The organism is Pseudomonas typographi (assembly GCF_014694385.1).
Lineage (GTDB): Bacteria > Pseudomonadota > Gammaproteobacteria > Pseudomonadales > Pseudomonadaceae > Aquipseudomonas > Aquipseudomonas typographi.
Genome location: NZ_JAAOCA010000007.1, coordinates 1 through 55,871 on the forward strand (window position 1 = coordinate 1; position 55,871 = coordinate 55,871).

Below are 55,871 nucleotides of genomic sequence, written 5' to 3' on the forward strand. Positions count from 1 at the left end.
GCTGTGAGGCGTTGAGCTAACCCATACTAATTGCCCGTGAGGCTTGACCATATAACACCCAAGCAATCTGCTGCGGCAGGTTGAGCGGGCGAAGACGCCACAACCGAAAATTCGTGACACTCACACATCACATACCCGATTCGCTGCCACGTGCAAACGCGGCGGCTACCGAATTTCTTGACGACCATAGAGCGTTGGCACCACCTGATCCCATCCCGAACTCAGCAGTGAAACGACGCATCGCCGATGGTAGTGTGGGGTTTCCCCATGTGAGAGTAGGTCATCGTCAAGATTCAAACCCACAAAACCCCAATCGCTCACGCGGTTGGGGTTTTGTCTTTAAGTAGAAGCAGCGTTTTCGCACGCGGCTGAGGTCGAGTTCGATCCAGCGCCATGAAAGCTTCCCAAGCATTCCGCTGAGGCCCGTAAATAACGGGTATCGGCCACCGGTTTTTCTTGACGACCATAGAGCATTGGCACCACCTGATCCCATCCCGAACTCAGCAGTGAAACGATGCATCGCCGATGGTATTGTGGGGTTTCCCCATGTGAGAGTAGGTCATCGTCAAGATTCAATTAAAAACCCCTGCGGGCTCGCGCCAGCAGGGGTTTTGTCTTTGCAGCGGTCAGAACTGATAGCTGACCGTAGCACTTAGGTTCCGCGCCTCGCCCATGTAGCAATAGCTCAGGCTGGCACAGGTGGCGATGTACTTTTCGTTGGTCAGGTTGTTCGCGTTCAGCCGAACATCCACACCGCGCAGCCCTAGGCGGCCCATGTCATAGCCTAGGGAGGCGTCGTAAAGCGTATACGCAGGCACTTTCATGGTATTTTCGGCGTCGGCCCAGCTATACCCCACATAACGAACCCCGCCGCCTAACCGCAGCCCGGCAAGGGGCCCGCCCTGGACCGCATAATCGGCCCACACCGAGGCCATATGGCGGGGTGCTTGGGTCGGCGAATTGCCCTTATTGTTGGTTACTCCGTCCACGGTGCTGAGCATCGCCTTGGCATATTCAATGTCGGTAAAGGTGTAGCTGCCTAGCAGCTTCAATGCGTCTGTCAGTTGCAGATGGGCTTCCATTTCCAGGCCCTGGGACCGTACTTGCCCTACCGGGCGATAGAAATTTTCTTGAGGCAGCTTAGAGGCGAGGTTCTCTTGTTCGATGCGAAACAGCGATGCGGTGAATAGGTTGCTGGTACCGGGCGGCTGGTATTTAACTCCCACCTCCCACTGCGTACCCTCGGTAGGCGCCAAGGGCTTGCCCTGCGCGTCGGAGTACGAGTTAGGGTTGAACGACTCCGAATAGCTGATGTAAGGCGCAATGCCGTTATCGAACAGGTACAGCGCCCCGGCACGTGAGGTCAGCTTGCTGCGATCATCGCTGATGCGGGTACCGGTAGGGCGGCTGGTTTCGGCGACCCTGTTTTCGTCCGAGGTTTTCATCCAGTCTTGGCGCAACCCCAAGGAAAAACGCCATTGGTCCAGCTCGATCAAGTCTTGCAGGTAAACGCCAGTTTGTTGCAGGCGGCGCAGGTAGCTGGTGGGGCTGTAATAGCTGATGGTGGCATCGCCATACTGCGGGGCGAAGGCATCGATAGGGCTGAGCGAGCCACTGGTCCAATCCACCACGGTTTTGCGCCGTTGGTAATCCACCCCCAACAACGCGGTGTGGATGGCCCGGCCGGTCAGGTACTCGGCCTGCAGCATGTTGTCGATGATCCACGAGTGCAATTGCTCATTGGCCCCGCTGTAGTAGCGGTTGAGCGCATTGCGTGTAGGCGATGCCCAGCCATAGGCATAGACCTGGTCGAGCTTGACCCGTGAATCGAGATAGCGAAAGTTCTGCCGCGCGGTAAACACGTCATTGAAGCGGTGCTCAAATTGGTAACCGACCGACTGCTGGTCGCGCTTGTAACCATCCAGGCCGGGCTCCCCTTCGAAAAAATGCTCGGAAATGCGCTGGCCATTGCGCGAATGAAGCGTCCCGGCGGCCGGCAGGCCACCGTGATAGCCGCCTTGCGGGTCGTGCTGTAGGTACGCTTGCAAGGTCAGCGAAGTGTCTTCGTTAAAGCGCAGGGCCACCGAAGGCGCCAGGGTGTAGCGCTTCTCTTCGGCGTGGTCGAATTGAGTATCGGAGCGGTGGGTAAGGCCAGTCAGGCGGTACGCGATCCGTTTGTCGTCATCCAGTGGGCCACTGAGGTCGAAGCCCAGGCCGCGTGTACCTTGGCTGCCCACCGTGGCCTGTACCTGATGGTAAGGCTCGAACAGCGGCTGCTTGGTTGTCAGCGCCACCAGGCCGCCGGGCGAACTGCGCCCATACAGCACGGAGGACGGCCCCTTGAGGATGTCGATCCGCTCGAGGAAATAGGGGTCGATCTGCATCGTGCTGTAGGTGCCGCTATCGCCCATCGACTTCAAGCCGTCGATGTAGATGTTGTCGACCGAGCCATCATTGAAGCCGCGCATGGCTACATAGTCGTAGCGATGGGTGGCGCCATAGGGGTTGGTCAACACGCCTGGCGTATAGCGCATGGCCTGGGCTACGGTCTGGGAGCCTTGGTCGTCCATTTGGTTACGGGTCACCACTGAAACGCTCTGCGACGTTTGCGCCAGGGCGGTACTTGTTTTCGTCGCGATCTGGCTGTGGGTCGCGTTGTAGCCATCCACACTGCCCAAGGCATTTCCCAGGCTGAAGCCTGTGATATCGGTGGTGGGCAGGCTTACCGCGTCGCCTTCGGGTTGCGCCTGTAGTACATAGTTGCTATCGCCTTGAGGTGTAGCCTGTAGGCCAGAACCCTGCAGCAGCCGCTGCAAGCCCTGGCTGGGGGTGAATTGCCCCTGCAAGGCCGGCGCTTGCTTACCGCTGGTTTGTGCAGGGGTTGCCGATAAACCGATCCCGGCCTGGCGGGCAAACCGGTTCAGCGCTTCACCTAGCGGGCCGGCCTGGATGTTATAGCGCTGAACAGCCTGTTCGGCTGCCTGCGCGAGGGATGCCGGTGTGGCCAGGTTGGCCAAGCTGACGGCCGTGCCGAGCAATGTGGCGTGAATCGCCTGGCGCAAGCGGTACGGGGAAATATGGGGAGAGCGGCGGTTCGCCATGGGCATGTCCTGTTTCTGAGTCGTTTGTATGGGTGGCTGATGAACAAGCCGCACGGCCCGGGAAAACCCGACAAAAAAAATCAGCCGGCGTGCTCCACCGTGACCCACCAACGCGTCAGCCCACCCAGCTGTACCGGCAGGGTCTGTGTCAGCGCATGCAGTACCGTATCGCTGTCGTCGACCCGGTAAACGCCCGAGAGCATCAGGCCCGCGACCTCCGGCGCATACTTCAATACGCCACGGCGATAGCGCCCCAGTTCATCCAGAAAATGCCCCAGGGGCATGCCGCTCGTTACGATCAAGCCCTCGGCCCAGGCGGCTGGGTCCAGCTCCGGTGTGACCAAACGCAACCCCGCCGCCGTGGCGCGTAGGGTCTGCCCCTCGCGCAAGGGGCGCCCGGCCAGGTCCGCACGGCCGCGTAACAGGCTCAGTTGTGCCAGGCCCCCCGCATCGCGCAGGGCCATGCGGCCATGGGCCAACGTCAGCGCTCCCAGGCGGCAGGCCAGTTGCACTGGCTTATCGGTTTCCAACAGCCATTCGCCCTGCTTCAGCCGTACCCCCTGGGGCAGCAGGTCAGAGGTGCTATGGGTGTTGAGGGTCAACGCCGCGCCCCCAGGCAGCGTAAAGCGCTGGCGCTGGCCGGTTGCCGTGGCGAAATCGCTAGCCCAGCCCAGGCCCGAATTGCCCCGGGTCATCCATAGGCCCCCGCCGATGACCGCGCTGCCCGCCAACAGCTGTATCGCCCGGCGCCTGCTCAGTGCCCGTTGCCCCGCCTCGAGTGTTTGCCTAGCCGCCGGGATAGCCTTAAGGCCATGGCCCAGTTCAGCATCAAGTAACTGGATGCGTTGCCAAGCACGTTCGTGGTCCGGGTGCGCGGCCCGCCAGCCTTCGCATTGGCGCATAAGCTGCGCAGGTGCTTGGCCGTCACGCAGCCGCACCCACCAAGCAATGGCTTGGCGCACCACGTGGGTATCGGTTGAAGGCTCAGTGTTCATAACGCAGCAAATAGCAGCGATACAATGCATCGGCCACGTAGCGCTCTACGGTGCGTACCGAGACCTGCAGTTGCCCGGCAATCTGGGCATGGCTCAGCCCATCGCATTGCGCCAGTAAAAACGCCAGGCGCGCACGCGGCTTCAGGCCGTCGAGCATGCGCGCAACCTGCTCGAGCAGTTCCAGCAGCAACTCACGGGTTTGCGGGCAAGGCACCTGTGCCGGGGGCAATAGGGCCAGGCTCTGCAAGTATGCGCGGCGCAGCTCTTCACGGCGCCAGTGGTCGATCACCAAGCCGCGCGCGATGGTTCCAAGGAATGCGCGCGGGGCCATCAGTGCCGGGCGCTGTGGCTTTTGCAGCACACGCACGAAGGTGTCCTGGGCCAAGTCCGCAGCGTCGGCGCTGTTGCCCAGGCGGCTGCGCAGCCAGTGATAGAGCCAACCGTGGTGATGCTGGTAAAGCGTGTGTACGCAAGTGGAGGGCATCGTGACACGCTACAAATGATAACTAGTCGCATTGTCGTGGCCGCGGCACGATTTTGCAACCTGCCCCGCCTTGCACGGGGCAGGCTCCTTCAGGCGAAATGCTGCTTCACGGTATTCATTGCCTGGTCGGCGAAGCCCTGCAAAAAGCCCTCGAAGGCCACCAGGTCGTCACCGGCTTGCGGGGGTTCGGCTTGGATGGTCCAAATGGCGCGGCTGCCATCGCCTTGCGCCACCACCTGCATGGCCGCCCACAGGTTACCTACCGGTAGCGATGTGTGGATCAGGCTCCAGGTCATGCACATCGCTTGGGCATCGTAGCTGTTGAGCTGTTCCAGCACGATATTGCCGTCCTTGAAGAATTTCTTGCGTACCGCACCCGGCCCGCTTCCGGTCACTTCCGTATGGGACAGCGCGGTGATGAACCGTGCGAAACCGGCGAAGTCTCCGACCAGTGCCCATACGTCGCTGGGCGCGGCCGGAACCTCCACGGCCGACACGACGCGTGGGCCTTGCGGGTTGTGAATCAAGGTATCAGGTTGCATGGTGATGCTCCTTTTCAGCGGGGATGATGAAGCCGATCGTTTGCAGGTATGCACAGCCGCGTTGCAGCAGCGCGGCATTTTTGGCCGGATAGGCCGTGCCCATTTGTGCCAGCGCGGCGCGGGTGCCGTCATGCGCGATGCGGGAGATGTCGCCGATGTCTTCTTCGAGGCCGTCCAGGTAGAACCCCACCACCTCATATAGGCTGTTATCACTGCCGAGGCTGGCCAACTGCCGTTGCCATTGCGCTACCGGCACCACGTCGAAATGCACACCGGCCTCGCGCCAAGCCTGCACGTATTCCAACCAGCTCAATGGTTCGGGGTTGTGCAGGTTGAACACGCAGTGTTGGGCGCTGTAGCGCGCGGCCTGCCACGCCACGAAGCGTGCCAGGAAGTCCACCGGCATCAGGTCGAAATTCAGCTCGAAGGCCGGCACCTGGCCTAACTGGAACGAGCCCTTGAGCATCAGCAGCAGCCGGTTACGCTGGGGTTGGCACACCCCGGTCAAGCTGTTGAAACCGATGTTGCCGGGGCGTATCACGTTGGCCCATGTGCCGCGCTCACGGGCACGTTCCAGGCGCCGTTCGGCGGCCCATTTGCTCAGGTTGTAACCGTTGCGCAGGTAAATGGGCGGGGTGTCGGCGGCCGCCGCTTCCAGTACCTGCCCTTGTGCATTGACCGCACTGCAGGCAGACAGCGTAGAGATGTACGTGAATACCTTTTTGCAATGGGTTTCGCACAACGCCAAGCATTGCTCCAGCGGCTCGACGTTGTCTGCGCGCAGGCTTGCGTAGTCCAGCACATGGTTAACATTGGCCGCGTTGTGGATAAACGCACCGAAGCGCCGCGCCAAGTCGTGATAAGCCGCCTCGCCCAACCCCAGCAGGGGCTGGCGTAGGTCGGCGGCAAGCACCCGTAGCCGGCTGAAATCCATGCCTTCGAGGCGGTTATCGGCACAGGCCTGGCGCATGCGGGCAGCTGCCGCGCTATCCCCCGCCGCCCGCACCAGGCAGGCCACTTCTTCGGCGCCGTTATCCAGCAACGCCTGAACGATATGCACGCCGAGAAAACCATTGGCGCCGCTGACGATCACCCGGCCGCTGGTTACCGCAGTACGCTGGGGCAGCACGGCGAAGCCGAAGGGGCGGTGGATGTCTGCCTCGATCTCGGCAAGCCGCCCCGCTTGGCCTTGGGGGCTGCGTTCAGCGCTGAGCAATTGCGCCAAGCGCAGCACACTTGGCTGCTCGATGAAGCGATTGATCGGCACGCTGCGCCCGAACTGTTCACGTATGGCCAGTAGCAGGCGCGAGAGCAAAATCGAATGGCCGCCGAGTTGAAAGAAACTGGCGCTGGTGGATATTTCTTCCGGAGGTAACCCCAGTAAGTCTGCCCACAGGGCCACCAACTGTGTTTCCGTCGGGTTGGCTGGCTGAACATGGTCAACTGCGCCAGGCACATGCACCGGCAACGCCAGCAAGGCGGTGCGCTCGACCTTGCCGTTGCTGGCGGTGGGCAAGGTCGCCAGCGCCACATAGGCCAGCGGCTGCATATAGTGTGGCAGTTGGGCCTGGGCCTGGGCGCGCAGGGCTGCCTCGGCCGAGGCATCGCCGGTGTGAAACACCAAGATGCGTTTACCCGCATCGATGACCACGGCGACCTGCGGCGCCGCCTGGGTGCTTTGTAGGCACCGTTCGATTTCCTCCGGCTCTACCCTGAACCCGCGGATTTTCACCTGTTGGTCGAGCCGCCCGCACAGTTCGATGCCGTCCTCGCCCCACCGCGCCAAATCACCGCTGCGGTACGCGCGCAGGCGCTGGCCGTCGGGCAATGCCAAGGTTACGTAGCGTTCAGCCGTCAGTTGCGACTGGCCCACATACCCCAGCGCTACACCCGGGCCGGCGATATACAGTTCACCCCGCTGGCCATGGCCGACGGGGCCGCCCGCTTCGTCGAGGATCAGCACCTGGCTGTTGGCAATGGCACTGCCCAGGCTGTAGTTGGGCGAGCCCGGCGAAAACCGCCGTGCGGTGATCAGCACGGTGGCCTCGGTGGGGCCGTAGAGGTTATGCAATGCGCAATCGCCGGCCAGGGCTGCGATGACCCGCGGCTCGCAAACATCGCCGCCGGTGGTGATGTGGCGTAGCCCCAGCGGGTGGGCCAACGGTAGCAGGCTGAGCAATGCCGGTGGCAGAAACCCGTGGGTCAGCGCCTGCTGGCCAATGAGCTGCACCAATGCAGCGGGGTCGCGCCGTTGGTCTTCATCAGGCACTACCAACTCCGCACCGCTGAGCCAGGTCGGAAACAGGTCGATGAGGGAAGAATCGAAGCTGATCGTGGAGAACTGCAACACCCGGCACAGCGCGTCGAGACCAACGTAATCGGCATACCAGGCGGCGAAATGGCCCACATTGTAGCCACTGAGCGCTACCCCCTTGGGGCGGCCGGTAGTGCCAGAGGTGTACAGGTACATGCAGGCTTCGCCGACGTCGCTGGCCGGGGGCGCCATAGCGGCCATGGCCGGCTTGCAACCGGTGATCACGATCGCTGGGCACAGCCCGTCATGGGCGGTGCTTTGGCCGCTGTGGAGCAGTAGCGAAGCGCCGGCGTCTTCAAGCATCAAGCGTTGCCGCTGCAGCGGCAGGGCGGGGTCGATCGGTAGGTAAACCGCACCGGCGGTGATGATTGCAAGCACGCCGGCATACAGTGCCGTGCAGCGTGGCAGGCTCAGGGCGATCACCCAGGGCCCTTCGCTGGGGCGCGGCGGCAGGCACCGGCGGATGCCTTCGCACAGGCGGTGCAACTCGGCATAGCTCAACCGTTCGCCGGCCACTTGCAGCGCTGGCCGGCCAGCATGTTGTTGCAGGCTATTGGCCAAGCGCCTGGCCAACGGCTCGGCTGCTTGCGCCAGCAGGTCTGGGCGGTGCGCGCCGTTGAAAGCATGCTGATACAGCAGCGCATCCAGGTGGGTCATCGGCACGCCCGCGGTATCAGGGCCGCCGGCTTGCCCGGGCAAGGGTGCATCACCCCGGGCCAGGCCGCTGACCCACAACGCCAAGCTGTCGACCCATTCGTGTAGCCACTGCGGGTGCTGCGCGTGGCCATGGGGCGAAGCCGGTGGGCTGGCGGGCAGTGTGCGCCGATGTGTGCCGGCCCATAGCAACAGCAGCGTGGGAATGCTCGGTGGGCCATCCTGGGCCGGCTTGGCCAGCCGCAGCTCCAGCCGGGGTGCATCGGCCAAATCGCGCCACTGCGCCGGGCTCAGCGCCAGGCTACCATCTTCGACCAGCAGGTCCTGGGGCCCTTGGCTGGCGATATCCAGGCTGGCCCGGCGATAAAGCAGCACGGCGTGGCCGTGCTCAAGCAGTTCCTCGGCCAGGGCAGTCAATAACTGGCTGTGGCCCAAGGCGAGGATGTTCAGGCGCTTCATGGTCGCACCTGCGGCGTGAGCAGCGGGCCCAACGCTTCCTGAACGCAGCGGCTGTCGAGCATGCCGCTTTGGCTGAAAAACCGCTGTATGTTGGCCATCAACGGGTGTTGGTGGCCGATGGGGAAATCCATCGCCGCCGCCTCCGCGGCTAGCTCCGCGCGTACCGCCTGGCAAACCGGAAGCTTCGCGATGAGGTGGCTGTCGAAGCGTTTTTGAATAGCGTTGGTCAGGTAATGGCCGATGAACACCGGCAGGATCGCGGCGATACGGGTGCGGTCCTGTTCATCGGCGTCTAGCCAGTACAGCCGCACCAGGCGCGCCCAGAAGCTGGAGTGGCGGCCTTCGTCGAGCAGGTGGTCGGCCATCATCCCGCGCACAGAGGCCTTGACGCTGTCGTCCCGGGAAAATGCCGCTACGTCATTGGTCACAGTGTTTTCGGCAATGGCGACACAGATCAGCTCTACCGCGTCTTGCAGGTGCGCGGGCGCCAGCGCCAGCGCCGCGGGAATGGCGTGGCTAAGTTCGATCTCGGCCGGCAGGGTAATCGGTTCGATATGGGTCAGGGCGATCGTTTGTTGCAGGAAGTCCATCGCCACCAGTGCGTGGTAGTCTTCGTCGATCACCACGGTCATCGCGTCGTAACGTGCCGCGAACGGAAACGCCACGGCGAAACGATCTTTGGCGATTCGCCGGGCGGTGCGGTCGACGATCTCGGTTTCGAAGATCACGATGTCGTTGATGAACTTGTAAAGCGTTTGTACCAGGGCGAAATCCCGCCATTGCGGGCAGTGTTGCTGAAAAGCCTGCCCAAGTACCAACGGCTGGCGGCTGAGTGGGTAGATAAGCTTGTGGTCATTTTCCAGCACCCGGCGCGGGCGCGTGCGGATGGTGGCGCGGGCCTCCCAACTGTCGGCGAATGGCACATAGCTGCTCATACGGGCGCCTCCTCATTGGCTTGCACCAGGCTGGCGTGCAGGTGGTCCCACAGCGCGATGCGGCTTTCTACCGCGGCGATCGCGGCGGCAAGCCCTTGCTGTTGGCGCAACGGGTGGGGGCCGGTCAGGCGCGCGAGCAATTGTTCGGCGGCCGGGCCATGGTCGTCGGCATCCAACTCGATATGCCGCTGCAGGTAATAGTGAAAGGTCGGCGCTTGGGCGCGATCTACCCGCCAATCGGCCAGCAGCTGTTGAAACATCCCCGGGATCACACTCTCCCGGCCATGCAGGAAGGCAGCCGCCACCTCATGGGCGGGCGCGTGCAGGGCCACTTGCAGGGTATGGCCCACGAACGCCTGGGCCGCCGGGCTGGCGCCTACCGCCTGGAGCGCGGCGGCATAGTTGGCGCCCTGACGCTGTAACTCGACGAAGCGCCGGGCCGGGCCGGGCCGGTGTCGGCCCCCACTTCGGCCATGGCCTCCAGGTACAACTCGAAATGGCTGCAATGCCCGCCTGCCGGGTGCTGGTCGGTTTCTTCAGCTAGCACGATGTCGTTGATCAGCCGCGCCGCGGCGCTGTCTCGCGCCGGCAACCAGGGCAAGCTGACGCATGTTAACTCCGCCTGCAGGCGCTTGGTCAGGGTCATGAAGTCCCAAACAGCGAAAACATGGGTTTGCATAAAGGTGCGCAAGTCGCCCGGTGTGTGTATGGCGGAAAAAACCGAGTGCTCCGAAAGTTGCATTTTTCGCAAGTTGAGGGTGTGGGCCGTTGTACGCATAAAAGTTCCTTTTCTCATCGGTACGGTGTGGGCGTTAAGTTTTATTTTTTTAAAGGCGAGCCCGGGCCGCCCGACGGTTTCGGGTGAATGACATTAGAAGTCTGGTGAGTGGCGAGTTAAAGCCACTGCTGCCGTTTTCGGAGGGCATATGGGTTGCCTTCAATCGAACTTAGTTCAACGTTGGCAAACCACGCAATAGCCGGAAGATAAAAAAATTTATTTTAACTTTTTCGCACGCATAGGTTTTCGGAAAACTTTTTTAATAAGTTTTCAAGCGCGAGCAAATACCTTGCATGCAAGTTTCGTAATAAAGAACTTTACGAAAGGCGAATGCCTCGCCTGAACTGCCCGCAAAAGGGTCGCGTGTTTCGGTAGGGGTAACGTCGGGCCGAGAGGTGGCCGGGCACGAGTCTCCTTTCTCGCTGCAGTGCAGCCAGAGAGTGACGGTGCGAAGGGAGGGCTGTCACCTGCGCTGCCGGCAGCGGCAGGCAGCGTAGATGGGCGGGGGTCAGGCCTTGTGGGTTTGCTGGGTGAGGTAAGACGAAACGGCGTGCAGGCCGCGTTGCAAATGCTGTGTCAGCAACCCCACCGCGCTCGGTACGTCGCCCTCGCGGGCGGCGGCAAGCAGTTGCCGGTGGTCATCCTGGGAGGTTCGGCCCAAGCCCATGTCGTGCAAATTAAAGCGCAGGAACCGTTCCTCTTCTTCCAGCCCGGCATCGATCAGGCGCAATAGCCGGCCATTGGCCGCCTTGCCGTAAAGCGCCATATGGAATTCGCGGTTCAGCCGCGCCATGGCCGTGAAGTCTTCTTCCAACTCCAACTGTGCGATGGCTCGCTCGGCGGTGTTGAAATCCTGTGATTCCAGGCGCGGCACGGACAGCCGCAGCGCCTCGGCTTCGAGCAAGATACGCAACGAATAGGTTTCGGCCGCATCGTCGGTGATCAGCGGTGCGACCACCGCGCCTTTATGCTGGACAACATTGAGCAGCCCCTGGGCCTCGAGCTGGCGCAGGGCTTCGCGAACCGGCATGCGGCTCACGCCGTACAGGGTAGCGAGCTCCTGTTGGCGCACTGCGGTGCCGGTCGGTAGGCTGCCATCGAGGATGGCGTTGCGGATCCGCTCTTCGATAATTGAGCGCGCCAAGTGCGCAGGTAGCTGTTCGGCTAACAACACTGCGCGTACCGGGCTGGTTTTTTTCGGCACGATGTTTCACCTTTCATTTCGGCATCGGGGTTATTTTCGGGCAGTGCCATCCTTTATCTACACATGCCGAACCCCAGGCATAAGACTGGGAAGGTCCGCAGGGGCGCCATCCTGAAGCTAGCGGAACAAAACCGGGTAGGCTCTGGATCAAGCAGCGTGACAGTACACATGAATTTAGAGACATTGAAGCTGCCGTTTATCGCGTGCGTCGAATTTCACCCAAAAGTGATTGCAACGTGCCATTGTTTTTTGCTGAATGTACACGCACCATGCGTTCCTTTCCAGCGATGGGCAGGGCGTTTGCCTTGGCGCGACGTGCGAAGGGACCATTGATGCTGCGCAGGCTTGGCCTGGCGTTGTCGCTTGCCTGCAGCTTGCTGGGGGGGCTGCAGGCCGACTGGGACTTCAACACCATCAGCCGGCAGGCGCAGGCGCTTTACGGCCCGCTCGGTGAAGGGAAACAACGCATCGATGCGTGGCAGCGGCTGTTGCTGGATCAACGCCAGTTGGGCGAGGGCGAACAACTGGACGCGGTGAATCTGTTCTTCAACCATCAATTGCGTTACGTAGAAGACATCGACCTGTGGCACCAGGTCGATTATTGGGCCACCCCGATCGAGGCACTTTGGAAGGGCGCTGGCGACTGCGAGGACTACGCGATCGCCAAGTATTTCAGCCTCAGGCACCTCGGCGTGCCGGCGGAAAAACTGCGGATTACCTATGTCAAGGCATTGCGCCAGAACCGCGCGCACATGGTGCTGACGTACTACGCAACGCCTGCGGCGATTCCGTTGGTGCTCGATAGCCTGGAAGACCCCATTCGCCCAGCGACTGAGCGTACCGATCTGGTGCCGGTGTATGCGTTCAATGGTGAAGGTTTGTGGCTGGCCGGTGCGGCGGGTAATAAAAAGGTGGGTGACGCCAAGCGCTTGTCGCGCTGGCAGGACGTACTTCAAAAGATGAACGCGGAGGGTTTCCCCGCGCCAGTCGAACAATAATCGGAGCCTAGATGTCCCTGTTCAAGCAACTGTTGCTCGCCATTTGCCTGTTCCTGGCGGTCGCCTTTACCGGCAGTTTTATGGTCAGCCTCGAAAGCTCACGTAGCCAGTACGTGAACCAGCTACGTTCCCACGCCCAGGATGCGGCAACGGCACTGGCGCTGTCGCTTACTCCGAACATCGACGACCCGGCCATGGTCGAGTTGTTGGTCAGCTCTATTTTCGACAGCGGCTACTACGCTAGCATCAAGGTCATCGACCTGGCCAGTAACCAGGTCATGGTCGAGCGCCAAGCCGAGCCAGACCCCAACGGGGTGCCGCGCTGGTTCATCAAGCTGATCGCCTTGGACGCCGCCGGCGGCGATGCCATCGTCAGCCGTGGCTGGCAGCAAGCGGCGCGGGTCGAGGTGGTCAGCCACCCTATGTTCGCCCTGGCCAAGCTGTGGCAAAGCGCCTTGGGCAGCTTGGGCTGGTTGCTGCTGTGTGGCGTGGTCAGTGCCGTGCTGGCCGCGCTGTTGTTGCGCCGGCAACTGCGCCCGCTCGATTACATGGTCGAGCAGTCCCAAGCCATTGCCCGGCGCGAGTTTCTCAGCCTGCCGGAGCTGCCGCGCACGCCTGAATTACGCCGGGTGGTGCAGGCCATGAACCAGATGGTCGAGAAGCTCCAGGCGCTGTTCATGGAGCAGGCCGAGCGCAGCGAGCGGCTGCGCGAAGCGTCTTACCAAGACAGCCTCACCGGCCTTGCCAACCGCCGTTATTTCGACATGCAGTTGCAGGCGCGCGTAAGCCATGGCGAAGAAAACCGTGCCGGTTACTTGCTGTTGCTACGGGTGAATGACCTGGCCGGGCTCAACCAGCGTTTCGGTGGCACCCATGCCGACCAATTGCTCAAAGCCGTGGCCCAGACCTTGCTGCGCCTATGCGGCACCCTGCCCGAAACCGCTCACCTGATCTGCCGTAGCCGTGGCGGTGAGTTCGCCGTGTTGGCGCCGGGGCTGACCCACGATGAGGCCGAGCAACTGGCGCGCGAGCTGGACGCCGCCTTGCACAGCCTTTACGAAACCGGCGCCAGCGACGCCACGCCGGTGGCGCACATGGGGCTTGCGCCCTACACCGCCGGTGAGGCCCCAGATGACCTGCTCAAGCTCGCCGATGAGGCGCTTGCCCAAGCCGAAAGCGCTGGCGCTGCGCATTGGGTGTGCCTGCGCCGCCAGCCTCGCGCGGCGGTGGGCGAAGACCACCACAGTTGGCACCAATTGCTCGATGGCGCTTTGGCGCAGGGCCGTTTCCAGTTGTACTTCCAGCCGGTGGTCAGCAGCAGTGATGTTAGCCGGTTGCTGCACCGCAAAGTGCTGTCGCGGTTGCTCGACGCACAAGGCCAACCGGTTGCCGCTGGGCGTTTTTTGCCGTGGGTCGAGCGCTTCGGCTGGGCCCCGCGCCTGGACCAACTGATGGTCGAACGGGTGATCCGGCACATGCATGCGCAGCCCGGCGATTATGCCTTGAACCTCTCTGCCGCCACCTTGGCCGACAGCCAAACCATGGCGCATATCTACGACGTGCTAGGCCGCCACCCATTACTGGGCCCGCGCCTAACGTTCGAAATCGCCGAAGAACAGGTGCCCGCGCAGGCGGTACTCGAATCGCTCACCCGGCGCTTGCACAGCCTCGGTTTTGGCCTGGCGCTGCAGCATTTCGGTGGGCGCTTCAGTATGATCGGCAACCTGGCGCACCTGGGCCTGGCTTACCTTAAGATTGACGGCAGTTACATCCGCGCGATCGACGAGGAGAGCCACAAGCGATTGTTCATCGAGGCCATACAGCGCGCGGCGCACAGCATCGACCTGCCGCTGGTGGCCGAGCGTGTCGAAACCGACGGCGAGCTGCGCGTGCTGCACGATATGGGCATCCAGGGTGTGCAGGGCCAGCGTGTGGGCGAGCCGGCCCCGTGGGGCGCCTGACGGGGCCGTTCAGCGCCCGCCGGTGTTCGCCCGTGCCTGCTGCGGCTGCGCTTGCTCCCAGCCGCCACCCAGGGCCAAGAACAGGTTGATCTGCTGCATCGCCACCTGGGTGTTGGCGGCCGCCAATTGAGCGCGCACGTTGGTGTAGGTGCGGGTGGCCTGGAGGTCTTCGAGGAATGACTGGCGCCCGGCGAGGTAAAAGCGGTGGGTTTGGTCCGCCGCATCGTGTGCCGAACGGTCGGTGTCCACCAGCGCTTCACGGCGTTGCAGGGCCGCGGTGTAATTGGCCAGCGCTGTTTGGGTTTCGCGAATGGCGTTGAGTACCGTCCCATCGAAGCTTGCCAATGCCGCCTGGGTGGATGATTCGGCCATGCGTACCCGCGCGCGGGCGCCGTTGGTCGGGATTGTCCAGTTCACCAGCGGGCCAAAGGCCCAGCGGTTGGTGGTGGGGCCGACCAGGTCGTCGAGCAGGCCCACGGTGCCTACCGTCGCGCCGAAGCTGATATCCGGATAGAGCTGGCCGGTTGCAACGCCAATGTCTGCGGTGGCCGCAGCCAGTTTGCGTTCGGCTTGGCGTATATCGGGGCGCCGCTTGAGCAGCGTGGCGCCGTCGCCAACCGGCAACAATTGGCCTATTTGCGGTAACTGCGCGCAGCCGTCGGTGCCGGCCGGCAACTGGTTGGCGGGCTTGGCCAGGAGCATGGCCAATTGGTTGATGCCGGCTTGGCGTTCGGCCTCGTACTGCGGCAGCTCGGCGCGCAACGATTTGTACTGGGTTTGCGTGCGGGTCACCTGCGTTTCGTCGCCACGGCCTGCATCGCGCAAACGCTGGGCCAGGCTTACGCCCTGCTGTTGCAGGTCCAGGGACTGCATGGCGATCTCGCGCTCCTCGTTGGCCGCACACACCTGGGTATAGGCCCGAACCACGTTGGCCACCACGGTGATGCGAGCAAGGTCTGCCGCCGCCTGGGCGGCATCGGCATTGGCCGTGGCCGCTTCCACGCCGCGCTGGAACACCCCCCACATGTCGAACTGGTAGGCCGTTTTGATCGAAAACGAGCCAATATTGCCCACCGGTACTTTTTCGGTCAGCAAGAATGCCTGGCCGGCTTCCTGCACGCGCTGCACTTCGCCGCTGACGCTGGTGCTGAAGCCACCTTGGGCTTGGGCCAATTCAAGCTGGTTCTGGGCGCGGGCGATGTTCGCCGTGGCTACCCGCAGGTCGGTGTTGGCCGCCATGGCTTGTTGCACCAGCGTATTCAGGCGTGGGTCGTTGTACAGGCGCCACCAGTCGTCTGGCACCGGCGCCGATACCACGTCGTGGTTGGCGCCGGCCAGGTCGCCCTGTAGGTCGGTACGGTTCACCGCAGCTTTTTGCGGCAAGTGGTAATCCGGCCCCATCACTTGGCAGGCCGAGAGCACCAGGGCCAAGCCGAGCGAGGCGCCACGTAACACCGGCTTCATTGCGCCGCTCCTGCCTCGGCGTTGCCCGCGGCATCCGGAAGGATCGAAACGGTGGCGGTGCGCCCTGCGATCAGGTTAAAGCCCGCGGGCACTGCATCGAAGGCGATACGCACCGGGATACGCTGTGCCAGGCGTACCCAACTGAATGCGGGGTTAACGTTGGGCAGCAAATTCGTACCGCTGGAGCGGTCGCGGTCTTCGATGCCGGCGGAAATGCTTACCACGTGGCCCAGTAGGCGGGCATCGTCACCCATCACGCGGATGTCCACCCCTTGGCCCACGCGAATATGTCGCAACTTGGTTTCTTCGAAATAACCGTCTATGTGGTACGAGTCGCTGTCTACCACTGACAGCACTGCGCGCCCGGCGGTGGCGAACTCGCGGTCGCGCGGTGCGCGGTCGTTGACGAAACCGTTGACGGGGCTGGTGATCACCGAGCGGTCAAGGTTCAACTGCGCCGCGTCCACCGCGACCTGGGCCTCACCCATCGCCGCCAGGGCGCGGGCCACGCGTGACTGGCTTTCTTCCAACTGTTCGCGAGCCACCAGGTTGCCCAGGCCTAGGTTACGCTTGTTCTCGCGCTGCGCCTGGGCCAGGGTTTCCCTGCGGTCTGCCAAGGTCGCTTGGGCTTGGCGCAAGGCCAATTGGAAGCGGTCTTGGTCGATGGTGAACAGCACATCGCCGCGTTTAACCGCTTGGTTGTCCTTGACCTGTACGCGCTGGATAAGCCCGGACACGTCCGGCGCGATCTGTACCACGTCGGCGCGGATATGCCCGTCCCGTGTCCAGGGGGCGAACATGTAATACAGCATCATGCGCCAGACGACGACGCAGGCGAATGCAACCACGATCAGGGTCAGGATCAGGCGGCCAAAGGTCAATAAGGGTTTTTTCATGTCATCAGATTTCTGCAGATTACGTCCACCGCGCCGAGCAGCACGGTATAGAGAGCAACGTTGAACAGGGCCCGGTGCCACACCAGGCGATAGAAATGCACGCGGTTCAGTAGGGCGTGAACCACCAAGAACAGGCCATAAGCAACAGCCATGATCCCCAATAGGGTTGGCAGGAACACCCCGCCGATATCCAGTTCACCGATCACAAGGGCGCTCCATCCAGGCCATACGGTGGTTGTTCTTCATGCTGGTCAGGCTCGTGGACCATTTCCACCCCCGGCAGCAAGGCCAGGCGCAGGCCGCTCAGGGCCAACAGCAATTGCACGCGTGCAGGCTCGGCGTTGGGCGCCTCGCTGGTTTGGCTGTTGAGCGCGCGGCGCGCGCGGTCCATGGTCATCAGGGTATTCATCGGCGCGCTCACGCGCCGGCGTGCTTTCAGGCAAGCCTTGAAGTAGGTGGCCACTTCGGCCACCACTTGGTCCAGCAAGGCGCGCGGGCCCGGCGCTACGCGGGGTGCATAGGCAAGGATATCGAGCAGGTTCAGCGCCACCCGCACATCGCGCAAGGCGGCACCGGTGTCTTGGCCCATATTGGCCAGGCGCGGCAGTACCTGCATCATCCGGTCGAGCATGCGCGAGGCTTTGCGGCGGTGTTCGCTGAGCGTGCCCGCTTCGCCCAGCGTCACGATTTCGCGCCAGCTCAAGCGGGTGAGCCGGCTTGCGGCCAGCTCGGTGCCGAATGGGCGCACGATCAGTGTCCAACAGAAGGCGAACAGCAAGCCCACCGGCCCGGCGATGTTCGAATTGATGAAGTTCATGAAGTTGGCATCGTACTCGCCCTGGATACTGATGAACGACGCGGTGTTGACGATGGTCAGCAAGGTGCCCAGGTAAAACCGCGGTTGCACGGTCAACGCACCGATGGGAATGAACGGCACGGCAAAGGCCAACACCAGCATGGGGAAGTCATGCAGGTTGGGCAGCACCACGAATAGGTACAGGCTCGACAGCACCACCGCCACCGACGTCCAGAAAAAGAAGCGGTAGATCTGCGGCGCGGGGTCGTCCATGGCCGCGAAGAAACTGCACGACACCGCCGCCAGGATTACCGCGCTGCCGCCGTCGGCCCAACCCGATTCAATCCAGATGGCCGAGGCCACGATGATCGCGCTGACCGAGATCAACGAGGAATACAGCATCATGCCGTGGTCGAAGGTCGGCCGCAGGCGCCCCAGGCGCCAATGGCGGTACACCGCGCGCCAGGGGGCACGGCTTTCGCTGCGAATCAGTTCGTGCAGGCTGCGCATGTCTTGCCAAAGGTCAATCAATTCACCCAGGCGGTACAGGGCATTGGCGAACAGCAGCTCACGGCGGTCCTCCAACGCGGCGTCATCGGGCCTTAAGCGGTCCAGGTGTGCATGCAAGTCTTGCCACGGGCCGATGCGCGCCTGCACCATGCTGCCCGCCAGCCATTCACGGGTATGTTCTAGCAGCGGGTTGAAGCGCTTCACCAGCTCGGGTGTGCGCCGCTCCAGGGCCACCAGGGCGTCGTCCAGGGCGTCGATCACCGGCAGCAGGTGGATCATCCGCCCGCGCAATTCCAGGGTGTTGCGCATGTAGTGCGGGGTGGCGCCTTCGTGGGGCAGTTGGCCGATCATCTGCTCCAGGCCATTGAAATTGACGACCGTGGAGGCGCGTAGCGGCCCGACTTCTTCGGCGCTGACCGAGCGGGTGAGGTAGCGCAGCGCGTAGGTGCTGGCCTCGTTGAACCACTTATCGTGGGCACCCATCACCGCCATGGACAGCCGGCGCGGCCAGAAAACAGCCCCGATCACGGCCGCGCAAACGATGCCGATGAAGATCTCCTGCGTGCGTGAAGACGCGACATCGAACACCCCCGTGGGGTTGTCCACTACCGGCAGGGCAATCAATGGCAAGGTGTAACCGGCCAGCATCAAGGCGTAGAAGTTGGCAGTGCGCAGGTGCATCGACAAGTACAGCAGCGTGCCGGTCCACAACGCGATCACGATGGCCAGCAAGTAGGGCGTTTGCACGAACAGCGGCACGAACAGCACCGCCGCGCAGCTTCCCACGAAAGTACCGACCAACCGGTACACCGCCTTGGAGCTGGTGGGCCCCACGAACGGGCTGGAGACGATGTACACGGTTGCCATGGCCCAATACGGGCGGGGCATTTCCAGCTTCATGGCAATCCACAGGGCGAGCATGGATGCAGTGAAGGTGCGCAGGCCATACCACCAGTCTTGGGCTGGCGGTACGTCGCTGAAAAAACCGTTCAGTTTGCCCATGTGCCAGGCCCATGGATGGCGGCGTCTTCGAAAGCCTGCAGCACGCGCTGGGTGGCTTCCAGGTCGGCCTTGTCGACCCCCTTGAACACATCCTTGCGCAAGCGCGCGAATTCGCCTTCGATCGCCTCGGCCAACTTGCGGCCCTCTGGGGTCAGGCTCAGAGCCTTGGCGCGGCGGTCGGTGCTGTCTTCGCTGCGTTGCACGTAACCCTGGGTGCAGAGTTGGTCGAGCAGCCGTACCAGCGACGGGCTTTCCATCCCGGCAGCCTGTGCCACGGCCACCTGGCGCGCACCGTCGCCCAGGCGCACGATCATCAACAAGGGCACGGCGCAGGCTTCGGAGATACCGTAGTTGGCCAAGGTGGTTTGGCAAATACGGCGCCAGTGCCGGCTAGCGGCTACGGCGCCGCTGGTGATGTTCTGCTGGAGCTTTTCGAGGTTCATGGCAGGCTGGGGAAGGTATTCATAGTTTGCTAACTAATAATATCCTCTCAAGCCTGCCGCGAGTCAACCGGGCTGCGACGATTGCCACCGCTGCGCGGCGTGCGATCAGCCCGCCGCCATCACACGGCGCCGGGGTGATTACCTGACCATTCCCCAGCGCTTCACCGTGTAGCGCTCCAAGGTGTCGAACACCAGGTTCTCGACCAGCAAGCCGATCAAGATCACCACGGCCAATCCCGCGAACACTTTGTCGGTGTACAGCTCATTGCGGTTCTGGAAGATATACCAACCCAGCCCACCCTTGCCGTTGGTCGCGCCGAACACCAGTTCCGCGGCGATCAGGGTGCGCCAGGCGAACGCCCAGCCGATCTTCAACCCCGACAAAATCGCTGGCAGTGCCGCCGGCACCAACACCAGCGCGACGAAGCGCAAACCGCGCAAGCCATAGTTGCGGCCCGCCATGCGCAACGTGTCGGACACCCCCATGAACCCGGCATAGGTGTTCAACGCCAGGGGCCACAACACCGAATGCACCAGCACGAAGATCAAGCTCTTTTCGCCCAAGCCGAACCACAGCAGTGCCAATGGCAGCAAGGCGATGGCCGGCAATGGGTTGAACATCGAGGTCAGGGTACCGAGCAAGTCGCGCCCAATCTGCGTGGACACCGCCAGGGTGGTCAGCACGAAAGCCAGGGCGATGCCCAGTAGGTAGCCCTTGAGCAGCACCCCTAAGGAGACTGCGACTTTTTCTGGCAATTCACCGTCCAGGGTGCTGCCCCACAGGGCCAGGGCGGTTTGGCTGAAGCTTGGCAACAGCAGGTCGTTACCTTGATAGCGGGCCAGCAGCTCCCAGGCCAAGGCCAGCACGATGAGGATCAGGCCCTTGCGTAGCCAGCCTTTTTGCCAAAGGCGCTGGCGCAGTGGGATGTTGCGTTCCAGGGGCACCGCCAGTAGCGGCTCCAGGTCGATTTCGAATTCTTGGCGCATGTGTTCACCCTTGCTGTTCAATAGGCGCTTCAGTAAGAAAGCCGCACGTCGCTAAACGCCCAATCGGCGTTCGGCTCAGCGCTGGGCGCCTCGTCGAACAACAGTTGGTGGATACGCCGCGCCGAGGCCTGGAAGGCTTCGCCACCCAAACTGTGCAGGCCATAGTGGTGGCTGTGCACTTCGGCGCGTACCCGCCCCGGGTGGGGAGAGAGCAACAGGATACGGTTGCCGACCACCAACGCCTCTTCGATCGAATGGGTGACGAACAGCAGGGTGAACTTCACTTCTTGCCACAGCGCCAACAGTTCTTCTTGCATCTTGCGCCGGGTCAGCGCATCGAGCGCGGCGAAGGGCTCATCCATCAACAGGATTTTCGGTTGCATGGCCAGCGCCCGGGCGATAGCCACCCGGGCCTTCATGCCGCCGGAAAGCTGGTGCGGGTAGGCATCGGCAAAACGCTCAAGGCCCACTTTGGCCAGGTATTCCATGGCGCGGGCTTGGGCCTGTGCCTTGCCCACGGTGCGTGATGCGAGCAGCGGGAACATCACGTTTTGCTTAACGGTTTTCCAGGGCGGCAACTGGTCGAATTCCTGGAACACCACAATGCGGTCCGGGCCGGGCCCAACCACGGGCCGGCCCTCCAGGTAAATGGTCCCTTCGCTGGGCTCAAGGAAGCCGGCCACGGCCTTGAGCAGGCTCGACTTGCCGCAGCCGGAAGGGCCCAGCAGCACGAAGCGGTCGCCGGGGTCGACTTCGAAGCCGACCTGGTGGGTGGCCCGCACCACGCTCTGGGCGGTGCGGTATTCCAAGCTCAAGCCTTGCACCTTGAGCAGTGCGGTATTGCTGGCCGTGTGGCCTTGCAAAGGCGCATTCATGGTCAATCAGCTTCCTTTCAGTGGCCGTGCGTCCTGGAAGAAGTAGTCCTGCCAGGAGGCGGGTTTGTTCTTGATCGCGCCAACGCGGTACATGAACTCCGCCAGTTTATAGGTACCTTTCGGGTCGATGCTGAACTCGTACTTGGGGTTGTCGAGGATCTTCAGCAGGTCTGCTTGGCTGACCTTGGCATGGGTTACGCGGATATAGGTTTCGGCGGCGGCGGGCTTGTTGTGCTGGATGAAGTCTGCCGCCTCGGCCAACGCCTCGATGAAGGCGTGGTAGGTTTTAGGGTTGTCGTTGCGGAATTTCTCGGTGGCGAACAGCACCGTGGGGGAGTTCGGGCCGAGCAAGTCATAGGTGTCGAGCACCGTATGCACATTGGGGCTGGCGATTTCCTGTTCCTGGAACGGCGGGTTGGAGAAGTGCGCGTTAAGCTCGGTGCCGCCGCTGATCAACGCCGCGCTAGCATCGGGGTGCGGCACGGCGACAGTGTATTTGTCCAGGCGGTTGTAATCTTTGTCTCCCCATTGCTGCGCCGCGGCATACTGCAGAAAGCGCGACTGCACCGACACCGAAACGGCGGGCACGGCAATGCGGTCTTTCTCGGTGAAGTCGGCGATGGTCTTCACGTTCGGGTTGTTGCTCACCAACAGGTAGGGGAAGTTGCCGAGCGAGGCCACACCCTTGACGTTCTGCCGGCCATGGGTGCGGTCCCAGATGGTCAGCAGTGGGCCGACGCCCGCGCCGGCGATGTCTACCGAGCCCGAGAGTAGCGCATCGTTCACCGCCGAGCCGCCCGACAACTGCGTCCAATCGACCTTGATGTCCAGGCCATCGGCCTGGCCATGCTTCTCGATCAGGTGCTGGTCGCGCACCACATTGAGCAGCAGGTAAACGATGCCGAATTGCTCGGCGATACGGATCTGGCCTTCGGCTTGGGCCGCGGCCGGCGCGAGCAGCGCGCTGCCGGCCAGCCCGAGCGCTGCCGCCAGGCTACCGATACGTTTGAACATGGCGAAACTCCTTCGAATCAGAACGGGGCATCGCCCTGGATGGTGGTGCGATACAGTGTGCGGCGCAGGTGGGCCGGGCAGCCGGTGGCGAGGTGGATCACCGAGCGGTTGTCCCAGAACACCAAGTCGTGGGGTTGCCACCGGTGGCGGTAAATGTTTTGCGGCAGCACGCTGTAGCGATACAACTCGTTGAGGATGTGTTGGCTTTCATCTTCAGGCAGCCCGACGATATGGGTGGTGAACCCTTCGCTAACGAACAACGCCTGGCGCCCGGTTTCCGGGTGGGTGCGCACGATCGGGTGCTCCACTGCCTTGACCTGGGCAAGTTGCTCGGCGGTCAGGGTAGGGCGCTGGTAGCCGTCGAACTTCGGCTCGCTGTAGCGGGCCGTGTAGCAATGGGAGGCACGTTTTCCCTCGATGGCCTTGCGCAGTTCGGCCGGCAGCGCATCCAGCGCCTTGTGCATATCGGCGAACAGCGTGTCGCCGCCTTCGCTGGGTAGCTCTTGGGCGTGCAACATCGAGCCGAGGCTCGGCAGTTCTTTGTAAGACAAATCGGAGTGCCAGAATTTGCCGGCATCGCTTAGCCCAATGTTCTGGCCGTTTTCCACCACATTGGACACAATCAGGATTTCCGGATGGCCAGGCAACAGGAACTGCTTGAGCACATGGATTTGCAGCTCGCCAAAACGCCGGCTGAAGGCGATATGTTGCTCCGGCGTGATGCGTTGCTCGCGGAACACCACCACGTGATAATCCAGGTGAGCACGGTGGATACGGGCGAAATCAGCGTCGCCCAGCGGGCGTGCCAGGTCCAGGCCGATGATTTCAGCGCCGGTGCCGGCTTCCAGAGGGCGAATGTCGAACGACTGCGCGGCGGGCGCAGCGGGTTGGGCTGCCAGGGGCATGGTGATTCTCCACGCAAGCGCGCCGAAGGGCGCGCGACGATTGGACACTCACGGGGTTGGCCCGTGTTGGTTCTTCTCGTGCGGTAGCCCGAGTGGGTCGGCGCGTCCGCAGCGCTGTTACTTTAAGTGAATAAAAAAATAAATTTAAATATCGTTAATGAATAACCATATTCATCACAGCATGGCCAAGCGCGAGCCATAAGGCCCGCATCTACCGCCGGCGCATCGGCACGCCGGCGGAAGCTACCATTGCGCAACCCGGTTTAGCAGTACCACGTGGCCCGCGGCTGCCCTATGCTTCGGCCAAGGCAGCCGCCGTGTCGTTTACCGAGGGTTTTCTGATGTTTTACGTACAACGGGATGAGCTGGGCCGGTTGGCCCGGGTAGAGCCGGCCGCCTTTGCCGAGGCCAGCGAAACCCTGGCAGCGGACCACCACGAGATCCTTAGCTGGTTCTCCACCCAGGCCGCCGAGCGCAGCCTGGCACAACTCAAGCAAAGCGACCTGGAAATGATCCGGGTGCTGGACGATTTGATTCAACTGCTGGTGACCAAAGGGGTGATTCGCGTCACCGATTTGCCGGACGCCGCCCAAGCCAAGTGGATAGACCGCAGCCAGGCGCGTGAAGCGCTCGGTGGGCTGAGCCAGTTGCTCAATGACGATGAGCCACCGCTGATCTAGTGTGTGGCCATGGCCGGGGTTATTTCAACAGCCCGAACAACCCCACCGCCGCGTTGCGCACGCGGTCCATCTCCCGCCCGATCGAAAAGTCTCCGGCTTCACGGCGGCGGCGGTTCAGTTGCACGTTCACTGCCTGGGCGTATTGCTCCTGCAGGCGGCTGCGCAGGCCATCGAGGTTGAACGGCACCCGGCCGCCGGGTAGCGCCAGCGGAACGAGTTCGGCCATGCCCAACAGTTGCTGGTTGTAGGCCAATGCGTCGGCGACGGCTTTCGCCGCTTGGCTGCCATCACCCAGGGCGAAATGCTCTGGCCAACTGCCACTGGGCACTAGCCGGTCTACCTGGTTGAGCACCCCGAGCAGTATTGGCGGTTGATGGTCAATGTTCTTCGGCTGCGCGAACCAGGCATCCAACTGCTGGCGAAATTGCGTGTCCAGTGCCCGGGCGGGTTGGTTGGCTTTGAGCAGCCAAAGCACCAGGTCGCACTGGCGCACCTGTTCGAAGAGCAATTCCCGCACCTTTTGGCTGCCGTCCAGCCCAGGTAAGTCGACCAGGCGCAGGTCGGGGGCACCTTCGACGCTGCATTCATACACGGTCACGCCGTCGGTGGCAGGTAACGCGCTTACTTCGGCGCGCAGGCCAGCGGTCAGGGCATTGACCAGCGAAGACTTACCCGCGCCCACCTGCCCGAGCAAGCCGATGCGTACCGGGTCCAGGGCGGGGGCTTTGCGTTGCTGGTCCTCCACGGTGGCCTTGGCCGGCTGTAGTTGGTCGTCGTCTACCCGTAGGTGCCCGCCATAGAGGTCGATCGCCGCGCGCAGTACTTCCAGCAGCAACAGGTATTTCAAGCGGTTCTGCAGTTCGTCGGAAAGGCCGCTGAACACTTCGCCGCGCAGTTGCGTCAGCACCTCGGCGAGCACCCCCTGGGGCGAAAACAGCCGCAAGGTGCGGTAACCGTTGAACAGCTTCATTGCCAGTGGGCCGTAACGCTCGACCTGCTCATTCAGCGCCATCAACGTCGATAGCCGAATATGCTCGACCCCGGGCACATGGGCTTTGATCACGCTGCGGTAGCGGCGGCTGACCTGTTCGGTAATGGCCAGCAGCTCCGGCGCGGTGAACGCCCAGTGGGCGTTACGCGCGTTGGCGTTGTAGCGCGCGGCCACGGTGCGAATCACTACCAGGGCATGGGCCGGTAACGCCTGCCAGGCGGGCTGCTGCTTGAGCAATTCAGCAATGCCCGGCAGGTTGTCGCGCTGGATGTCGCGATCCCGTTCACGCCAGTAGCTGGGCACTTTGGGGCTGGCTTGGAGTGCATGCTCCACGGCTGGGCCCATGCTTTGGGCCAGCCTGCGCCGGGCCAGCAGCAAGCCGGCGCTGGCCAGCAGCGTGCACACCAGCAGGATCGCGATGAACGCCAGCAGGTGGCCGTCGCGGAAAATGCTGTACAGCCCAAAGCCTGCCAATACCAGCACCGGTACCAACAGCGTGAGCAGCGCATAGGGTATGGCGCGGTCAGAGAGCCGGGCGATCACGCCCACCGCGCTAATGGCTCTTTTCATCGCGGGCGACGGGTAAGATGTGTTCAAGGGCCTGCTTAAAGTGCCCGCGCAGTTCCTGGGAGGTGATCGGCTCGCCGCGCTTCAACCGATAGAAGTACATGCAGGCCGCGCGCCCCAGCGCATAGGTGAAGCAATAACTGGCCACCGCCGCCCCGGCGCTGCCAACGGTTTGGCCCCACACCGGAACCAACTTGGCCAACTGCCGCAGGCCCAGGCGCGAGGCATACTGCACGCCAAAGCCGGTCCCCATCGCGGCGGCGAATTCGGTTAGCAAGCGGCGGCTGTAATCCAGCCCATACTGGTTGGCCAGGCTGTGCAGCATTTTCAGTTGTACGCTGGGCACCGCCACCAGCCCCACCGCCGGTAATGCATCGCAGGCCCCGGCAGCTCCCGCGTACCACATGACCTGGCCCTTCAACTGCTGGAAGTTGTGCTCTTCGGCATCGCTGTGGCCCTGGTCTTGAAACAGCTCGGTGATGATCGGCAGGCGCTGCCCCAGTTTGTCTTTGAGCGCCTGCAGGTTCACCGCCTGGCCGTCGGGGCCGTTGAAATCGACGGTAATGCTCTCCATCGGGCCCCAAATGTCCTCGACCTGTTGCTGGTTATGCCGGATGCAGCGCTGGCGTTGCGCTTCGTCAGGCACCTGATAGATGCCCGAATGCACCAGCAGGGCTTCGCGAATGCGCCCAGAGCGTTTGATTTGCCGCAGCGCCTTAAGCACCTGCGACTGCTCCGGGTCTTCGGCCTTCATCACCACGATCAGCGCATGGCTGGCATGCTCACAGGTGGCGATGTCGGCCGCCGCATCATAGTCGGCCTCGGCCAGGCCGCGGGTGTCCATGAACGCCAGTACGGGTGTGTCGGTGGGGTAGGCGTATTGCGCCGAGGTCAGGGTGCAAGGGCGAAACCCCGAACCGACCTCGACTCGGTCCAGGCCGGTGAGCGCCCGGATCATCGACGACTTGCCCGCCCCGGTTTTGCCCAACAGCCATAACGTTGGCAACTGCTGTTCGCTGCGCGCGAAGGCGGTTAGCAGGGCCGGGTTTTCTTCGGGGTTAAGCGTGCGGTACACGCGGTCGAGGATCTTCATACGTTCCCTGGGCGCTGGGGCTATGAGGGTTAGTCCGGTACTGGGCTTAAAAAATCCCCAGCGTGGTGTCGCTGACGTTCGCACACGATTTGACGCATGAATGTTGTTGCCAGGCAAGGCGGGTGACAACCCGCAGTAGGGCTATGGCGGGGAGGGTAATGCGGCCCGGCTGCAAAAGGCACCGCCAAAATGATGCAGAGCACTTCTGAGCCACCCCGCCAGGTGGCTGTGACAACCTGTCGCGGCACGCCGTTGGAACATATTGATGCCGGTCAAGTCTCGCGCGCCGCGGGTTGGGAAAATTCCTGCAAATCACGAGTGTCTGACAATGGCCGCGCATTTCGCTTTTCTCAAGTCCCCTCTGGGCAAAGAAATCACGCTGATCCTGCTGCTCAAGTTGGTGTTGATCATCGGCATCAAATGCCTGTGGTTCAGCACGCCGGCTGCGGCAGTCAGCGACAGCGCGGTCGTTAGCCAGCACCTGCTCGCCACCCCCTCCGTAACGCCTGAGAACCCCCCAAAATGATCTCCGAATCGGTCGTGGACCTTTCACGGTTACAGTTCGCCATGACGGCGCTGTACCACTTTCTATTCGTGCCGCTGACGCTGGGCATGACCTTCCTGCTGGCGATCATGGAGTCGGTGTATGTGATGACCGGCCAGCAGGTGTACAAGGACATGACCCGCTTCTGGGGCAAGTTGTTCGGTATCAACTTCGCGCTGGGGGTGACCACCGGCCTGACCATGGAGTTCCAGTTCGGCACCAACTGGGCGTATTACAGCCACTATGTCGGCGACATCTTTGGCGCACCGCTGGCCATCGAGGGCCTGATGGCGTTCTTTCTCGAATCCACCTTCATCGGCTTGTTCTTCTTCGGTTGGGAGCGCCTGACCAAGGCGCAACACTTGGCCGTGACCTGGCTGGTGGCGCTGGGCTCGAACTTGTCGGCGTTGTGGATTCTGATCGCCAACGGGTGGATGCAGAACCCGGTGGGGGCAGAGTTCAACTTCACGACCATGCGCATGGAGTTGTCCAGCTTCAGCGCGCTGATCTTCAACCCGGTCGCCCAGGTCAAGTTCGTGCACACCGTGGCCGCCGGCTACGTGACCGGCGCTGTTTTCGTGTTGGCGATCTCCAGTTGGTACCTGCTCAAGGGCCGCGACATCGGCTTCGCGCGGCGTTCGTTCGCCATCGCCTCGGCTTTCGGCATGGCCTCGATCCTGTCGGTGATCGTGTTGGGTGATGAATCCGGTTATGAAATCGGCGATGTGCAAAAAACCAAGCTCGCTGCCATCGAGGCGGAGTGGGACACCGAGCCGGCCCCAGCGGCCTTTACCCTGTTCGGCTTGCCCAACCAAGAGCAACAGCGCACCGATTATGCGGTGAAAATCCCCTACCTGATGGGCATCATCGCCACCCGCTCGGTGGATAAACAGGTAACCGGCATCAAAGACCTGGTTACCGAACACGAAGGCCGCATCCGTAACGGCATGGTGGCCTATGAACTGCTCGGCAAACTGCGCAGCGGTGACCACGGCGAGCAAACCGTGGCGGCCTTCAACGCGGTGAAGAAAGATCTCGGCTATGGCCTGTTGCTGAAGAAATACACCGCGAACGTCAGCGACGCCAGCGACCAACAGGTCAAGCAGGCGGCGCTGGATTCGATCCCTCATGTGTCGTCGATCTTTTGGACCTTCCGCCTGATGGTGCTCAGCGGTGTGCTGATGCTGCTGCTGTTTGCCTGCGCCTTCTACGCCTCGGCACGCAAGGTCGAATGGAAAAAACCCTGGCTGCTCAAATGGGCACTGTTCAGCCTTCCGCTGCCTTGGGTGGCGACCCAAACCGGTTGGTGGGTGGCCGAGCACGGTCGCCAGCCTTGGTCGATCGGTGAAGTGCTGCCTACCCACTTGTCTGCCTCAAGCCTGGCCAGCAGCGACGTATTGGGTTCGCTGCTGGCGCTGGTGGCCTTTTACACCGTGCTGCTGGTGATCGAAATGTACCTGATGATCAAATTCGCCCGTTCAGGGCCGAGCAGCCTGCATACCGGTCGCTACCACTTCGAACAACACCCGGCCACACCCGCCCCCGTGGCTGCGGCCGTGGCCTGAGGAGTACCAGCATGTTGGATTATGAAACGCTCAAAGTGATCTGGTGGGTGCTGGTCGGCGTGCTGCTGATCGGTTTCGCCCTAACTGACGGCTTCGACCTCGGCGCGGCCTTGTTGATGCCGGTGGTGGGCCGTGACGACAACGAGCGGCGGGTAGTGATCAACACCATTGCACCGCATTGGGATGGCAACCAAGTGTGGTTCATCACCGCCGGCGGCGCCTTGTTCGCCGCATGGCCGCTGGTGTATTCGGCGGCTTTCTCGGGCTTTTACTGGGCGCTGCTGCTGGTGCTGTTCGCCTTGTTCGTGCGCCCGGTAGGCTTCGATTACCGCAGCAAGCTGGCTGACCCTCGCTGGCGGCAAAGCTGGGACTGGGCGCTGTGCATCGGCGCGTTGGTGCCATCACTGGTGTTCGGGGTCGCCTTCGGCAACCTGCTGTTGGGCGTGCCGTTTCAGTTCGACGACACCCTGCGCGCCAGCTACCACGGCAACTTCTGGCAGTTGCTCAGCCCCTTCGGGCTGCTTGCCGGCCTGGTGAGCCTGAGCATGCTCGCCTTGCACGGTGCAACCTGGCTGATGATGCGCACTGAGGGCGCCATCGCCCAGCGCTCGCGGCGCAGCGCCCAGGTACTGGCTTTGCTGTTGCTGGTGGCCTTCGCCGGGGCCGGTGCCTGGCTCAAAGTGGGCAGTATTCAGGGCATGGTGCTCACCAGCGCCTTCGATGCGGGCGTTGCCCTCAACCCACTGGATAAAACCGTGGGCCTGGCCAACCCGGGCTGGATGGGCAACTACCAAACATACCCGCTTACCGCATTGGCCCCGGTGGTTGGCCTGCTCGGCGGGGTGCTGGCGCTGCTCGGCGCATCGTTGGGCAAGGCGAAAACAGCGTTTCTCGGCAGTAGCCTGGCCATTGCCGGGGTGATCTGTACCGCGGGCTTCGCGCTGTTCCCGTTCGTGATGCCATCGAGCCTCGACCCGGCCTCGAGCCTGACACTGTGGGACGCGGTGTCCAGCCGCACCACGTTGGTCATTATGACGTTCGCGGCCGGGATCTTCGTGCCGCTCATTTTGGTTTACACCCTGTGGTGCTACGCGAAGATGTGGGGCAAGGTCACGCCCGCCCATATCCACGGCAACCCCCACGGCTTGTACTGAACAAAGGAGTTCCAAACATGTGGTATTTCGCCTGGATCCTCGGTGTGTTGCTGGCCTGCAGCTTCGGTATCATCAATGCGCTGTGGCTGGAAGCCTCGGGTAGCCTCGACGAGGGTGGCCATGAGCGCCGCTGAGCTGCAACGGCCGCGGCGCTGGCAGGCCGCCGGGCGCCTGCTGTCGCTGCTGCTGGCGGCGCCCATGGCGCTGGTGTTGCTGGTGCACCCTGCGGCCATGCTCGATGAGCAAGGGCGATACAGCCATAACCTGCTGATGCTGGTGATGTGGGGTGTGGCAGCGGGGTTCGTGCATGGCGTGGGCTTCGTGCCCCGCGCCGTGGCCTGGCGGGTGCTGTTCCACCCGCTGGCGGCCTGGGGCCTGATGGCGCTGGGTTATGCCTTGCTGCTGCGTTGATCAACCAAACTGGTTGGCCAGTTCACGTAGGAGTTTTTCCGCATCGAGTACCTTGGCCACTACCTCGTCGGCCTTCTCGCGGGTGAGCCCAACGCGATCGAACAGTGCCTGCGGAATCCCCTGCGCGGGCTCTACGCCAATACCCCGCTCGCGCAGCAGGTTCACCGCCAAGAACACAAGGTTAGCGTAGATGGCATCCTTGCCGTCGTACAGCGGGTCGTTCTGAAAGCGCAGCGCGGTGGCCAGTTCTTCGGGCATGTCCCAGTAGCCCATCAACCAGGCGCCGATCTGCTCGCGGCTGATGCCCAGCAGGTGCTGTTCCACATAACTGTGGTGCAGGTGCGGGTTCACTTCGAGGTGGCGGCATACCAGCGAGAAGTGGGGTGGGAACACGTGGGCCAGCAACAGGTAGCCGAAGTTGTGCAGCAGGCCGCCCAGGTAGGTTAGCCCGGCCTCGGGGCGCGTTGCACGCGGGATGGCGCGCGTCAGCCCTTCGATCACCGCAGCGGTATAGATCGACTGGTGCCAATAGGGGGTCGCGTGTTGCGGGTTGTCCTTGGGCAGGCTAAGGGTCTTGCCCAAGGCTAGGCCCAAGGCCAGGTTGATCACCAAGTCGAAGCCCAATACTCGAACGATCGCATCTTCGACTGAACGCACCTTGCCGGGCGATGCGTAGTAGGGCGATGCGGCCCAACTGACTACCTGCGCGGCCAATGCCGGGTCGGTTTCGACCAGGCCGGTGATGTCGTCTACCGAGGCGTTTGGGTTCACCCGCAGCTTGATGATCTCTTGCGCGGTTTTAGCCAGTGGCGGGATTTCAATGGTCGACTCCAGGCGCTGCTGTATGCGCCGGGCGGTAAAAGCCTGCACTTGCTGGCGGACTTCGGCGGGTGAGGCCGGAAGGCGTTCGTGGCTCAGCCGGGCCATTTTCATCGATTCGCCGAAGCGGGCGGCGCTGCCGTTACCCAAGGTTTTGCGAAACTGCTCGCTGGCGATCTCAAGCATTACCTTGGGCGTACCCGAGGCAATGAGCAGGGTCGGTTGGTCGAGCAGCCGCTCATCGTAAAGGTATGGCGCGGCAATCAACGAGGGCAACGCGGGCAGCTCCGTGAGCTGGTGAGGGTCGAGCATGCGCCGCAGGCGGTCGCTGGGCACGGCGGTAAGGGTGCGCCCGGTTAATTCGGCGATACGGTTCAGGTCCAATAGTTGGTCTTGGGTCAGCAGCACCATGAGGGTGCCGACCGCATCGCCCAGTAGTACGGCCTGTGCCTTGTGCCCCGGGTCGATTGCGGGACCGTCGACCACTTCGCGCCAGGTGACGCCTAGCTTGTCCAGATGCTGCTGCACAACCAGCGGGGCATGCGGTATTGCTGTTTCCAGGGCAACTTCAGTCATTTGCTGTATCCAACCCCATACAAGAACGCCATCAGTATACCCCTATACCCGCCCGATTCACTTGGGCGGTCGCTTTGCCGTTAGGTTTTGGGCGGGCTGGCCGTATCAAACCTGGCCGTATTGCTGGCCGTGCCGCAGCCAGCGGTGCATCAGTGGGCTTACATGGCCGGGCCAGCGGGCCAGCAGGGCCTGCGCCGCATCACGCACTGAAGGTAGCAGGTCGGCGTCGCGCATCAAGTCGGCCACCTTGAACTGTAGCAGGCCCGTTTGCCGCGTTCCGAGCATTTCGCCGGGCCCGCGCAGCTCCAGGTCTTTTTCGGCGATCACGAAGCCGTCGTTGGTTTCGCGCATGATACCTAGCCGCTCGCGGCCGATCTGCGACAGGGGCGGGTGATACATCAGCACGCAATGGCTCGCCGCGCGCCCGCGGCCAACCCGGCCGCGTAATTGATGCAACTGCGCCAGGCCCAGCCGTTCCGGGTTTTCGATGATCATCAAACTGGCGTTGGGCACATCCACGCCCACTTCAATCACAGTGGTGGCCACCAGCAGTTGTAGCTCGCCGGCCTTGAACTGCGCCATCACCTCGGCTTTTTCGGTGGCTTTCATCCGCCCATGGATCAGCCCAACGCGTAACTCGCCCAGCGCCGCGCCGAGGTCATCGAAGGTGCTTTGTGCGGCCTGGCAGGTCAGCTCTTCGGACTCTTCGATCAGCGTGCACACCCAATAGGCCTGGCGACCCTCGGCGCAGGCCGCGCGTACGCGCTCGATCACTTCCACGCGGCGGCTGTCGGCCACCAGCACGGTATTGACCGGGGTGCGGCCCGGCGGCAGTTCGTCAAGGATCGAGGTGTCGAGGTCGGCATAGGCGCTCATGGCCAGGGTGCGCGGGATTGGCGTGGCGGTCATGATCAACTGGTGGGGGCTCAGCCGGCCTTCTACGCCCTTCTGGCGCAACGCCAAGCGTTGCTGCACACCGAAGCGGTGCTGCTCGTCGATGATTGCCAGCGCCAACCGGCTGAAGCGTACTTCACCTTGAAACAGCGCATGGGTACCCACCACCATGGGCGCGCCCTGGGCGATGCGTTCCAAGGCCGTGGCGCGGGCTTTGCCCTTGAGCTTGCCGGCCAGCCAGGCGACTTCGATGCCCAAGGGCTCGAGCCAGCGCTGGAAGGTCATGAAGTGCTGCTCGGCGAGGATCTCGGTGGGGGCCATCAGCGCCACCTGGTAACCGGCTTCCAGTGCTTGCAAGGCCGCCAGGGCCGCGACCACGGTTTTGCCTGCGCCCACATCGCCCTGTATCAAGCGCAGCATCGGCGACGGCTGGGCCAGGTCATAGGCGATCTCGGCCGCCACGCGCTGTTGCGCGCCGGTGGGCTGAAAGCCCAGGTTGCCCAAGTAGCGCGCGGGCAGGGTGCGCGGCCTGGGCAGCGCTGGCGCGCGCAAGGCGCGCAGGCTTTCGCGCAGCTTCTGTTGTGACAGTTGGTGGGTGAGCAGCTCTTCGAAGGCTAGCCGATGTTGCGCCCAATGGTGCCCGAGGGCGAGTTCTTCGAGGTCTGCATCGGCCGGAGGGTTGTGCAGGTAGCGTATGGCATCGGCCAACGGGGCCAGCCGATAATCGCGCGCCAACTCGTCGGGCAGCCAGTCTGGCAGGCTGCTAGGGCCAAGCAGGGCCAAGCTCTGCTGGCACAGTTGGCGCAGGCGCTGCTGGGTCAGGCCTTCGGTCAGCGGGTAAATCGGGGTGAGGGTTTGCTCCACCGGGGGCGGTTCGTCGCCGCTGACGGCGCGATATTCAGGGTGGTAGATCTCCAGCCCCGAGGCACCTGGGCGCACCTCCCCATAGCAGCGCAACAACGTGCCGCGCTTGAGGGCGTCTTTCTGGGCGTTGCTGAAGTGGTAAAAGCGCAAACTCAGCGCGCCGCTGCCATCGTTAAGCCGCACCACCAGGCTGCGGCGCCTGCCCATCACCACATCGGCACCGCTCACGGTGCCCTCCACCACGGCATCCTGCCCGGGGCGCAGTTGGCCGATGGGCACGATACGGGTGCGGTCCTGGTAACGCAGTGGCAGGTGGAACAGTAGGTCTTGCAGGGTTTCCAGGCCCACCCGGGCAAGTTTTTCCGCCATCGCCTCGCCGACGCCCTTGAGCACCGTGACCGGTACGCTGGCAAGCTCGGTCATACGGCGACTTTGGCCGGGCTGCTAGGGCTCTTGGCCACCGAACACAGGCGGATCGAGTCCGCGAGAATCTCGATGGCCTTGGGCCGCGGGAAGCTGGCGCGCCAAGCGATGGCCACGGTGCGATACGGGGCCGGGGCTGCCATTGGGCGGACCTCGATCACACCCGGTGCGTAATGGTGGCTGTGCACCGCCGACAGCGGCAACACCGACACCCCCAGCCCGGAAGCCACCATATGCCGAATGGTTTCGAGCGAACTGGATTCCACCGTGGTGTGGCGCGCGGCTTCCGAGCCCTTGTTCAGCGTGGGGCAGGCCTCAAGCACCTGGTCGCGGAAGCAGTGGCCCTCGCCGAGCAGCAACAGGCTTTTGTCGTTGAGCAGGGCCGGGTCGATGACGTCTTTTTGGGTCCAGGGGTGGTCGCTGGGCATCAGCACCAGGAACGGTTCGTCGTACAGCGGCAAGGTGAGCACGTCGGCCTCGTTGAACGGCAGGGCGATGATGATCGCGTCCAACTCACCGTTGCGCAGTTTGTCGCGCAGGATGTGGGTGAAGTTCTCTTCGATGTACAGAGGCATCTGCGGCGCCACCCGGTGCAGTTGCGGGATCAGGTGCGGGAACAGATACGGGCCTACGGTGTAGATGGCGCCTACCTTCAGCGGTGCGGTCAGTTGGTTTTTGCCGGCCTGGGCGAGTTCGCGAATGCCCTGGGCTTGCTCCAGCACCTTCTGGGCCTGGGCCACGATGCTTTCGCCCACAGGGGTCAGGCGCACGGCACTTTTGCTGCGCTCGAAAATCAGCACGCCCAGTTCGTCTTCGAGCTTTTTTACCCCGACCGAAAGCGTGGGCTGGCTCACATGGCAACGTTCAGCGGCATGGCCAAAGTGCTGCTCTTGGGCGAGCGTGACGATATAGCGCAATTCTGTGAGGGTCATAACGTGCGTCCATGAAGTGGCGGCCCCAGCATAGCCGGTGCCTTCAATAGGCGCACGTTATCAGCCACGCGCAATCGTGACAAAAAACAATCAGCGTGGGTCGGTGAGGTTGAAGTTGAACGGTGCCTTCAGTTTGACCGTACCGCCACTGAGTAACTCGGCGGGCGGCTTGGGCATGGGCGCCGCCTTGCGCACCTGCTTGACGGCCGCCTCATCGAGCAGGCTGCTGCCAGAGCTCATGGCCACCGCCACCTCCAGCAACTTGCCGTCGCTGTCGAGGGTGAACTCGAGCACCACCGTGCCTTCGTTGCGGCGCATACGTGCCATGCGCGGGTATTCCTTGTACTTGGCCAGGTGTTGCAGCAGGTCGCTCTGCCAGGTGCGCTTGGCTTCGCTGTTGGACGGCGGCGCGGCCGGTTGTTGCGGCGCGGGTTTGGGTGCGGCGGCTTTCTCCGATTCGGTCGGTTCGGTTTTAGCCGCCTGCTCGGGCACCTCTTTGGGCGGGTCCGGTTTTTTCTCCATGGGTTTGGGTTGCGGCTTGGCCTTCGGCTTCACCGGCTTGGGCACCGCGATCTTCGGTGTCGGGGCTTCGGCCAGCTTGGGCAGCGGCGGCTCTTCGACCGGGGCCGGCGGTTGCTGCTGCGCCACTTGTGGGGGCGGTGGCGGCGCTGGGGGTTCGGGCAACGGCGGCAGTTCCACGACCATTGCCGCCGGCGGCATTTCTATAGGCTTGGGCCCAGGCCAGTTCAACGCGATGATGATCACCGCCGCGTGAACCCCCAGCACCACGGCCAACCCGCCTGCATAGCGGTAAACCTGCTTGCCGGTTGGGTTCATTTTTTGCCGACCGCCTCAAGGCCTACCAGGCCGACCTTGAGGTAGCCGGCGGCGCGCAGCATGTTCATTACCTCCATCAGGTCGCCATAATCCACGCCTTTATCAGCCTGGAAGAAAATCGTGGTGTCCTTCTTGCCTTTGGTCTTGGTGTCGAGGAACTGGCCAAGCTGTTCCTTTTTAACCGCCTCGTCGCCCACGTATAGGCTTTTATCGGTTTTCACACTCAGGAACACTGGTTTTTCCGGGCGCGCCACCGGTTTGGCGGTAGACGCCGGGAGGTCGACTTTGATGTCCACCGTGGCCAACGGTGCCGCCACCATGAAGATGATCAACAGCACCAGCATCACGTCGATGAATGGCGTGACGTTGATTTCGTGGTTCTCTGCCAGCTCGTCGCCGGCACCCTCGTTAAGATGCAGGCCCATGGCTCAACCCACCTTCACCATGTGCGGCTGGGCGTTACGCTCACCCGGCTGGTGGTCGAGATCTCGGCTGACCAGCAGCAGCACTTGGGCGCTGGCGTCGGAAACCATGGCCTTGTAGCCGGTGATGGAGCGGGCGAAGACGTTGTAGATCACCACGGCCGGAATGGCTGCGACCAGGCCGATGGCGGTGGCCAGCAGGGCTTCGGCGATACCGGGCGCAACCACGGCCAAGTTGGTGGTTTGTGTTTTGGCGATGCCGATGAAGCTATTCATGATGCCCCACACGGTACCGAACAGGCCTACGAATGGCGCGGTGGAACCAATGGTGGCCAATACGCCGGTGCCGGCGCTCATGCTGCGGCCACAGGCGGCGACCAACCGTTCCAGGCGAAAACTCACCCGTTCCTTGATGCCTTCTCGTTCACGGGCATTGGCCGACAGGTGCATTTCTTCCATGGCGTCGTGCACCAGCAGGTGCGCCAGCGTGCCTTGCTTGCTGGCCGTTTCGCTGGCGGCGTTGAGGTTGGTGGCCTTTTTCAGCAGGGCGATTTCGCGGCGCAGGCGGCGTTTGGCGCCCAGCAGCTCCAGCCCCTTGGCCACCCAGATCGTCCAGGTGATGATCGACGCCAGCGCCAGGCCGATCATCACCACTTTGACGACGATGTCCGCATTCTGGTACATGCCCCAGGGCGACAGGTCGTGGCCCATGCCCAGCGTGGTATCTTCAGCCAGCGGCGGGACTTGGTTGCTCACCGCGCCATCGTCGGTTTCGCTACCTTCGGCCGCTTGCTCGCCCGCCGGCATCGCGGTTGCACCGGGCGCCGGGCTGCTGGCCGCTGGGGTACTGGCAGCGGGCGCCACGGCAGGTGGGTGGGTTTCGTCGGCAAAGGTAACGGGGGTGATGGCAAGGCCCAGCAGCAGCGCTGCGGTGGCCCCCCAGGCACGCAATTGGCCCGTAGGCTGATTGGGCGATGCAAAGGAGCGGAGGTTTGTCATGCTGGCCGGACCCGATAGCGAAAAAATGAGGTGTGGCTGTCCTTGCGTGGCACAGTTGCCGGGACAAATGGGCGGGTATTATTGCAAGTAATTCTTGTTAACAGAAGTTGTTGCGAAGCTTTTTTTGTACCGTTGGGGCCTTTAACGGTATCGACAGGGCGCTGGGTATAAGGAGAACGTGTTGGCCACAGCGATGCTGGTAGGGTGCGGCGATGTCGGTGGGCGCTTGGCGGCGCTGCTGGTTTCGCAAGGTTGGGCCGTTCACGGCCTACGTAGGCAGGCGGCGCGCTTGCCCCCCGGGGTACACCCGGTCGGTGGCGACCTGGCCGAGCCCGGCTGCCCGCCAGCTTGGCCGGTGGGCGCGCTGGATTACCTGGTGTACTGCGTGGCCGCCGACCGCCATGACGAGGCGGGCTACCAAGCTGCCTACGTACAAGGCTTGCAGCATGTGCTGGCCTGGCTAGGGCTGCACAGCCAGCGCCCAAAACGTTTGCTGTTCGTTTCCAGCACCAGTGTGTATGGCCAGGCGGCGGGCGAGTGGGTGAACGAACAAGCCATCACGGCCCCGGCAGGCTTTGCCGGGCGGGTGATGTTGCAGGCCGAAGCGCTTGCTCACGCCAGCGGCCACCCTGCTACGCGGGTGCGCCTTGCAGGTATCTATGGCCCAGGGCGCGAACGATTGTTGCGGCAAGTGCGCGAGGGTTACCAAGTGGCCCTGGAACCTGCGCTGTATGCCAACCGCATTCACGCCGACGACGCAGCCGGGCTGTTGTGCCACCTGTTGTTGGCCGACCAGGCCGGCCATGGGCTGGCCCCGTGTTATCTCGGGGTCGATGATGCGCCGGCGGCCCTGGCCGAGGTTTTCGGCTGGTTGCGCCAGCGGCTGGGCGTCACTCACCTGCAGCCGGGGGCGTTCGTGCGGCGCACCGGCAGCAAGCGCTGCAGCAACGCCCTGGCCAGGGCCAGTGGCTGGCTGCCGCGTTACCCTAGCTACCGTGAAGGTTATGCCGCCCTGCTTGGCGAGGGTGGCGGCACACTACGCTAATGTTCGAGCAGCCAGCGCCGTGCCCCAGGTTGCAGGTTCGGCATTTCGTCGGCGCCAGCGCTGTTGACGGCCTCGAGGATTTCCAAGCGCGCGCCATCGCGGCGGAAGATGTACGCATTGCCGAGTTTGTCCCGCTCTAGCCACAGGCTGTCGTTTTCGCCGCTCATCGCAGCGCAGTCGCCCCCCAGGCACAGCGCATAGCGATCGAGCCCGGGCAGGCCCTCGACGCGGCCGTCGGGCTGGAACGTGACTGTCGTGCCGGTGCCCTGGCCGTCGACGATCTTCCAGGGGCCGCCCATGAAGGCGCTGTACAACTGGTACTCGAAGGCCGCGCCGGGTGGCGCATTGGCATCCGGTGGCGGGCTGGCCCGGCTGAAGGTTTGCTCGGGGCCGCCGTCGTTGGCGGCTTGGATCAGCTCCCCATCCTTGAGGGTGAGGGTTTCCTTGCCACTGCCATAGATATCCACCTGCCATTGGCCGTTGCCAGCGCCCGGCGCGAGGGTACCCTCACCGAGCTCAAAGCCATTGCTGAAGGTGGCTTCGTTGGTTTTGCTGTCGATTTTCCACTCAAGGTTGGGGCCGTCGGCCAGTAACGCCTTACGCAGGTTGCCGCTTTTAACGGCGTCATCGATGGCTTGCTGGTTGATCCAGGTGCCGCCAGGGTCGCGGCTGGCATGGCTGGCGCAACCGCTGAGCACGCTCAGCAGGGCGAGTGCGGGCAGCGAATAACGCATGGGAACGGTCCTTGCGCTTCTGAAGGTGAGCACAGGGCGCCAAGGCGCCCTGCAGGTAAGTCAGTCGATGACCAGAATAGCGTCCATTTCGACTTGTGCGCCTTTTGGCAATGCGGCAACGCCAATCGCGGCGCGGGCGGGGTAGGGCTGTTCAAAGTAACGGCCCATGACTTCGTTCACGGTGGCGAAGTGGGAAAGGTCGGTGAGGAAGATATTCAGCTTGGCCACGTCGCCGAGCGAGCCGCCGGCGGCTTCGGCCACGGCCTTAAGGTTCTCGAACACCTGTACCGCCTGGGCTTCGAAGCCCTCCACCAACTCCATGGTGGCTGGGTCGAGCGGGATCTGCCCAGACATATACACGGTGTTGCCCGCCTTGATGGCCTGGGAGTAGGTGCCGATCGCGGCCGGAGCCTTGTCGCTTTGGATCACGGACTTGGTCATGTGGAACTCCTTGAAGGGAATCGGAAACGCGGGTCAGGCACGCATGCGAGTGATACGTACAACCCCCGTGAGCGCCCGCAGTTTCTTGATCACACGGGCCAAGTGAATACGGTCATGAACACTGACTACCAGGTGGACGATGCTGATGCGCCCATCGCGCTCGTCCATGCTGATTTTCTCGATGTTGCCATCGGCTGCGTTTACGCTACTGGCCAGCAACGCGATCAAGCCGCGTTGATGCTCCAGCTCCACGCGCAACTCGACATTGAATTCGCCAGTCACGTCCTTGGCCCAGGATAATTGGATGCATTTTTCCGGGTTATGGCGGATTTCGCTGATGTTCTTGCAGCTTTCCAAGTGCACCACCATACCTTTGCCGGCCGAGAGGTGGCCGACAATGGGGTCGCCAGGAATCGGCGTGCAGCACTTGGCGTAGTTCAGCACCAAACCTTCGGTGCCGCGGATCGCCAGCGGCCCCTCGGGGCTAGGCAATTGCTCGTTGTCGCTGGCCAACAGGCGCCGCGCTACCACATAGGCCATGCGGTTGCCCAGGCCGATGTCTTCGAGCAGGTCTTCGACCACTTCGACCTTGTACTCGCCCAGCACCGCCTGCACCTGCTCGGCCGAGATTCTTTCCAGCGAGCTGTCGAAACCGTTGAGTACCTTGTTGAGCAACCGCTCCCCCAAGCTGATCGATTCGGACCGCCGTTGCAGTTTCAGGGCATGGCGAATATGGGTGCGGGCCTTGCCGGTGACCACGAAGTTCAACCAGGCCGGATTGGGCCTGGCCCCCGGCGCGCTGACGATTTCTACCGTAGAACCGCTTTGCAACGGTTCGGAAAGCGGTGCCAGGCGGCGGTTGATGCGGCAGGCGATGCAACTGTTGCCGACATCGGTGTGCACCGCATAGGCGAAATCCACGGCGGTGGAGCCTTTGGGAAGCTCCATGATGCGGCCTTTGGGGGTAAACACGTAGACTTCATCGGGGAAAAGGTCAATTTTCACGCTTTCGATGAATTCCAGCGAGTTGCCGGCCCGCTGCTGCAGCTCCAGGATGCCCTTGACCCATTGCCGCGCTCGCGCATGGCTGCCCCGGGGCTTCTCGTTCTCCCCGGATTTGTACAGCCAATGGGCAGCGATGCCGTTGTTGGCCATTTCTTCCATTTCGCGGGTACGAATCTGAATTTCGATCGGCACCCCATGCATACCGAACAGCGTGGTATGCAGCGATTGGTAGCCGTTCGCCTTGGGGATGGCGATGTAGTCTTTGAAGCGCCCTGGCAGGGGCTTGTAAAGGTTATGCACAGCGCCGAGCACCCGGTAGCAGGTGTCGACTTTGTCGACAACGATGCGGAAGGCGTATACGTCCATGATCTCGTTGAACGCCCGGTGCTTGCCGCGCATTTTTTTATAGATGCCGTAAAGGTGTTTCTGCCGCCCGCTGACGTCACCCTCGATGCCATCGACCGCCAGGCAATGCTTGAGCGATTGCTCGATCTTGACGACGATTTCCTTGCGGTTGCCCCGGGCCCGCTTGACCGCTTGGAAGATGCGCTCCGAGCGCATCGGGTACATGGCCCTGAAGCCCAGGTCTTCGAACTCCACGCGCACGTTGTGCATGCCCAGCCGGTTGGCGATGGGGGCGTATATCTCCAGGGTTTCCTTGGCGATGCGCCGGCGTTTCTCGCTAGACAGCACTTCCAGGGTGCGCATGTTGTGCAGGCGGTCGGCAAGCTTGACCAGGATCACGCGGATATCGCGGGCCATGGCCATGGCCATTTTCTGGAAGTTTTCCGCCTGGGCCTCGGCCTTGGTTTCGAAATTCATTTGGGTCAGTTTGCTGACCCCGTCGACCAGTTCGGCCACGGTTTCGCCAAACTGGGCGCTGAGTGCGTCCTTGGCGATACCGGTGTCTTCGATTACGTCGTGGAGCATGGCTGCCATCAGGCTTTGATGGTCCATGTGCATGTCGGCCAGAATATTGGCCACCGCCAGCGGGTGGGTGACGTACGGCTCGCCGCTGCGGCGGCGCTGCCCGTCGTGGGCTTGCTCGGCGTAATAGTAAGCCCGGCGGACCAGGTTGACCTGGTCCTTGCCAAGGTAGGTCGACAAACGATCGGCGAGCACGTCAATGCTGGGCAAGATCAATGCTCCTGCACAGGCCGTGCCGCGGCCGGTTGCGGTCGACGGGGCATATGCTCAGAGAGCCTCGCTGGACTCATCCTCGAATGCGGTGAACAGGGGTTCTTCATCGACGATTTCCGCCTCGGCGATCACATCGTAATCCACCAGGCCAGCGGCGATTTCTCGCAGGGCGACAACCGTGGGCTTGTCGTTTTCCCAACCGACCTTGGGCTCTTTGCCGCCGGTAGCGAGTTGGCGAGAGCGCTTGGTCGCGAGCATGACCAGCTCGAAGCGGTTATCGACATGTTCCAGGCAGTCTTCAACGGTCACGCGGGCCATGGTCTTCCTCGTTACAAATACGGTGGGCAGCGCCCAGGGCGGGCGAGCGGACTGTGTAGTTTAAGAAAACCGCAGCATTAAGGGAAGTGGCAGTGAGGTAAACAGCCTTTGGGGGCGGCCGATGGCGGGCCCGTGGTCACGCCATGGCGCGTCTTCGGGCCCGATGTAGCCTGCGATGTGCGCAGGGGTTACAGCAGTGCCTGCAGCAGTTGGCGATGCCGTTCTGCCTGCTGGGCATGCTGCAACCGGTTGGCGCGGAAGATCGCTTTGAGGTCTTCCAAGGCTACGGCGAAGTCATCGTTGATCACCAGGTAATCGTATTCGACGTGGTGGCGCATTTCGCTGACCGCCTCGCGCATGCGCGCTTCGATGATGTCGTCGCTGTCCTGGCCACGGTTGGTCAGCCGTTGGCGCAGGGCCTGCTGGCTGGGCGGCAGGATAAAGATCGAACGTGTGCCGGGAATACGCCGGCGCACTTGCTCACCGCCTTGCCAGTCGATTTCGAGGATCAGGTCGAAGCCGCTCTTGAGGGTTTGCTCCAGCGTGCTGAGCGAGGTGCCATAGAGGTTGCCGAACACTTCGGCATGTTCAAGGAAGTCACCATGCCCGACCATGTTGAGGAAGGTGCCGCGTTCAACGAAGTGGTAATTCACGCCGTCGACCTCGCCGGGGCGTATCGCCCGGGTGGTATGCGACACCGAGACGCGGATGTTCGGCTGCGCGTCGATCAATGCCTTGACCAGGCTGGTTTTGCCAGCCCCGGACGGTGCCGAGACGATATAGAGGGTGCCGTTACTGTGGGCCATGGGTGTTTGAACCTTACTCAATATTCTGGACTTGTTCGCGCATTTGTTCGATCAGCACTTTGAGGTTGACCGCGGCTTGCGTACTGCGGGGATCGAATGCCTTCGAGCCGAGGGTATTGGCTTCGCGGTTGAGTTCCTGCATCAGGAAATCGAGGCGCCGCCCGGCCGCGCCGCCGGCCTTCAATACCCGCTTTACCTCCGCGGCATGGGTGGCCAGGCGGTCAAGCTCTTCGGCCACGTCGCTCTTCTGGGCCAGCAACACCAACTCTTGCTCTAACCGCTGCGGGTCGGCCTCCAGTTTGAGTTCGGCAAAGCGATCGAGGATTCTTTGCCGTTGCAGCGCCAGCATTTGCGGCACCAGCGCCCGCAATGCATCGACCTCGGCTGCCAGCGCGTCCAGCCGTTCGCCGATCAGCCGCGCCAACTCAGTGCCTTCGCGCTCACGGTCTGCCGTGAGTTCGTCGAGCGCCTCTTGGAACAGCGCAAGGGCCTGCGCATTCAAGGTTTGGGTGTCCGGGCCATTGCTGGCCAGCACGCCTGGCCAATTCAGTACATCGAGCGGGTTGATCCGGGCGGGCTGGTTGATCAGGCTGGCGACCGACTCTGCCGCGGCCACCACTTGAGCGGCACGGCTGGCATCGATGTGCAATGCCTTGCTGCCGTTCGCTTCGCTAAAGCGCAGCGTGCACTCGACCTTGCCGCGCGACAATTGCTGGCGCAGAGCGTCGCGCACAGCGCCTTCGAGGTCGCGCAAGGCGTCAGCCAGGCGAAGATGAGGTTCGAGATAGCGGTGGTTGACCGACCTGAGCTCCCAGTTCAGGGTGCCGTCGCTGCCCGCCCGCTCAGCCCTGGCGAAGGCGGTCATGCTGCGAATCATAACGTGGGTCTCCCGGGGTGCGTGGGGCGCTTCGAATCGTTCGAAGCACCGTTCGAGGCGGTCAGTGTAGCGCAGGCAGCCAACCTGCCCAAACGCTGCTGCACCCGCTATCTCGCCAGCGGTGGGTAATTAGGCCGTGCCCGCTCGCCAAGGCGGCTCTATAATGTGGGCCAGTTTTCAGCCAGTACAGGTATCCCGATGAAACGTCCCAGCGGCCGCGCCGCCGATCAACTCCGCCCGATTCGCATCACCCGCCACTACACCAAGCACGCCGAAGGGTCCGTGCTGGTGGAGTTCGGCGACACCAAGGTGGTGTGCACCGTCAGCGTCGAGAACGGCGTGCCGCGCTTTCTCAAGGGCCAGGGCCAGGGCTGGTTAACCGCCGAATACGGCATGCTGCCACGCGCCACTGGCGAGCGCAGCCAGCGCGAGGCCAGCCGCGGCAAGCAGGGCGGCCGGACCTTGGAGATCCAGCGCCTGATCGGCCGCTCGCTGCGTGCCGCGCTGGATATGACCAAGCTTGGCGATATCACCCTCTATGTCGACTGCGACGTGATCCAGGCCGACGGTGGCACCCGTACCGCGTCCATCACCGGTGCCATGGTGGCGCTCATCGATGCGCTCAAGGTGGTGAAGAAGCGCGGCGGCCTGAAGGCCGGCGACCCGCTCAAGCAGATGATCGCGGCGGTGTCCGTGGGCATCTACCAGGGCGAGCCAGTGCTGGACCTGGACTACCTCGAAGACTCCGCCGCCGAAACCGACCTGAATGTGGTGATGACCGGCACCGGTGGCTTCATCGAAGTTCAAGGCACCGCCGAAGGCGCGCCCTTCCAGCCGGTAGAGCTCAATGCCATGCTGGCCTTGGCGCAAAAAGGCATGCTCGAGCTGTTCGAATTGCAGAAGGCCGCGTTGGAGGAATAAGGGCAAGCCGAAAACCCCAAGCTGCAAAGTGGCTTGGGGTTTTCGGTGTACGCCTGGCGGTCGGCCCTTGGGCGTTAGATCGTCAACGTCCAGTCGTAATCGACGATGAACGGCGCGTGCTGGCTGAAGCGCGGTTGCCGGGGCAACCGTGCGCTGCGCACGAAGCGGCGCAGCCCCGGGGTCAGCAACTGGTAATCGAAGCGCCAGCCAAGGTTGAGCATTTCGGCTTGCTCGCTGTCGGGCCACCAGCTGTACTGCTCGCCCTCGCGGCTTACTTCGCGCAGCGCATCCACATAGCCCATGTTGCCGACGATTTCGTCCATCCAGGCCCGTTCCGGAGCGAGGAAGCCGGGAGACTGCTGGCTGTCGCGCCAGTTCTTCACGTCGAGCTTCTGCTGCGCCACATACAGTGAACCGCAATAGATATATTCGCGCCGCTTGCGCCGCTGTTTATCGAGGTAGCGGGCGAAGTCATCCATCAACTTGAATTTCTGGTTGAGTTCTTCGTCGCCGCCGCGCCCGGAAGGGAACAGCAGGGTGGCAATACTGACTTTGTCGAAATCGGCTTGCAGGTAGCGCCCGAAACGGTCACAGGTTTCAAAACCCAGCCCGTTGATGATCGCCTTCGGCTGCAACCGTGAATAAAGCGCCACGCCGCCTTGGGCGGGCACTTCGGCGTCTGCGGCGTACAGGAAATAGCCGTCCAGCTGGTAGGCTGAATCGTCCAGTTCGAAGGCGGAGGCGCGGGTATCCTGCAGGCAGATGACGTCGGCATTCTGGGCTTGCAGCCAACTGAGCAGACCCCGCTCGACCGCCGCCTGAATCCCATTAACGTTCACACTGATGATCCGCATAAATGGCCCCATAAATCTCGTGCGTGTATGATACCCGAGCTCAACTTAATTAGCTAAATCCGTGGTATCCGGGACTTTTAAATGCACGCCTATCAGCGCGACTTCATTCGTTTTGCCATCGAGCGGGGCGTCCTGCGCTTCGGGGAGTTCACCCTGAAGTCTGGCCGGACCAGCCCCTACTTCTTCAATGCCGGCTTGTTCGATACGGGTACGGCGCTGGCGCAGTTGGGTAAATATTACGCCGCGGCGATCGTCGAAGGCGGCTTGGCCTTCGACGTGTTGTTCGGCCCGGCTTACAAAGGTATTCCATTGGCGTGCACGGCGGCCGTGGCGCTGGCCGAGCAGTACCAGCGCGACGTGCCTTGGTGCTTCAACCGCAAGGAGGCCAAGGATCACGGCGAAGGCGGTAGCCTGGTGGGTGCTGCGCTGGCAGGCGAGGTGCTGATCATCGACGATGTGATCACCGCGGGTACCGCCATTCGTGAAGTGATGCAGATCATCGCCGCGCAAAACGCCCGGGCTGCCGGTGTGGTGATCGCGCTGAATCGCCAGGAGCGGGGCAAGGGCGAACTGTCGGCCATCCAGGAAGTCGAGCGTGACTATGGCATCGGCGTGGTGAGCATCGTCTCGCTGGACCAGGTGCTTGAATACCTGGCTGGCGACGCGCAACTCAAGCAACACCTGCCGGCGGTCGAAGCGTATCGCGCGCAGTACGGTATCTAACATGCGCTTGCGTTCGGCCGGCTGGGCCCTGCTGCTATGCGTCGCAGCCGTGCCAATGGCGGGCGCGGCGGCAGCGGAGGATGCTCCGAGCGTTCGCCTTTATCGCTATGTGGATAACCGCGGGGTGACGGTGCTAGACACCCAGGGTGTGCCACCAGAGTACATCTCCAAGGGCTACCAGGTGCTCAACCCGCAGGGGCGGGTGATCCAAACCGTGCCACCAGCCCCCAGTGCCGACGAAATCAAACAGCGGCAGGCGCAACAGGCGCAGGCCCAAACAGACCACGATCTACTCCAGCGCTATTCTTCGTTGGCCGACCTGGACCGCGAAAAGGCCAGGCGCCTGGCCGAGTTCGATACCCAGGTGGGCCTGGCCAATAACAACTTATTGGTGCTCAAGCAGCAGCAAGACTTCCTGCAGGGCCAGGCCGCCGATATCGAACGCAACGGCCAGCCGGTGCCGCCTACGCTGGTGCAGCAAATCGACGATGTGCGCAGGCAGCAGGCGGACGTTTCCCAGCAAATCGATGAACTTCGGCAGAGCAAGCAAGGGCTGGCGGCGCAGTACGACCAGCAGCGCGCGCGGCTGCAAACCCTGCTTGGGCAATGACACGGGGGGTGCGCGGCGGTTGCCCGCCGCGCAACACGGTCAGGCAGGGGCGGAGCGTTTGCGGTTGGTGATTAGCGTGCCAACCCCGCTGTCGGTGAAAATTTCAAGCAATACGGCGTTAGGCACCCGGCCGTCGATGATGTGCGAGCTGTTCACGCCGCCTTGCACGGCTTCCAGTGCACAGCGGATCTTCGGCAGCATGCCGCCATAGATGGTGCCATCGGCAATCAGTTCGTTGACCTGTTCGGTGGTCAGGCCCGTAAGCACCTGGCCATCCTTGCCCATCAAGCCGGCGATGTTGGTGAGCAGCAGCAGCTTTTCGGCTTTGAGCGCTTCGGCCACCTTGCCCGCCACCAGGTCGGCATTGATGTTGTAAGACTCCCCTTCCGGCCCCACACCGATGGGCGCGATCACCGGGATGAAGTCGCCTTTGACCAGCATATTCAGCAGGTCGGTATTCACCCCACTGACTTCGCCCACATGGCCGATGTCGATGATTTCCGGTTTGGTCATCTCCGGCGTTTGGCGGGTGACGGTCAGCTTGCGTGCGCGGATCAGCTCGGCGTCCTTGCCGGTCAGGCCGATAGCGCTGCCGCCGTGGCGGTTGATCAGGGTAACGATGCTCTTGTTTACCTGGCCACCCAATACCATTTCGACCACATCCATGGTTTTCGCATCAGTCACGCGCATACCGTCGATGAAGCGGCTTTCGATGTCCAGGCGCTTGAGCAGGTCGCCGATCTGCGGCCCGCCGCCATGCACGACCACCGGGTTGATGCCCACCGCTTTCATCAGCACTACGTCGCGGGCGAAGCCGATTTTCAGTTCCTCGCTCTCCATGGCGTTGCCGCCGTACTTGATCACCAGCGTTTTACCGACGAAGCGCCGAATATACGGCAGCGCTTCAGACAATACCTTGGCAACGTTGGCGGCGGCAGCGCGATCGAGGGTCATGCAGGGCTCCTGGGGCAGGTTTTAGAACGGGATTTGAATATCCGGCGACACTGCCTTGAGCTGGCTGCGGAACACTTGCTTGATCCGCTCCAGCTCGGCTTCGTCGTCGGCTTCAAAACGCAGCACCAGCACCGGGGTGGTATTCGAGGCGCGAACCAGGCCCCAACCCTTTGGATAGTCGACCCGCACACCGTCGATGGTGATCAGGTTGGCCTTGCCCCACTGTGCGTCGTTTTGCAGCGCCTCAATGATGGCGAATTTACTCTCCTCGGTCACTTGAATGTTGATTTCCGGAGTAGAAACATCGTTGGGGAAGGTGGCGAACAGGTCCTCGGCGTCGCCTTCTTCGCGGCTGAGGATTTCCAGCACGCGCGCGGCCGCGTAAACGCCGTCATCGAAACCGTACCAGCGTTCCTTGAAAAAGATGTGCCCGCTCATCTCGCCGGCCAGCAATGCGCCGCTTTCCCTGATTTTCTTCTTGATCAGCGAGTGGCCGGTTTTCCACATGACCGGGCGGCCACCCCAGCCGCTGATCAACGGTGCCAGGCGGCGGCTGCATTTGACGTCGAAAATGATATCGGCACCGGGGTTGCGCGAGATCACGTCCTTGGCCAGCAACATCAGCAGGCGGTCGGGGAACACCACATTGCCCTTATTGGTCACCACACCAACGCGGTCGGCGTCGCCATCGAAGGCCAGGCCCAAGTCTGCGCCTTCTGCTTTGACTGTTTTAATGAGGTCTTCGAGGTTTTCCAGCTTGCCCGGGTCAGGGTGGTGGTTGGGGAAGTTGCCATCGACATCGCAGAACAGCGGGATCACTTCGCAACCCAGCGCTTCGATCAGTCTCGGCGCAATCACACCGCCCACACCGTTACCACAGTCGACCACCACCTTGAGCTTACGCGCCAGGGGAATGTCGTTCTTGATGCGGTCATAGTACTGCGTGAGGATATCGACCTTCTCAATCGTACCCTTGCCGCTGCTCAGGTCATTTTCCGTGATGCGGCGATACAGTTCCTGGATCTGTTCATTGGCCAGGGTGTCGCCCGCGATGATGATCTTGAAGCCGTTGTAGTTCGACGGGTTGTGGCTGCCGGTGAGCATCACCCCCGATTTGCCCTTGAGCACGTTGGCGGCGTAGTACAGTGCCCCGGTGGGCACCATGCCGACGTCACTGACGTCGCAGCCGCTGTCGGCGACACCCTGGATCAATTGGGCGACCAGCTCTGGGCCCGACAGGCGGCCGTCACGGCCAACGGATACATGCCGCTCGCCCTGGGCGATGCTTTGCGAGCCGATTGCCCGGCCGATCCAGTAAGCGGTTTCGGCGGTCAGTGTATCGCCAACGATGCCGCGGATATCGTAGGCGCGGAAAATGCTGGCGGGAAGCGAGGGTGCGACTTGTGCGATGCTATTCATGGCGGGGGGGTACTCCATTCGCAAGGTGTCCTGATCGCCGTCGGTAATCTCGACGACGAGGATTTCAGACGCTTTAAACGCCGGGTTGGCTCCACTACCGGGTGGCGGGGCGCCCGTGGCATCGCTGCCGGTGTTGCCGGATGGTTCATTCGCCGCCGGGGGGGCGGACTCGCCGTCGCTTTCGCGAACGGAAAAACGGGCAAGGCCCAGGGCCAACTCGTTCAGCTCCGCAAGGCGCAGGCTGAACGCTTTGATGGTTTTCCCGGCCGATAGTTCTTCGATCAGTTGAGCTAAATGCTCCGCATCTTCGCGCAGCAGCCCGCGCAGCCCCTGCAGGGCCATGCTCAGCGCCGCCCAGAAGGCGACCAAGGCTACGCCAGCCGCCACCAGCATTAACAGGATCGACAGCCAGGGCAGCGGCGCGACGAACGCACTGCCGGCGGTAAATTGCAGCTTCCAGTTGGGGTTGCCCAGGTCGTATTCGGTGGTTGGGCCGGCGGGGCTGTCGCCGGCCTGCAGCAACACCGTGGGCGCCGTGCCAGGGAATTGCTGTTGCAGGCGCACCTGGCCGCCCCCAGCGGGCAAGGGCGGCAGGCTGCGTTGTAAGCGCTGCAGGTCGTAGGCCATAAGCAGGGTGCCCGCCACCCGGTTATCACTGGTGCGCACCGCCGCCACGCTGTACAGCAGCCAGCGCTCACCGACTTGGCGTGCTTCCAGCGGCACCGGCGCGCCGGCTTCGGCCTGGCGCAGTTGGTCGAGGGTCGCGTAGCTGATCGGGGCGGGGCGGCTGTCGTCCGGGGTGCCGTGGCCGGCCACGGTGAGGTGGGCATCGACCAGGCCGTCGCGGTAGTGCAGCGCCCCTTCGGCATTGCGCAGCCGCGCGCTGTCGCTGCTTTGCAGGCTGGCGAGCAGGGCCGGGTCTGCCGCCTGTGCTTGGGTGTCTGCGCTGATTTGCTGCATGCCCTGGCGCAGGCTGGCGGCTTGCGAGGCGCCCAGTGCACTTGCTAACTGCCAGCGCCAAGCCTGTTGCGAAGGCCCCGGTAGGGCAACCCACACCAGTGCGGCGGCTACCAGCACACCTAGGGCGGCGGTGATCAGGGCTGGGCGCGCGAAAGCCGCTTTGCCACTAACGGGGGTGACATTGCCCGGCGGCTGTTGTTTGCGTTCAGCGGTGGCTGTGGTCCCTTTCACGGTAGCGTCTCCGCGCGGTTCGTCCCTGGAATCTAGGCTCTGTACGAAATGTATCTACGCATCGGTGATGCTGCGTTGAAAACAGGCACGGATGTCATCACGGATGTAATCACGGAATGCTCATTTACAACCAGTAAACCCCGATGCGGGCCCAGTCCGCTTCCTCGCCTGTTTTCGCGCTGCCTGACCTTCGCTCGAAAACATTATGTACAGAGCCTAGTCGACCAGCAGCTTCAATGGGTGCCGGAGTGGCCGAAACCGCCAGCGCCGCGCTGGCTATCATCGAACTGCGCGACCAACTCGAATTGGGCTTGCACCACCGGCACCAGCACCAGTTGCGCGATGCGCTCGCCCACTTCAAGGGTGAACGCCGTTTGCCCCCGGTTCCAGCACGACACCATCAGTTCGCCCTGGTAATCCGAATCGATAAGCCCCACCAGGTTGCCGAGCACGATGCCGTGCTTATGGCCCAACCCCGAGCGTGGCAGCACCAGGGCCGCGAGGGCTGGGTCGGCGATATGGATCGCAATGCCGGTGGGGATCAGCAGCGTCTGGCCAGGCTGCAGGGTGGTGCGTTCTTGCAACATGGCGCGCAGGTCGAGGCCGGCCGAGCCGGGCGTGGCATAGGCGGGGAGCGGGAAATCGCTGCCCAGGCGGGGGTCGAGGATTTTGGCTTGCAGTGCGTGCATGGGTTATCCGGCTGGGTGAAGTCGATCAGCGATGAAGGCGACCAGTTGGCGGGCGATCTTGCCCTTGCTGCTCTGGGCGAACACGCTGGTGTGAAGTTCGCGGTCGATCACGCTGCACGCGTTCTCTTCGCTGTTGAAGCCGATGCTGGGGTTGGCCACGTCGTTGGCCACGATCAGGTCGAGGTTCTTGTCTTGGAGCTTGCGCGCGGCGTAGTCGAGCAGGTGCTCGGTTTCGGCGGCGAAACCCACGCTGAACGGGCGGTCGGCGCGGCCGGCGATGGTCGCGAGGATGTCGGGGTTGCGCACCATCTGCAGTAACAGCCCATCGGCGCTGTTGGGGTCTTTCTTGAGCTTTTGTTGCGCGATCACTTCCGGGCGGTAGTCGGCGACCGCTGCCGACGCTATGAACACATCGCAGGGCATCGCCGCCTCGCAGGCTGCCAGCATGTCGCGGGCGCTGACTACGTCTATACGGTGCACACGGTCGGGCGTGGGCAGGTGCACGGGGCCGGTGACCAGGGTTACCCGGGCGCCAGCCTCAACCGCGGCCTCGGCCAGGGCGAAGCCCATCTTCCCGGAGCTGTGGTTGGTGATGTAGCGCACCGGGTCGATGTTTTCTTGGGTCGGCCCGGCGGTGATCAGCACCTGTTTGCCGGTCAACGCCCGGTGTTCGAAACACTGCGCGGCACACCCGGCCAACTGAGTGGGTTCGAGCATGCGGCCCAGGCCCACGTCGCCGCAGGCCTGGCTCCCGGAGGCCGGGCCGAACACCTTCAAACCTCGGCTTTCAAGCAATTGCAGGTTGGCCTGGGTGGCCGGGTCGCGCCACATGGCCTGGTTCATTGCAGGGGCTACCGCCACCACCGCGTCGGTGGCCAGCACCAGGGTGGTGAGCAGGTCATTGGCCAGCCCTTGCGCAAGGCGGGCCAGCAAGTCGGCGGTGGCGGGGGCGATAAGCACCAGGTCTGCCCATTTGGCCAGGGCGATGTGGCCCATGGCCGCTTCCACCGCCGGGTCGAGCAAGTCGAGGTGAACCGGGTGGCCAGAGAGTGCTTGCAGGGTCAGGGGTGTGATGAACTCACTGCCCCCACGGGTCATGACCACGCGTACTTCGGCCCCGTGGTCAAGCAGGCGCCGTACCAGTTCCGCGCTTTTATAGGCGGCAATGCCGCCGCCCACGCCAAGTACGATGCGTTTCCGATACAGCCGCTGCATAGGCTTGCCTTGGATCGTTGAGGTGTACCCCGCCTGCTTCGGCGCCGGGCAAAATGTTCCGCTAAGATAACACAGCACAGTGTGCGCACCAGCGCCCAACCAGGGGTACAAGGAGGTACCATGGCGATTCGGGATTGGCCCGCGGCGGAGCGGCCGCGAGAGAAATTATTGATGCACGGCGCAGCGCTGCTGTCGGACGCCGAATTGCTGGCGATATTCCTGCGCACCGGCATCGCCGGGCGCAGCGCCGTAGACTTGGCGCGTGACGCCCTGCAGCGCTTCGGTGGTTTGCGCGGCCTGTTCGAGGCCGACCTCGCCAGCTTTTGCGCCGAGCGTGGGCTGGGGCAGGCCAAATACGCCCAATTGCAGGCTGTGTTGGAAATGGCCCGCCGCTATTTGGCCTGTTCGTTGGGCGCCCGCGATGTGCTCGAAGAACCTTCCAGCGTGCGCGCCTACCTCAAGGCCAAGCTCAGGCACGAGCCCCACGAGGTGTTCGCGTGCCTGTTCCTCGACTCACGCCACCGAATGCTGGCCTACGAGGCCATGTTCCACGGCACTATCGACAGCGCCAGCGTTTACCCCCGGCAGGTGATCAAGCGAGCGCTGGCGCACAACGCCGCAGCGTTGATCCTCTGCCATAACCACCCTTCGGGGCTGGCCGAGGCGAGCATGGCGGACCTTTCGGTCACCCGGCGTATCCGCGAAGCACTGGCGTTCATCGATGTACGGCTACTGGACCACTTCATCGTCGGTGACGGCGAGCCCCTGTCGATGCGCGACCAGGGGCTGCTATGAGGTTCAGTCGAGGGTGACTTTCGAGAAGTCCTGGCGGCCGAAGGGGCTGGGCTGGTAACCCTTCACGTTGCCGCGGGTGAGTACCGCGGCGACCGGGTGGGCCAGCGGCAGCCACAACGCTTGCTGTTGGATCAATGCTTGGGCCTGGTGATACAGGCGGGTGCGTTCGGCTTGGGCCGGCTGTGCTTTGCCATCGCTGATCAGCTTGTCCAGTTCGGGGCTGCAATAACGGGCGAAGTTGGTGCCCGCCTGTACCGCCGCACAGCTGAATTGCGGGCTGAGGAAGTTGTCCGGGTCGCCGTTGTCGCCGGCCCAGCCCATGAACAGCAGGTCATGCTCGCCGGCCTTGCTGCGGCGGATCAACTCGCCCCACTCGAGGGTGCGAATTTGCGCCGTGATGCCGACCTTGGCCAGGTCTGCCTGGAGCAGTTGCGCGCCCAACGCCGGGTTGGGGTTGAGTAAGCTGCCGGTGGGGCGGGTCCAGATGGTAGTACTGAAGCCGTCTTTCAAGCCGGCCTTGGCCAGCAGGTCACGGGCTTTTTGCGGGTCGTAGGCATAGCCGGGCAGGTCTGTGGCATAGCCCCAGGTGTTGGGCGGGTAGATGCCGTTGGCCGCCTGTGCGGTGCCTTCGAATACCGCCTTGAGGTAGCTGGCCTTGTCGAAGGCCAGGTTGATCGCCTGGCGCACCTCGGGTTTGTCCAGCGGCGGGTGCTGGGTGTTCAAGGCCACGAAGGCGGTCATGAACGCGGGTGTTTGCACCACCTTGAGCGTGTCGGTTTGTTGGGCCGCGCTGATATCCTGTGGCTTGGGCGACAAGGCGATTTGGCATTCACCGGCCTTCAGCCGCTGCAGGCGCACGGTCGGGTCGGTGGTGATGGCATAGATCAGCGGGTCTACCGCCGGCTTGCCGGCAAAGTAGTCAGGGTTGGCCTTGTAACGTACCACGGCGTCTTTTTGGTAGCGCACGAATACGAATGGGCCGGTGCCGATGGGCTGGCTGTTGAGTTTCTCCGGGGTGCCGGCAGCGAGCAACTGGCCGGCGTACTCGGCCGAGTAGATGGATGCAAAGCCCATGCTCAGCGTGGCCAGGAAGGTGGCATCCGGATGGTCGAGGGTAAAGCGCACCGCCAAGGGGGTTGGCGCATCGATCGCCTTGATCAAGCTGGGCAGTTGCATCGACTGGGCATGGGGGAAACCGCTTTGGGCCACCTTGTGCCACGGGTTGGCCGGGTCGAGCATGCGTTGGAAGCTCAGCAGCACGTCATCGGCGTTCAACGGCCGGGTGGGCTTGAAGTATTCGGTGGTGTGGAACGGCACGTTGGGCCGCAGCTTGAACGTATAGACCTTGCCATCTGCCGACACCTCCCAGCTTTCAGCCAGGCTGGGCACCACCTTGCCGGTGCTGGCGTCGTACTCGACCAGGCGGTTCATCAGAACATCGGCCGAGGCGTTGGTGGTGGTCAACGAGTTGTACTGCACCACGTCGAAACCCTCGGGGCTGGCCTCGGTACACACACTCAGGGGCTTGGCCTGGGCCATAATGGGAATAGACAAGGTTACCAGCAACAGTGGCATGATCGCGTGGCGCATGGGCTTGGGGTTCCTTGGGGTCGAAGGTGCAGCCATCTGCCTGTGCAGTCTGGGAAAACTCTACCGTAGAGGGGTTTGGCGCAAATCGCCATGCCCCATGCAGGTTTTTTAGCGACGAATGGTTGGCGCTGTGTAACCCACAGGGGCATGGACCGCGGGCGCCGTTGCAAAGTTTTCCGCCGTGCGCGCTGTTGTTGTGGCGGGGGGTTTCTGGTATAAAGCAGCGCTCTTTTCCAGGGCCATCGCGTTCGCACAGCAGGCGAGCCTGTTGCTGGCCCTTGGATTACCGGCGCCGTGGCGCCAACGACTGAGAGATAAGCGGCCAACCCATGCCGGGTTGGGCATGTGGTTTAGAGGGCTGAGGCATGTCGAGAGTCTGTCAAGTTACCGGTAAGGGTCCGGTAACCGGGAACAATATTTCCCACGCTAACAACAAAACCCGTCGTCGTTTCCTGCCAAACCTGCAGCATCATCGCTTCTGGGTCGAGGCCGAAAAACGTTTCGTGCGCCTGCGCGTTTCCGCCAAGGGCATGCGTATCATCGACAAGCGTGGCATCGAGGCCGTATTGGCTGACATCCGCCGCGCGGGCGAGAAGGTTTAAGGGAGAGAATCATGCGTGAATTGATCCGTTTGGTGTCGAGCGCCGGTACCGGCCACTTCTACACCACCGACAAGAACAAGCGTACTACCCCCGACAAGATCGAAATCAAGAAGTACGATCCGGTCGCTCGTAAGCACGTGATCTACAAGGAAGGCAAGATCAAGTAATAGGTCTGCCTTGCCCACAAAAAAACCGCTCAATCGAGCGGTTTTTTTGTTGTTGGGGTGCACTCAGCCGAAGGTAATGGCTTCGATGCGGCCCTGCGCGCCTACGCGCACATGCACGCGCTGCAGGTCGAACTCCCGGGTGGTGATGTCGTTGGGGCCGACAACGCGCGTGCGGCCCGTAAGTTCGGTGACGGTCGACTTGGTTGTCTTATCATAGGTAGTACCAAGTAGGTGCTGCAGCGCCTGAACCACGTGTTGGTTATCCATGGGTAATCTCCTTGAATGTATTGACCCTTACGGGCACCCAGAGATTTTTCGCGCAATGGCCCTGGCGATTGCTGTAGATATCTACTTGGCCGAACACCCGGGGCGGCGGCCGGTGGGGCGCTATCGCGCCACATCGGCAGAAGTGTACCGCCAAGCGTATGCCTACCGGTGCGGTGGCCTTTAATGGGCAGGTGCCCACACATAAATGGCCAGCGATAGGGTGATTGCACCCAACACGGACGACACCACCAAGGTGGCGCCTGACACCGGGGGGCGCAAGCCAGCGCTGGCGCCGAATACCAACCCGAAGAACCCGGCTGGAATCGCGGTTAGCAACACGGCCTGCACACCGATTTGCCAAGGGATTCCAAATAGCAGTACCAAGCCTAGTACCACCAGTGGCTGAATCACGTTTTTGAC

At 62.7% G+C, this 55,871-nt stretch carries 53 protein-coding genes, 2 rRNA genes and 1 pseudogene (1 of these 56 running past the window's edge); 17 read left to right on the forward strand and 39 right to left on the reverse strand.

All coding sequences use genetic code 11. The features are described from left to right. The first annotated feature begins 176 nt into the window (after positions 1-176). A 5S ribosomal RNA gene (gene rrf, locus HAQ05_RS06690) occupies positions 177-292 on the forward strand. Between the two features lie 163 nt (positions 293-455). Then, a 5S ribosomal RNA gene (gene rrf, locus HAQ05_RS06695) occupies positions 456-571 on the forward strand. A 55-nt stretch (positions 572-626) separates the two neighbouring features. Here rrf (HAQ05_RS06695) and HAQ05_RS06700 read toward each other — a convergent pair. The 8 genes and pseudogenes from HAQ05_RS06700 to HAQ05_RS06735 form a co-directional block, all read right to left on the reverse strand. After that, the gene (locus HAQ05_RS06700) at positions 627-3,107 is read right to left on the reverse strand and encodes a TonB-dependent siderophore receptor (protein ID WP_190418689.1); all 2,481 of its coding nucleotides are present in this window, start codon (positions 3,105-3,107) and stop codon (positions 627-629) included. 74 nt (positions 3,108-3,181) lie between these two features. Beyond that, the gene (locus HAQ05_RS06705) at positions 3,182-4,096 is read right to left on the reverse strand and encodes a DUF4880 domain-containing protein (RefSeq protein ID WP_190418691.1); all 915 of its coding nucleotides are present in this window, start codon (positions 4,094-4,096) and stop codon (positions 3,182-3,184) included. Beyond that, entirely contained in the window at positions 4,086-4,580 is a 495-nt protein-coding gene (locus HAQ05_RS06710; protein ID WP_190418692.1) for a sigma-70 family RNA polymerase sigma factor, read from the reverse strand. The genes HAQ05_RS06705 and HAQ05_RS06710 overlap by 11 nt, the downstream gene beginning before the upstream one ends. Positions 4,581-4,669: 89 nt before the next feature. Beyond that, positions 4,670-5,122 carry an SRPBCC family protein gene (locus tag HAQ05_RS06715; RefSeq protein WP_190418694.1) on the reverse strand — a complete coding sequence of 151 codons (453 nt, stop codon included), beginning with the start codon at positions 5,120-5,122 and terminating at the stop codon, positions 4,670-4,672. Beyond that, positions 5,112-8,549 (reverse strand): amino acid adenylation domain-containing protein, encoded by a 3,438-nt coding sequence (locus HAQ05_RS06720; RefSeq protein WP_190418696.1) that lies wholly within the window; start codon positions 8,547-8,549, stop codon positions 5,112-5,114. The genes HAQ05_RS06715 and HAQ05_RS06720 overlap by 11 nt, the downstream gene beginning before the upstream one ends. After that, a complete protein-coding gene (locus HAQ05_RS06725; protein WP_190418698.1) occupies positions 8,546-9,484 on the reverse strand; it encodes a diiron oxygenase in 939 nt (312 codons plus the stop codon). Before HAQ05_RS06725 ends, HAQ05_RS06720 begins: the two co-directional genes overlap by 4 nt. Beyond that, a pseudogene (locus HAQ05_RS06730) lies at positions 9,481-10,262 on the reverse strand (DUF3050 domain-containing protein). Before HAQ05_RS06730 ends, HAQ05_RS06725 begins: the two are co-directional and overlap by 4 nt. Before the next feature lie 508 nt (positions 10,263-10,770). Beyond that, complete coding sequence (locus HAQ05_RS06735; RefSeq protein WP_190418700.1) at positions 10,771-11,466, reverse strand: FCD domain-containing protein; 696 nt, start codon at positions 11,464-11,466, stop codon at positions 10,771-10,773. A gap of 236 nt (positions 11,467-11,702) precedes the next feature. Between HAQ05_RS06735 and lapG the strand changes: the two genes are divergently transcribed. After that, entirely contained in the window at positions 11,703-12,464 is a 762-nt protein-coding gene (gene lapG, locus HAQ05_RS06740; RefSeq protein WP_338050139.1) for a cysteine protease LapG, read from the forward strand. Between the two features lie 11 nt (positions 12,465-12,475). After that, positions 12,476-14,425 carry a cyclic di-GMP receptor LapD gene (gene lapD, locus HAQ05_RS06745; RefSeq protein WP_190418702.1) on the forward strand — a complete coding sequence of 650 codons (1,950 nt, stop codon included), beginning with the start codon at positions 12,476-12,478 and terminating at the stop codon, positions 14,423-14,425. Positions 14,426-14,434: 9 nt separating this feature from the next. Here lapD and HAQ05_RS06750 read toward each other — a convergent pair whose 3' ends face one another. From HAQ05_RS06750 to HAQ05_RS06790, 9 genes are all read right to left on the reverse strand, one after another. After that, positions 14,435-15,889: an efflux transporter outer membrane subunit gene (locus HAQ05_RS06750; protein ID WP_190418704.1), complete on the reverse strand. Its 1,455-nt coding sequence runs from the start codon at positions 15,887-15,889 to the stop codon at positions 14,435-14,437. Then, complete coding sequence (locus HAQ05_RS06755) at positions 15,886-16,785, reverse strand: efflux RND transporter periplasmic adaptor subunit (protein WP_190418706.1); 900 nt, start codon at positions 16,783-16,785, stop codon at positions 15,886-15,888. Before HAQ05_RS06755 ends, HAQ05_RS06750 begins: the two co-directional genes overlap by 4 nt. Then, positions 16,782-16,991: a DUF1656 domain-containing protein gene (locus HAQ05_RS06760; protein WP_190418708.1), complete on the reverse strand. Its 210-nt coding sequence runs from the start codon at positions 16,989-16,991 to the stop codon at positions 16,782-16,784. The genes HAQ05_RS06755 and HAQ05_RS06760 overlap by 4 nt, the downstream gene beginning before the upstream one ends. Further along, positions 16,988-19,084: an FUSC family protein gene (locus HAQ05_RS06765; RefSeq protein WP_190419053.1), complete on the reverse strand. Its 2,097-nt coding sequence runs from the start codon at positions 19,082-19,084 to the stop codon at positions 16,988-16,990. Before HAQ05_RS06765 ends, HAQ05_RS06760 begins: the two co-directional genes overlap by 4 nt. Continuing rightward, positions 19,081-19,536, reverse strand: a complete 456-nt coding sequence (locus tag HAQ05_RS06770; protein WP_190418710.1) for a MarR family winged helix-turn-helix transcriptional regulator — start codon at positions 19,534-19,536, stop codon at positions 19,081-19,083. Before HAQ05_RS06770 ends, HAQ05_RS06765 begins: the two co-directional genes overlap by 4 nt. A 138-nt stretch (positions 19,537-19,674) precedes the next feature. Further along, complete coding sequence (locus HAQ05_RS06775; RefSeq protein ID WP_190418712.1) at positions 19,675-20,523, reverse strand: ABC transporter permease; 849 nt, start codon at positions 20,521-20,523, stop codon at positions 19,675-19,677. A gap of 29 nt (positions 20,524-20,552) precedes the next feature. After that, positions 20,553-21,398 (reverse strand): ABC transporter ATP-binding protein, encoded by an 846-nt coding sequence (locus HAQ05_RS06780; RefSeq protein ID WP_190418714.1) that lies wholly within the window; start codon positions 21,396-21,398, stop codon positions 20,553-20,555. A gap of 6 nt (positions 21,399-21,404) precedes the next feature. Continuing rightward, on the reverse strand, positions 21,405-22,412 hold the full coding sequence (locus HAQ05_RS06785) for an ABC transporter substrate-binding protein (RefSeq protein ID WP_190418716.1): 1,008 nt from the start codon (positions 22,410-22,412) through the stop codon (positions 21,405-21,407). A 17-nt stretch (positions 22,413-22,429) separates the two neighbouring features. Further along, the gene (locus tag HAQ05_RS06790; RefSeq protein ID WP_190418718.1) at positions 22,430-23,317 is read right to left on the reverse strand and encodes a TauD/TfdA dioxygenase family protein; all 888 of its coding nucleotides are present in this window, start codon (positions 23,315-23,317) and stop codon (positions 22,430-22,432) included. 341 nt (positions 23,318-23,658) lie between these two features. Between HAQ05_RS06790 and HAQ05_RS06795 the strand changes: the two genes are divergently transcribed. Then, complete coding sequence (locus HAQ05_RS06795) at positions 23,659-23,997, forward strand: tryptophan synthase subunit beta (protein ID WP_190419054.1); 339 nt, start codon at positions 23,659-23,661, stop codon at positions 23,995-23,997. A gap of 19 nt (positions 23,998-24,016) precedes the next feature. Here the strand turns inward: HAQ05_RS06795 and HAQ05_RS06800 are convergent, their stop codons facing one another. Together HAQ05_RS06800 and HAQ05_RS06805 are read right to left on the reverse strand one after the other, a co-directional pair. Beyond that, complete coding sequence (locus HAQ05_RS06800) at positions 24,017-25,558, reverse strand: GTPase family protein (protein WP_190418726.1); 1,542 nt, start codon at positions 25,556-25,558, stop codon at positions 24,017-24,019. Beyond that, the gene (locus HAQ05_RS06805) at positions 25,542-26,648 is read right to left on the reverse strand and encodes a YcjF family protein (protein ID WP_190418734.1); all 1,107 of its coding nucleotides are present in this window, start codon (positions 26,646-26,648) and stop codon (positions 25,542-25,544) included. Before HAQ05_RS06805 ends, HAQ05_RS06800 begins: the two co-directional genes overlap by 17 nt. Before the next feature lie 265 nt (positions 26,649-26,913). On the opposite strand from HAQ05_RS06805, the gene cydP reads away from it, so the two are divergent. From cydP to HAQ05_RS06830, 5 genes are read left to right on the forward strand one after another with little or no spacing between them, the layout of a single operon-like run. After that, a complete protein-coding gene (gene cydP / locus HAQ05_RS06810; RefSeq protein WP_190418736.1) occupies positions 26,914-27,174 on the forward strand; it encodes a cytochrome oxidase putative small subunit CydP in 261 nt (86 codons plus the stop codon). Beyond that, positions 27,171-28,757, forward strand: coding sequence for a cytochrome ubiquinol oxidase subunit I (locus tag HAQ05_RS06815; protein ID WP_190418738.1), 1,587 nt, complete (start codon positions 27,171-27,173; stop codon positions 28,755-28,757). Before cydP ends, HAQ05_RS06815 begins: the two co-directional genes overlap by 4 nt. A gap of 11 nt (positions 28,758-28,768) precedes the next feature. Further along, positions 28,769-29,911 (forward strand): cytochrome d ubiquinol oxidase subunit II, encoded by a 1,143-nt coding sequence (cydB, locus tag HAQ05_RS06820; RefSeq protein ID WP_190418740.1) that lies wholly within the window; start codon positions 28,769-28,771, stop codon positions 29,909-29,911. Positions 29,912-29,928: 17 nt separating this feature from the next. Next, positions 29,929-30,045, forward strand: coding sequence for a cytochrome bd-I oxidase subunit CydX (gene cydX / locus HAQ05_RS06825; RefSeq protein WP_190418742.1), 117 nt, complete (start codon positions 29,929-29,931; stop codon positions 30,043-30,045). Next, positions 30,032-30,322, forward strand: coding sequence for a cyd operon YbgE family protein (locus tag HAQ05_RS06830; protein ID WP_190418744.1), 291 nt, complete (start codon positions 30,032-30,034; stop codon positions 30,320-30,322). The genes cydX and HAQ05_RS06830 overlap by 14 nt, the downstream gene beginning before the upstream one ends. Here HAQ05_RS06830 and HAQ05_RS06835 read toward each other — a convergent pair whose 3' ends face one another. The 6 genes from HAQ05_RS06835 to exbB all read right to left on the reverse strand — a co-directional run bounded on the left by HAQ05_RS06835 (position 30,323) and on the right by exbB (position 37,088). Further along, a complete protein-coding gene (locus tag HAQ05_RS06835; protein WP_190418746.1) occupies positions 30,323-31,717 on the reverse strand; it encodes an HDOD domain-containing protein in 1,395 nt (464 codons plus the stop codon). Between the two features lie 105 nt (positions 31,718-31,822). Next, complete coding sequence (recG, locus tag HAQ05_RS06840; protein WP_190418748.1) at positions 31,823-33,898, reverse strand: ATP-dependent DNA helicase RecG; 2,076 nt, start codon at positions 33,896-33,898, stop codon at positions 31,823-31,825. Continuing rightward, entirely contained in the window at positions 33,895-34,830 is a 936-nt protein-coding gene (locus HAQ05_RS06845) for a hydrogen peroxide-inducible genes activator (protein WP_190418750.1), read from the reverse strand. Before HAQ05_RS06845 ends, recG begins: the two co-directional genes overlap by 4 nt. Before the next feature lie 90 nt (positions 34,831-34,920). Beyond that, a complete protein-coding gene (locus tag HAQ05_RS06850) occupies positions 34,921-35,667 on the reverse strand; it encodes an energy transducer TonB family protein (RefSeq protein ID WP_190418752.1) in 747 nt (248 codons plus the stop codon). Continuing rightward, positions 35,664-36,092, reverse strand: coding sequence for a TonB system transport protein ExbD (exbD, locus tag HAQ05_RS06855; RefSeq protein ID WP_190418754.1), 429 nt, complete (start codon positions 36,090-36,092; stop codon positions 35,664-35,666). The genes HAQ05_RS06850 and exbD overlap by 4 nt, the downstream gene beginning before the upstream one ends. Positions 36,093-36,095: 3 nt before the next feature. Beyond that, the gene (gene exbB / locus HAQ05_RS06860) at positions 36,096-37,088 is read right to left on the reverse strand and encodes a tonB-system energizer ExbB (protein WP_190418755.1); all 993 of its coding nucleotides are present in this window, start codon (positions 37,086-37,088) and stop codon (positions 36,096-36,098) included. A gap of 193 nt (positions 37,089-37,281) precedes the next feature. Between exbB and HAQ05_RS06865 the strand changes: the two genes are divergently transcribed. Further along, entirely contained in the window at positions 37,282-38,133 is an 852-nt protein-coding gene (locus tag HAQ05_RS06865) for an NAD-dependent epimerase/dehydratase family protein (protein ID WP_190419055.1), read from the forward strand. Here HAQ05_RS06865 and HAQ05_RS06870 read toward each other — a convergent pair. The 6 genes from HAQ05_RS06870 to HAQ05_RS06895 all read right to left on the reverse strand — a co-directional run bounded on the left by HAQ05_RS06870 (position 38,130) and on the right by HAQ05_RS06895 (position 43,454). Continuing rightward, a complete protein-coding gene (locus HAQ05_RS06870; protein ID WP_190418757.1) occupies positions 38,130-38,867 on the reverse strand; it encodes a hypothetical protein in 738 nt (245 codons plus the stop codon). The two genes, HAQ05_RS06865 and HAQ05_RS06870, sit on opposite strands and share 4 nt — an antisense overlap. Before the next feature lie 60 nt (positions 38,868-38,927). Then, positions 38,928-39,308 (reverse strand): RidA family protein, encoded by a 381-nt coding sequence (locus tag HAQ05_RS06875; RefSeq protein WP_190418759.1) that lies wholly within the window; start codon positions 39,306-39,308, stop codon positions 38,928-38,930. A gap of 33 nt (positions 39,309-39,341) precedes the next feature. After that, the gene (gene spoT / locus HAQ05_RS06880; RefSeq protein ID WP_190418761.1) at positions 39,342-41,450 is read right to left on the reverse strand and encodes a bifunctional GTP diphosphokinase/guanosine-3',5'-bis pyrophosphate 3'-pyrophosphohydrolase; all 2,109 of its coding nucleotides are present in this window, start codon (positions 41,448-41,450) and stop codon (positions 39,342-39,344) included. 57 nt (positions 41,451-41,507) lie between these two features. Further along, positions 41,508-41,771, reverse strand: a complete 264-nt coding sequence (gene rpoZ / locus HAQ05_RS06885; RefSeq protein WP_190418763.1) for a DNA-directed RNA polymerase subunit omega — start codon at positions 41,769-41,771, stop codon at positions 41,508-41,510. 188 nt (positions 41,772-41,959) lie between these two features. Beyond that, a complete protein-coding gene (gene gmk, locus HAQ05_RS06890) occupies positions 41,960-42,577 on the reverse strand; it encodes a guanylate kinase (RefSeq protein ID WP_190418765.1) in 618 nt (205 codons plus the stop codon). A gap of 13 nt (positions 42,578-42,590) precedes the next feature. Then, the gene (locus HAQ05_RS06895; RefSeq protein ID WP_190418767.1) at positions 42,591-43,454 is read right to left on the reverse strand and encodes a YicC/YloC family endoribonuclease; all 864 of its coding nucleotides are present in this window, start codon (positions 43,452-43,454) and stop codon (positions 42,591-42,593) included. A gap of 198 nt (positions 43,455-43,652) precedes the next feature. Here HAQ05_RS06895 and rph point away from each other — a divergent pair, with 198 nt between their 5' ends. Continuing rightward, positions 43,653-44,375, forward strand: coding sequence for a ribonuclease PH (gene rph / locus HAQ05_RS06900; RefSeq protein WP_190418769.1), 723 nt, complete (start codon positions 43,653-43,655; stop codon positions 44,373-44,375). A 74-nt stretch (positions 44,376-44,449) separates the two neighbouring features. On the opposite strand, the gene HAQ05_RS06905 is transcribed toward rph, so the two are convergent. Further along, on the reverse strand, positions 44,450-45,229 hold the full coding sequence (locus tag HAQ05_RS06905) for an exodeoxyribonuclease III (protein WP_190418771.1): 780 nt from the start codon (positions 45,227-45,229) through the stop codon (positions 44,450-44,452). Between the two features lie 81 nt (positions 45,230-45,310). Between HAQ05_RS06905 and pyrE the strand changes: the two genes are divergently transcribed. Further along, positions 45,311-45,952, forward strand: coding sequence for an orotate phosphoribosyltransferase (gene pyrE / locus HAQ05_RS06910; protein ID WP_190418773.1), 642 nt, complete (start codon positions 45,311-45,313; stop codon positions 45,950-45,952). A gap of 55 nt (positions 45,953-46,007) precedes the next feature. After that, positions 46,008-46,562: a DUF4124 domain-containing protein gene (locus HAQ05_RS06915; protein ID WP_420825753.1), complete on the forward strand. Its 555-nt coding sequence runs from the start codon at positions 46,008-46,010 to the stop codon at positions 46,560-46,562. Between the two features lie 39 nt (positions 46,563-46,601). On the opposite strand, the gene argB is transcribed toward HAQ05_RS06915, so the two are convergent. The 4 genes from argB to coaBC form a co-directional block, all read right to left on the reverse strand. Beyond that, positions 46,602-47,516: an acetylglutamate kinase gene (gene argB / locus HAQ05_RS06920; RefSeq protein WP_190418777.1), complete on the reverse strand. Its 915-nt coding sequence runs from the start codon at positions 47,514-47,516 to the stop codon at positions 46,602-46,604. 21 nt (positions 47,517-47,537) lie between these two features. Then, the gene (locus HAQ05_RS28450; protein ID WP_202988048.1) at positions 47,538-48,935 is read right to left on the reverse strand and encodes a phosphomannomutase/phosphoglucomutase; all 1,398 of its coding nucleotides are present in this window, start codon (positions 48,933-48,935) and stop codon (positions 47,538-47,540) included. Between the two features lie 1,424 nt (positions 48,936-50,359). After that, positions 50,360-50,815 (reverse strand): dUTP diphosphatase, encoded by a 456-nt coding sequence (gene dut, locus HAQ05_RS06930; protein WP_190418781.1) that lies wholly within the window; start codon positions 50,813-50,815, stop codon positions 50,360-50,362. A gap of 3 nt (positions 50,816-50,818) precedes the next feature. Further along, a complete protein-coding gene (gene coaBC, locus HAQ05_RS06935; RefSeq protein WP_190418783.1) occupies positions 50,819-52,030 on the reverse strand; it encodes a bifunctional phosphopantothenoylcysteine decarboxylase/phosphopantothenate--cysteine ligase CoaBC in 1,212 nt (403 codons plus the stop codon). A 120-nt stretch (positions 52,031-52,150) separates the two neighbouring features. Between coaBC and radC the strand changes: the two genes are divergently transcribed. Next, the gene (gene radC, locus HAQ05_RS06940) at positions 52,151-52,825 is read left to right on the forward strand and encodes a RadC family protein (protein WP_190418785.1); all 675 of its coding nucleotides are present in this window, start codon (positions 52,151-52,153) and stop codon (positions 52,823-52,825) included. Between the two features lie 3 nt (positions 52,826-52,828). On the opposite strand, the gene HAQ05_RS06945 is transcribed toward radC, so the two are convergent. Further along, positions 52,829-54,415, reverse strand: coding sequence for an ABC transporter substrate-binding protein (locus HAQ05_RS06945; RefSeq protein WP_190418787.1), 1,587 nt, complete (start codon positions 54,413-54,415; stop codon positions 52,829-52,831). A gap of 365 nt (positions 54,416-54,780) precedes the next feature. Between HAQ05_RS06945 and rpmB the strand changes: the two genes are divergently transcribed. Then, complete coding sequence (rpmB, locus tag HAQ05_RS06950; protein WP_190418789.1) at positions 54,781-55,017, forward strand: 50S ribosomal protein L28; 237 nt, start codon at positions 54,781-54,783, stop codon at positions 55,015-55,017. An 11-nt stretch (positions 55,018-55,028) separates the two neighbouring features. Then, positions 55,029-55,184, forward strand: coding sequence for a 50S ribosomal protein L33 (gene rpmG, locus HAQ05_RS06955; RefSeq protein WP_190418791.1), 156 nt, complete (start codon positions 55,029-55,031; stop codon positions 55,182-55,184). Positions 55,185-55,247: 63 nt separating this feature from the next. On the opposite strand, the gene HAQ05_RS06960 is transcribed toward rpmG, so the two are convergent. Further along, positions 55,248-55,451, reverse strand: coding sequence for an I78 family peptidase inhibitor (locus HAQ05_RS06960; RefSeq protein ID WP_190418792.1), 204 nt, complete (start codon positions 55,449-55,451; stop codon positions 55,248-55,250). Between the two features lie 180 nt (positions 55,452-55,631). After that, positions 55,632-55,871, reverse strand: partial view of an AEC family transporter gene (locus HAQ05_RS06965; RefSeq protein WP_190418794.1) — the final stretch only. 720 nt of this gene lie beyond the right edge of the window; the window shows 240 of its 960 coding nt (coding positions 721-960); its start codon lies off the right edge, out of view; its stop codon occupies positions 55,632-55,634.

Bases quoted from the DNA above. Each gene is read 5' to 3' on its own strand.
- HAQ05_RS06790 (WP_190418718.1), bottom strand. From the start codon at position 23,317: ATGCCCCTGGCAGCCCAACCCGCTGCGCCCGCCGCGCAGTCGTTCGAC.
- rpmB (WP_190418789.1), top strand. From the start codon at position 54,781: ATGTCGAGAGTCTGTCAAGTTACCGGTAAGGGTCCGGTAACCGGGAAC.
- HAQ05_RS06905 (WP_190418771.1), bottom strand. From the start codon at position 45,229: ATGCGGATCATCAGTGTGAACGTTAATGGGATTCAGGCGGCGGTCGAG.
- HAQ05_RS06700 (WP_190418689.1), bottom strand. From the start codon at position 3,107: ATGCCCATGGCGAACCGCCGCTCTCCCCATATTTCCCCGTACCGCTTG.
- HAQ05_RS06725 (WP_190418698.1), bottom strand. From the start codon at position 9,484: ATGAGCAGCTATGTGCCATTCGCCGACAGTTGGGAGGCCCGCGCCACC.
- HAQ05_RS06770 (WP_190418710.1), bottom strand. From the start codon at position 19,536: ATGAACCTCGAAAAGCTCCAGCAGAACATCACCAGCGGCGCCGTAGCC.
- argB (WP_190418777.1), bottom strand. From the start codon at position 47,516: ATGACCCTCGATCGCGCTGCCGCCGCCAACGTTGCCAAGGTATTGTCT.
- HAQ05_RS06815 (WP_190418738.1), top strand. From the start codon at position 27,171: ATGATCTCCGAATCGGTCGTGGACCTTTCACGGTTACAGTTCGCCATG.
- dut (WP_190418781.1), bottom strand. From the start codon at position 50,815: ATGCACGCACTGCAAGCCAAAATCCTCGACCCCCGCCTGGGCAGCGAT.
- HAQ05_RS06710 (WP_190418692.1), bottom strand. From the start codon at position 4,580: ATGCCCTCCACTTGCGTACACACGCTTTACCAGCATCACCACGGTTGG.
- HAQ05_RS06865 (WP_190419055.1), top strand. From the start codon at position 37,282: ATGCTGGTAGGGTGCGGCGATGTCGGTGGGCGCTTGGCGGCGCTGCTG.
- HAQ05_RS06720 (WP_190418696.1), bottom strand. From the start codon at position 8,549: ATGAAGCGCCTGAACATCCTCGCCTTGGGCCACAGCCAGTTATTGACT.
- rpmG (WP_190418791.1), top strand. From the start codon at position 55,029: ATGCGTGAATTGATCCGTTTGGTGTCGAGCGCCGGTACCGGCCACTTC.
- HAQ05_RS06795 (WP_190419054.1), top strand. From the start codon at position 23,659: ATGTTTTACGTACAACGGGATGAGCTGGGCCGGTTGGCCCGGGTAGAG.
- pyrE (WP_190418773.1), top strand. From the start codon at position 45,311: ATGCACGCCTATCAGCGCGACTTCATTCGTTTTGCCATCGAGCGGGGC.
- HAQ05_RS06780 (WP_190418714.1), bottom strand. From the start codon at position 21,398: ATGAATGCGCCTTTGCAAGGCCACACGGCCAGCAATACCGCACTGCTC.
- HAQ05_RS06750 (WP_190418704.1), bottom strand. From the start codon at position 15,889: ATGAAGCCGGTGTTACGTGGCGCCTCGCTCGGCTTGGCCCTGGTGCTC.
- rph (WP_190418769.1), top strand. From the start codon at position 43,653: ATGAAACGTCCCAGCGGCCGCGCCGCCGATCAACTCCGCCCGATTCGC.
- HAQ05_RS06705 (WP_190418691.1), bottom strand. From the start codon at position 4,096: ATGAACACTGAGCCTTCAACCGATACCCACGTGGTGCGCCAAGCCATT.
- HAQ05_RS06755 (WP_190418706.1), bottom strand. From the start codon at position 16,785: ATGAAAAAACCCTTATTGACCTTTGGCCGCCTGATCCTGACCCTGATC.
- HAQ05_RS06895 (WP_190418767.1), bottom strand. From the start codon at position 43,454: ATGATTCGCAGCATGACCGCCTTCGCCAGGGCTGAGCGGGCGGGCAGC.
- recG (WP_190418748.1), bottom strand. From the start codon at position 33,898: ATGACCGAGCTTGCCAGCGTACCGGTCACGGTGCTCAAGGGCGTCGGC.
- HAQ05_RS06835 (WP_190418746.1), bottom strand. From the start codon at position 31,717: ATGACTGAAGTTGCCCTGGAAACAGCAATACCGCATGCCCCGCTGGTT.
- radC (WP_190418785.1), top strand. From the start codon at position 52,151: ATGGCGATTCGGGATTGGCCCGCGGCGGAGCGGCCGCGAGAGAAATTA.
- exbD (WP_190418754.1), bottom strand. From the start codon at position 36,092: ATGGGCCTGCATCTTAACGAGGGTGCCGGCGACGAGCTGGCAGAGAAC.
- HAQ05_RS06805 (WP_190418734.1), bottom strand. From the start codon at position 26,648: ATGAAGATCCTCGACCGCGTGTACCGCACGCTTAACCCCGAAGAAAAC.
- HAQ05_RS06785 (WP_190418716.1), bottom strand. From the start codon at position 22,412: ATGTTCAAACGTATCGGTAGCCTGGCGGCAGCGCTCGGGCTGGCCGGC.
- cydP (WP_190418736.1), top strand. From the start codon at position 26,914: ATGCCGGTCAAGTCTCGCGCGCCGCGGGTTGGGAAAATTCCTGCAAAT.
- exbB (WP_190418755.1), bottom strand. From the start codon at position 37,088: ATGACAAACCTCCGCTCCTTTGCATCGCCCAATCAGCCTACGGGCCAA.
- lapD (WP_190418702.1), top strand. From the start codon at position 12,476: ATGTCCCTGTTCAAGCAACTGTTGCTCGCCATTTGCCTGTTCCTGGCG.
- coaBC (WP_190418783.1), bottom strand. From the start codon at position 52,030: ATGCAGCGGCTGTATCGGAAACGCATCGTACTTGGCGTGGGCGGCGGC.
- HAQ05_RS28450 (WP_202988048.1), bottom strand. From the start codon at position 48,935: ATGAATAGCATCGCACAAGTCGCACCCTCGCTTCCCGCCAGCATTTTC.
- HAQ05_RS06715 (WP_190418694.1), bottom strand. From the start codon at position 5,122: ATGCAACCTGATACCTTGATTCACAACCCGCAAGGCCCACGCGTCGTG.
- gmk (WP_190418765.1), bottom strand. From the start codon at position 42,577: ATGGCCCACAGTAACGGCACCCTCTATATCGTCTCGGCACCGTCCGGG.
- HAQ05_RS06875 (WP_190418759.1), bottom strand. From the start codon at position 39,308: ATGACCAAGTCCGTGATCCAAAGCGACAAGGCTCCGGCCGCGATCGGC.
- HAQ05_RS06960 (WP_190418792.1), bottom strand. From the start codon at position 55,451: ATGGATAACCAACACGTGGTTCAGGCGCTGCAGCACCTACTTGGTACT.
- rpoZ (WP_190418763.1), bottom strand. From the start codon at position 41,771: ATGGCCCGCGTGACCGTTGAAGACTGCCTGGAACATGTCGATAACCGC.
- HAQ05_RS06945 (WP_190418787.1), bottom strand. From the start codon at position 54,415: ATGCGCCACGCGATCATGCCACTGTTGCTGGTAACCTTGTCTATTCCC.
- HAQ05_RS06800 (WP_190418726.1), bottom strand. From the start codon at position 25,558: ATGAAAAGAGCCATTAGCGCGGTGGGCGTGATCGCCCGGCTCTCTGAC.
- HAQ05_RS06775 (WP_190418712.1), bottom strand. From the start codon at position 20,523: ATGCGCCAAGAATTCGAAATCGACCTGGAGCCGCTACTGGCGGTGCCC.
- HAQ05_RS06870 (WP_190418757.1), bottom strand. From the start codon at position 38,867: ATGCGTTATTCGCTGCCCGCACTCGCCCTGCTGAGCGTGCTCAGCGGT.
- cydB (WP_190418740.1), top strand. From the start codon at position 28,769: ATGTTGGATTATGAAACGCTCAAAGTGATCTGGTGGGTGCTGGTCGGC.
- cydX (WP_190418742.1), top strand. From the start codon at position 29,929: ATGTGGTATTTCGCCTGGATCCTCGGTGTGTTGCTGGCCTGCAGCTTC.
- HAQ05_RS06915 (WP_420825753.1), top strand. From the start codon at position 46,008: ATGGCGGGCGCGGCGGCAGCGGAGGATGCTCCGAGCGTTCGCCTTTAT.
- HAQ05_RS06845 (WP_190418750.1), bottom strand. From the start codon at position 34,830: ATGACCCTCACAGAATTGCGCTATATCGTCACGCTCGCCCAAGAGCAG.
- HAQ05_RS06850 (WP_190418752.1), bottom strand. From the start codon at position 35,667: ATGAACCCAACCGGCAAGCAGGTTTACCGCTATGCAGGCGGGTTGGCC.
- HAQ05_RS06830 (WP_190418744.1), top strand. From the start codon at position 30,032: ATGAGCGCCGCTGAGCTGCAACGGCCGCGGCGCTGGCAGGCCGCCGGG.